Raw genomic sequence first — 56,470 nt, forward strand, 5'->3', positions numbered from 1 at the left:
GCTCCATCGACCCAGGTCATACGCTCCCTGCGCGGCCAGGAAACCCATGGCGCCCACTCTGCGCTCATCCACCACGTCAGAAAAGACGGCCCCGGTCGCAGATGCTCCCGTCGACAGGCGATGGCGGAACGCCAGCACGCCACCGCCTGCACGGCCGTCCAGTCTGAAGGACCTCTGGTGGAAAAGAGTGACGCGCGCGGACAGAAGCACGGGAAGCCCCCAGACGCGCGAGTGCACGTCGGTGGTGCCCTGTTGCCCATCGAGCTTCGCGTGACGCAGGCCCACCTCCGCCTCCACCGCCAGCCGTTCGTTCCACACCGGCAGCGGCACCGCGACCCCCAGCCCCAGGAGCGGTCCGCGGTTGGCGCCACTCGCGAACGCGGCCCCTCCCAGCAGGAACAACGACGTCCGTTCGCCCACACCGTGCGACCGCGCGGTCGCGGGGAGCGGGGCAGGGGACGCGGGTGCCTTGACCTCCACCGGCTCCGGGGCGCGGGGCTCACCCGGCAGCACGCCCGCGCGCAGTCGCACCGCGTCCACGTCAGCCGCGTCGCGCCAACGCACGGCGACGGACACCTCCGTCGCGTTGGCGTGAGGCTTCACCGTGAAGAGGGGGCGCTCCGGTGAAGGCATCCCCGTGAGCGTGGCGCCCTTCGCGGTGACGGCCAGGTCGGAGGACCGCACCGGACCCTCCGGGCCCGCGACGATCAGCCAGCCGCCCCTGTCGGACGGAAGCGGCTCCGGTGTGAGGGCGGCGACCAGCGGGTGCTCCGAGGGCACCTCCAGGGGGGCCCGGCGATCCGTGGTGAGCGTCCCCCGCGTCGCGAGCACGCGGGCCTCCCGTGCCTCCGGAGGCACCTCCACGGGCACCTGCGCCCGGCCGCGCGCGTCCGCCTTCACCGGGCCGAAGCGGGCCTCGCCCACCGCGACCACCACCTCCGCGCCTGGAGCGGTGGACACGTCCAGCGTGGTGCGGCCCAGCAGCGGCAACCGCACGGTGGTGAGCTCCGGCGCGCGGGGGCCCTCCACCCAGAACACCAACACCGCCCACAGCGGGTAGCGCACCTTCGGGGGCGTCCAGACGAAGACGCGCTCGGCGCCGCCTTCCAGCCGCGTCGCGGACCAGGTGCCAGAGGAGGCCGCCGCGCGCACGGGGCCTGCGCCATCCGGCACCCGGACCCGCACCTGGACCTGGGCATCCCTCCCGAGCACCACGCGCCCGGGGGTCGCCTCCACTTCCGGCGGTTCCGCCCGCGCCACGGCGGCACCCAGCAGCAGAAGCGAAACGGCGAAGAGGAGCGGCGGACGCATGAGGGAAACCCGCATCCCAGTTGACCGCCGCTCCGGCCTCCGGGTCAATCCCCGGAAGGCAGGGAAGTCTCAGCCGCGTCGTCGGCGTCCAGGTCCGGAGGCGGCTCGGCCATGGGCTTGTCCGCGGGGCCGGTGTGCTTGTTCGTCGGGGGGCTGAAGACGGGCTTGTCCGTCTGCGGTCCACCGCGGCCGTGCACCAGCGTCTTGGTGTCGGAGCGGAAGGTGAGGTCCACCTTGTCGCCGCGCACTGCGGTCACCAGGCCCACGCCGAACGTCGGGTGGTGGATGACCTGGTCCACCTTGTAGGTGTCCTTGGGGCTGTACTTGGGGGCGCTCGCGATGTCCTTGCCCGCCAGCTGCTCGTCGAAGGAGATGACCACCTTCTCCGCGCGGGTCGTGCCGGAGGAGGCGGCGCGCGGCGCCCGGGTCGTGGACGTCTTCGTGGGGCGATCCGTGGCGCCCGGCGCGCCCCGGAACGCGTGGTCCCCGCCGCACGTGTTGCAGCGGACGCGCACGATCTTGGGGCCCACCATCGCGAGAATCGTATGCGCCAGGTTCATCTTGCAGCGGGTGCACTGGGCATCCACCTCGCCGCCGACCTTCTGAGTAGCCATTCTGTCGTGTCGCTCTGGCCCGGCAACTCCCCGAAGGGCGCGCCGGGCGTGGAAGAAAGAGGGCCGCGGAACATAACGGCCGACCCCAGGCGGAGGAAGCACCATCGCATCGCACCCGCGCGCCGCGTGAGCGCCCCCCGGGCAGCCAACCGGATGGAGGGAGGGGTGGGATGGGCCGCCACGGAGTTCGCTTGTGCGCCCGTCCGGGGCACGTAGAGTAGCCCGCCTGAGCGCATGACCACCGAGACCCCCAGCAAACCCAACCGGTTCACCGGCGCCTTCATCCAGTCGGTGGAGGGCCTCGGCAAGGGCATCATCGACGTCGTCAGCAGCATTGGCGGCGTCGTCGCCCTGGGCCTGGACGTCTTCCGCTGGAGCGTGCGGCGCCCCTTCCGGCTGCACAACCTCTTCACCCAGCTGGACTTCGTGGGCGTGGGCTCCATCTTCATCGTGGCGCTCACCGGCAGCTTCACCGGCATGGTGTTCGCGCTCCAGACGTCCACCGCGTTCGCCCTGTTCGACGCGGAGAGCCTCGTGGGCCCCACCGTGGCCCTGACGCTCACGCGCGAGCTGGCGTCCGTGTTCGCCGCGCTGATGGTCACCATGCGCGCCGGGTCCGCCATGTGCACGGAGCTGGGCACCATGCGGGTCACCGAGCAGGTGGACGCGCTGGAGACCATGGCCGTCAACCCGGTGCAGTACCTGCTGGTGCCCCGGGTGCTCGCGGGGCTGTTCATGGTCCCCGCGCTCACCATGCTCTTCAACACCACGGGCATGGCGGGGGCGTACGTCGTCGCGGTGTTCGGCCTGGGCATCTCCCCCGGTACGTTCCTGTCGCGCACCCAGCAGTGGATGGCTCCCGCGGACATCTACGAGGGGTTGATCAAGGGCGCCATCTTCGGGCTCGCGGTGGCCCTCATCTGTTGTTTCAAGGGGTTCAACGCGTCCGGTGGCGCCAAGGGCGTGGGTCAGGCCACCACCGAGGCGATGGTCGCCAGCGCCCTGTCCATCTTCATCCTCGACTTCATCGTCGGCATGTTGATGCACTGATGGGCCCGCCGAACGCGCCCCTCCCCGAGTCCACCGGGGCAGAGCGGGCGATGATCGACATCGTGGACCTGCACAAGACGTTCGGCGGGAACAAGGTCCTCACCGGCATCAACCTCACCGTTCCCGCGGGCAGCACCTGCGTCATCCTGGGGGGCTCCGGCTCCGGCAAGACGGTGCTGATGAAGCACATGATCGGCCTGCTCAAGCCGGACACGGGCCAGGTCATCATCGACGGGCAGGACATCGTCCCCATGAGCGTGGAGGGACTGCAGCAGGTCCGCCGCAGCTTCGGCATGGTGTTCCAGGCCGCCGCGCTCTTCGACTCCATGACGGTGTTCGAGAACGTCGCCTTCCCCCTGCGTCAGCACACCCAGCTGCCAGAGGACGCCATCCGCGAAAAGGTGCGCAAGCGCCTGGACCTCATGGGGCTCAAGCGCGCGGTGGAGGACCGCTTCCCGGCGGACCTGTCCGGCGGCATGCGCAAGCGCGTGGGCCTGGCGCGCGCCGTGGTGCTGGATCCCAAGGTGGTCCTCTACGACGAGCCCACCACCGGCCTGGATCCCATCACCACGGACTCCGTGGACGACATGATCCTCACCGCGCAGAAGGAGCTGGGCGTCACCAGCGTCGTCATCAGCCACGACATCGCGTCCGCGTTCAACGTGGCCAACCAGATCGCCTTCCTGTCCAAGGGCGTCATCGTGGAGCACGGGCCGCCGGAGCAGCTGCGCGAATCCCAGCACCCCGCCGTCCAGATCTTCCTCCAGACCTGGTTCGGAAAGAACTAGGGCGCCTTGCAAGAACTGGGGCCCTCAAGGAATTCGGCTCCACATGAAAAGCTGGCACCCGGCATGCAAATCGTTAGAGTCGCGCGCGGCCGGTGGTAGCGCTCGGAGTCACATCAGGTGAAGAAGCTCGTCACGCCCTTCCGTGTTGGCCTGCTGGTGCTCGCCGCCGGGGGATTCCTCATCGCGTTCGTGCTGTTCGCCAAGAAGGGCGGGCTGAGCGACCGTGACTCCACCCAGGTGTGGGCATACTTCCGGGACGCGTCCGGCCTCGCGGTGCGCGGCCGGGTGCAGATCGCCGGCATCCCGGTGGGAGAGATCAGCGACATCAGCCTGGAGGGCACCCGCGCGAAGGTCTGGCTGAAGATCCGCAAGGGCGTGGACGTGCGCCAGGACGCGGCCGTCACCAAGCGCTCGGAGTCGCTGCTGGGTGACTACCTCCTGGACCTGAACCCGGGTACGGAGCAGGCGCCGGAGCTGGAGAACGGCGGGCAGATCCGCCGCGTCGTGGACACCCAGGGCGTGGAGGCCGTCTTCGAGTCGCTGTCGCAGATCACCTCCGACATCCAGCAGGTGACGGGCGCGCTGCGCGAGGTGCTGGGCGGGGAGAAGGGCGCGGGCAGCCTGGAGCGCATCGTGGAGAACCTGGTCCGCCTGTCGGACTCGGTGGATGCGACGGTGCGCCGCAACACGGACCGCCTGGACACCATCATGGCGAACGTGGAGGGCGTGTCCTCGGATGTGCGCGCCATCACCCAGGGCAACGGGGCGGAGGTGGGCCGCATCGTCGCCAACGTCGAGAAGATCACCAACGACGTCCGCGAGGTGCTGGGCACCGTCAAGAACATCGTGGGCAGCGGGGAAGGGGAGTTCAAGGAGAGCGTCTCCAGCCTCAAGCAGACGCTGGGCCGGCTGGACAACACGCTGTCCAACCTGGAGGACATCACCCGCAAGGTGAAGAACGGCGAGGGCGCCGCGGGCGCGCTGCTCACCGACGAGCAGCTGGGGCAGCGCGTCAGCGAGGCCGTCACCGACATCTCCGACTTCGCCACCCGGCTCACCACCCTCCAGACGGAGGTGGGTCTGTTCAGCACGTACCTGGTGTCGCAGGGCGCGTCGAAGAACGGCCTGTCGCTCAAGCTCATCCCCAAGCCGGACAAGTACTACCTGCTGGAGATCATCGACGACCCCCGCGGCTCCGTCACCACGCAGGTGGTGCAGACGAACCCGCCGTCGGACGGGGACCCGGTCATCCAGACGCAGAAGGTGACCAAGGAGTCCTTCAAGGTCAGCCTCCAGTTCGCCAAGCGCTACTACTTCACCACCCTGCGGGTAGGCCTCATTGAATCCACCGGCGGCGTGGGCGCGGACCTGCACTTCTTCGATGACGCGCTCACGCTGAAGATGGACGCCTTCAACTTCACCGCGGACGAGCTGCGCTACCCGCGCCTGCGCACCACGCTGCGCGCCCAGGCGTTCGACCACCTGTTCGTCGTGGCCGGCCTGGACGACATCCTCAACGCACAGCAGCGTGACACGGCCACCAAGCGGCTCATCGCCGGCCGCGACTTTTTCTTCGGTGCCGGCTTCTTCTTCACCGACGACGACCTGAAGTCCCTCATCACCGCCGTCGGCGTCCCCACGTTCTAGGCCCGCAAGGCCTCTTGACCTTGCCGGGCAGGTGTCGTACCCGGCATGGGCACGGGGTTTCCCCTGGAATGCGCCGTGCCCTGACGCCTGCTGCCTCGCGCCCGGTCACCCCCCAGGAAGACTCCATGTCTCTTCTCGTCGTCGGTTCAATCGCGCTGGACTCGCTGGAAACGCCCTTCGGCAAGAAGGAGGACGTGCTGGGCGGGTCCGCCACCTACTTCTCCACGTCCGCGTCCTTCTTCGGGCCCGTGCAACTGGTGGCGGTGATTGGCGAGGACTTTCCAGAGTCGCACCTCCAGTTCCTGCGCGGGCGCGGCATCGACCTGGAGGGCCTCACGCGCGAGTCCGGCCGCACCTTCCGCTGGAAGGGCAAGTACGGCTGGGAGCTCAACGAGGCGCAGACGCTGGACACCCAGCTGAACGTCTTCGAGTCCTTCTCGCCCAACCTGCCGCAGGCCTACCGGGAGACGCCGTACGTCTTCCTGGGCAACATCCACCCGGAGCTCCAGGCGCGCGTGCTGGACCAGGTGAAGTCGCCCAAGCTGGTCGCCGCGGACACGATGAACTTCTGGATCCAGGGCAGCCGGCCCGCGCTGCTCAAGACGCTCCAGCGCGTGAACCTGCTCTTCATCAACGACGCGGAGGCGCGCCAGCTGTCCGGCGAGCACAACGTGGTGAAGGCCGCGCGCGCCATCCTGGCCATGGGCCCCTCGCGCGTCGTCATCAAGCGCGGCGAGCACGGCGCGCTCCTCTTCGATCAGGACCACATCTTCGCCTGCCCGGCCTTCCCCCTGTCGGAGGTGTTCGATCCCACCGGCGCCGGTGACACCTTCGCCGGCGGCTTCATGGGCACCCTGGCCACCTCCGCCTCCGGCAAGGTGGATCAGCAGCTCTTGCGCAGGGCCATGGTCATGGGCAGCGTGATGGCCTCCTTCACCGTGGAGAAGTTCAGCCTGGAGCGCCTGCGCGAGGTGCAGCGCCCGGAGATCCACGCCCGCTTCGCCGAGTTCAAGAAGCTCACCCACTTCGACGACCTGGGCCCGCTGGGCGGGTAGGGGAGCGCGGGGAGCGGATCCGGATCCGGTGTGGAACTTGACGGGCCACACCCACCCTCCCTAGGCTCGGGTGAACGCAGTGGATGAATAAATCCGGTGCGGCCATCCTTTTTCAGCGCCGACGTGGACAAGACGGACCCACGTCGGGAGGTCCCCGGGTTGAGCGAGAATCGAAAGCACGCGCGGGTCGGCACCCACCTGCGCTGCTGGTGCGAGGGTGAGAACGTGACCCTGTATGCACGCATCGCCAATCTGAGTGAGGGAGGCTTCTTCCTCAGGACGAGCACGCCCTTGGCGGCGGGGACGCGGACGCAGGTGCGGCTGACACGGCAGGCGACGGACACGCAGTTGCAGGCGCAGGCCACGGTCGTCTGGTTGCGGCAGGAAGAGCAGCCTGACGGCCGGCCCCCGGGCATGGGCCTGAGATTCGAAGCGTTGGACGCGGACGCGCTGGTGAGTCTGCGGCGCATCATCTCCCAGCAGCAGACCCCCCTATAGGGCTCCCATGCGCATCGCCGTCATCTCCGACATCCATTCCAACATCGAGGCCCTCACGGAGGTGTTGAGGGTGGCGGAGCACCAGAAGGTGGACCGCTTCGTGTCGTTGGGGGACATCGTGGGGTACGGGGCGTCCCCCAACCCGTGCTGCGAGCTGGTGCGCTCGGTGGCGGAGATCACCCTGCTGGGCAACCACGACGCGGCGGTGGCGGGGCGGATGGACTACTCGTACTACTACGACGCCGCCCGGCACGCGCTCGACTGGAGCGCCAACGTGCTCTCCGACGAGAACCTGGCCTGGCTGCGCAGCCTCCCGTACACGTACCGGATTGGCGAGGTGGGCTTCTGCCACGGCTCGCCCGTGGATCCGAAGGCGTACGAGTACATCTTCGCGCTGGAGCAGGCCCGGGAGCTGACGCCGTACGTGGCGGAGCTGCCGGAGGTGACCTTCATTGGCCACAGCCACCTGTGCCGGGCGTTCGCCATTGGCAACGGCGAGGTGAATGACGTGGTGGCGCAGAAGTTCGTGCTGCGCAAGGGCTACAAGTACATCGTCTCCGTGGGGAGCGTGGGCCAGCCACGCGACTACGACAACCGGGCCTGCTTCGTCATCTGCGACACGGACGCGCGCACGGTCGAGTACCTGCGCGTGGAGTACGACATCGAGACCTCCGCGCAGCGGATCTTCGACGCGGACCTGGCGCTCAACTTCGGCAAGCGCTTGTTCCTGGGCGTCTGAGCCCCGGGCGCGGCCGGTGCGGAAAAGCGGCGCGGCCGGGCGGAAGGTGGCATAAACCGGGGTCGTGAGCCCCCAGGTCCCCCGTCCGAAGCGGCCCTTCATGGGCCTTGGCCTCGCCGCCGTCCTCCTGCTGTCCGGGTGCAGCCGGGCCCCCGCGCCGCCCTCGCCCGAGTTCGAGCGGGCCAGCCGCCGGTGGACCGTCCTGTACGCCCAGAAGCTGGACGCGGCGTACCTGGACCCCGCCATCGGGGAGATCGAGGCCCAGCTCCAGCGCGTGCCGGCGGACAGCGTGGACGCCGCCGCGTCGCAGGACCTGCTCCAGCGCATCCAGCAGGGCCGCGCGCGCATGCAGGCGGATCGCGACGAGCAGCGCCGCGCGGTGGCGAGCGCCCAGGCGCTGCCCACCCTGGATCCCTCCCAGTCGAACATCCCGCGCCGCGAGGAGCCCGTGGCGGAGGCGGCCCCGGTGGACGCGGGGCCGGAGGACGCGGGAGTGGTGGGCGGCCCGCAGATGGGCACGCCGGCCTCCGAGCTGGTGGCGGGCTTCCGCGGCTGCTTCACCCGTTCCGTGCCGGTGACGGTGGAGGGGCGGGGGATGCGGGAGACCTGGCAGCTGAGCGACCGGGCGTCCTGCCAGCTGGAGTTCCCCAGCCACAAGGACACCTCGCTGGTGATTGAAGACGGCCGCGTGCTGGCGTTGTTACCCAAGAGCGCCATGCGGACGGTGCGGCGCTACGAGGACGGCGGGGTGGTGTCCCCGAGCGCTGACGGCCGTTGAACCTCTTTCCCTTACGTATCGACGACCTTCGATGAACGAACAGACCTTCATGAAGTTGATGCGCGTGCTGCCCAAGTCGGCGGTGTCCTCCGCGGTGGGCCTGGCCACGCGCCTGCCCGCGCCCGCGCCGGTGCACCACTGGGCCATGCGCGCCTTCGCCAAGGCGTACAACGTGGACATGGACGAGGCGGAGCACGGCTTCGAGAAGTACCCGACCTTCGCCCAGTTCTTCACCCGCGGCCTCAAGCCGGGCCTGCGCCCGGTGGACGCGGGCGAGAAGGTCGTCGTGTCGCCGGTGGACGGCCGGGTGTCCCAGGTGGGCTACTCGGACAACGGCCGGTGCCTGCAGGCCAAGGGCATCGAGTACACGGTGGACGAGCTCCTGGGCGACGCGCAGGCGGCGAAGCCCTTCCACGGCGGCGCCTGGACGACGCTGTACCTGTCGCCGCGCGACTACCACCGCATCCACGCGCCGCTGGGCGGCACCATCACGGGGTACGCGTACATCCCGGGTGAGTTCTGGCCGGTGAACCCCGCGTCGGTGAAGAACAAGCAGTCGCTGTTCTGCGTGAACGAGCGGCTCGTCACCTACCTGGACACCGCGGCCGGCAAGGTGGCGGTGGTGAAGGTGGGCGCCACCTGCGTGTCGCGCATCAAGGCGTCGTACGAGGACATCACCACCCACCTGGGGCAGCCGGGCAAGGTGCACCGCTACGGCGCGGGCATCCCGGTGGAGAAGGCCGGGGAGCTGGGCCGCTTCGAGATGGGCTCCACGGTCATCCTCTGCTTCGAGCCGAAGCGGGTGCGCTGGGACGACAGCCTCCAGCCGGAGACGGTGGTGCGCATGGGCACGCGCATCGGAGAAATTCTGTGAGCCAGAAGATCAACGGCGTGAAGGGGATGAACGACCTTCTGCCGGGTGAAATCGAGGTCTGGCAGTTCGTGGAGACGACCGCGCGCACGCTGTTCGGCCGCTTCGGCTACGGCGAGGTGCGCACGCCGATGGTGGAGGACACCGCCCTCTTCGTGCGCAGCGTGGGCGAGGAGACGGACATCGTCGGCAAGGAGATGTACACCTTCGAGGACAAGGCGGGCCGCAGCCTGTCCCTGCGTCCGGAGGGCACCGCGCCCGCGGCGCGCGCGTACATCGAGCACTCGGTGAGCAACCAGGAGCCGGTGTCGCGCTGGTTCTACATGGGGCCCATGTTCCGCTACGAGCGGATGAAGACGGGCCGCTACCGCCAGTTCTCCCAGATTGGCGCGGAGGCCTACGGCGCGAAGGAGCCCGCGCAGGACGCGGAGCTGATGGACGTGGTGGTGCAGTTCCTGGAGGCGCTGGGCCTCACGGACGTCACCCTGAACATCAACTCGCTGGGCGACGACGCGTGCCGGCCCGCCTACCACGCGAAGCTGGTGGAGTACCTCCTCGCGCACCGCGAGGAGCTGTGCGCGGACTGCCAGCAGCGGCTGGAGCGCAACCCGCTGCGCGTGCTCGACTGCAAGAACGAGAAGTGCCAGGCGGTGGCCGCGGCGGGACCCAACGTGCTGGAGTTCCTGTGCGAGCCGTGCCGCGCGCACTTCACCGACCTGCAGCGCAAGCTGGCCGCGCTGGGCATCCGCTACGTGGTGAACCACCGGCTGGTGCGCGGCCTGGACTACTACACGCGCACCGTCTTCGAGTTCATCGCCGCGCACCCCGCGCTGGGCACCGCCAGCACCGTGGGCGGCGGCGGGCGCTACGACAAGATGATGAAGGGCCTGGGGGGGCCGGACGTGCCCGCGGTGGGCTTCGCCATGGGCCTGGACCGGCTGGTGCTCCTGCTCAAGGAGGGTGGCAAGACGTTCGCCCAGCGGCCGGACCTGTTCATCGCCGTGGCGGACGAGGGCTCCCAGGACGCGGGGCTCGCGCTGGCCAGCCGCCTGCGCCGCGAGGGCCTGCGCGTGGACTTCGACACGCGCGGCGGAAGCCTCAAGAGCCAGATGAAGCGCGCGGACAAGTCCGGCGCCCGCTTCACCCTGGTGCTGGGGGAGCAGGAGCGCACCAGCGGCCAGGCGAAGCTCAAGCCCATGGCGGGCGGCGAGCCCATCCCCGTGGCCCTGGACGCCGTGGCCGCCACCGTGCGGGCCCAGCCGGAGGCCGCGGCGGCCTGATCCGCGCCGCCTTCCGGTCCGCTCGTCCGGGCCGGAGGGGGGCAGGGCGGCCTGTCTTCCCTGAAAATCCAGGAGTAAAGGTGTTAAGCAGCGTAAGTCCCGGGAATCGCTGGGGGAACGAGGGCGCGGGGATTCGCGGCCGTTGAGAGGCTGGAGTAGATTCCGTCCTCGATGTCGAGCGCTTCCCACACCTCGCCCGTGATCGAAGGTCCTCGCTGGATCCCCGTGGATGGGGACAGCATGTGGCCGTCGTTGCGGGCAGGGGACGTGGCGGAGGTGGAGCCGCTGGTGGAGGCGCCGCGCCCGGGCGAGGTGGTGCTGGCGCGCTTCGAGTCCGCGCTGGTGCTGCACCGGGTGCGCTGGTGCGACGGCCGCGTCTGCGCGCTGCGCGGGGACAACGGCGGCGTGGAAGATCCGCCGCTGCCCCTCTTCCGTATCCTGGGACGTGCGCGGCGTGTGCGCCGGGGAGGCGCCCTGCTGGAGATGGAGCGCTGGGACGTGGGCCCGCGCGCGGTGGGCCGCTGGCGGGTGGCCCTGAAGCGGAGGATCGCCGCGTGGTTGGGCAGGGCAGGGCGCGCATGAGCTTCACGGCTGAGAGTGTTCCCCAGCGGCGCCCGGGGGCTTCGGGCGAGGGATTTGGCGCGGACTTCCTCGTGCTGGACGCGGAGGGGCGCACGCTGCGGGGGCTCAACCCGGTGGCGGCGCGCATCTGGGCGCTGTGTGACGGACAGCGCACGGCCCGGGCGGTGGCGGAGCAGGTGGCGCTCGAGTTTTCGACCGACGTTGGCCCGGTGCTGGCTGACACGCTGCGGTTCCTGGAGGAGCTGCGGCGCAAGGGTCTGATGGATGAAGTGCGCGCGCCGGCCGGTGTCGCGCCTCTGGGGGGTGCATGATGCGGGCGCTCGTGGTGGTGCTGGCGGGTGCGATGGTGCTGTCGGCGTGCTCGGAGGGCCTTTCGCCCCTGCCGCCTCCTGCCGTGACGCCAGGACCGGGGGGCGGCTCGGCCGGCCCCGTGGATCCGACGGACGTGCTGGCGGGGGGCGGGAGCGTGGCCCAGCCGCCGCCCCCGGCGCCGGTGGACGGGCCGCCTCCGGACGAGGTCGTGGAGGAGGAGCCGCCTCCCGTCGCGTCGCCGCCCCCGTCTGGCAGCGCGCAGGTGGTGGGCGCGGGCTCCGAGCCGGTGGGGTTGTCCGAGGTGCAGCAGGTGGACGTGGACTTCGTGGTGAGCGGCGTCCGGGGCAAGGGCCAGGTGGACGTGGAGTTCATCACGCCGGGTGGCCGCCCGTATGAGAAGCGGAGCACGGCCGTGGAGGCGCCGCCCGAGGAGTCCCGCACGCTGCGCTTCTCGCTGCCGGTGGCGGGCACCACGGTGTCCATGGCGCGCATGACGGGCACGTGGCAGGTGCGCTTCTTCCTGGACGGCGCGCAGCTGGCCACCACCTCCTTCACCCTGGAGCCGTGACGTGAGGCCCGCCATGAACGTCCGCACCCTCATGCTGTTCGCCCTGCTGCTGCCCGCGGCGGGCTTCTCCCAGACGTGGAGCGCGCGCCTGGTCCCCGCGCCCGGAGAGACGGTCGCCCAGGTGGTGATGGACGACGCGTCCGACCTGGTCGTGGAGGTGACCAACACGTCCACGGCCACGAGCGATTCGCGCCTGTCGGAGGTGTCCTTCGTCCTGCCGGACGGCTACCAGCTGCTGGACGGGCTGGCCGCGGAGGACTCACCGGCGTGGAAGGTCGAGTACTTCGACGCGAACCAGCGCCGCATCACCTTCCAGTCCACGCTGGGCTGCGTGGAGAATGGCCGGGGGCTGGCGAGGACGCAGACCGCGCGCTTCGTGCTGAGCGTGGTGGCCCCGTCGGATCGCGCCACCGACAAGACCAACGAGCGGCTGGTGGCGGGGACCTATGGCCGCGACCAGTGCGACGGCACCAACTACACCATCAACCTGAACAGCTCCTCGTGGACGCGCACTCCGCTGGCCACCACCGTGACGCTGCTGCCGCGCGTGATGGCGGTCAACGCGGCGGCCGTGGCCCGCGTCGTGGTGGAGAACCGGGGGACCGCGGCGGGCACCGTGACGGTGGACAACCCCACCTCCACCAGCGCCGTGCCGCTCCAGTTCGTGAGCAAGGACGCGAACAAGTCCATCGCCGTGCGGGCCGCGGGCATCTTCGTGGCCAACGTGAGGCCCACCGCGGCGGGCACCGTGGCGGCCCGCGTGCGCGCGCACACGACCAGCAACAACGCCAACGCCCCGCTCGCGGACTCGCCGCAGGTGGACGTGGGCAACCTGGCCGCGGCGGCGGACATGGACATCGTGGACGCGTTCAGTGGGGAGCAGGTGACCCTGCGGCTCACCGTGCTGAACGCGTCCAGCGCGAACACGTACTCGAACGTGCGCCCCCGCGCGCCGGTGCTGGTGGGCAACGCGACGGCGACGCTCGTGTCGGGGCCCTCGCCCGACAGCGTGGCGCAGCTCGCCCCCGGGGCCTCCGCCCAGTTCACCTGGCGCTTCCAGGTGTCGGGCACGCCGGGTGCGAGCTACCAGTTCCGCTCCCAGGTGGACGCGACGCTCAACGGCTCCGCGGTGGCGGGGGATGTGGTCACCGCGCGCAAGGGCAGCCTCGCGCAGCACCGCGTGCGGCTCAGCCACGAATCGATGTCCACCGCGTCCACCAACGTGACGGTGGCGTACACGGTGCAGAACCGCGGTGAGTTGCCCATCTACGAGGTGAAGCTGCTCAAGCCCGCGGTGAACTACTTCGCCGTGGCCGCCTCCGGGCAGCAGGCGTTCGGGGACTGGATCGTCTACTCGGACGCGGCGGGCTACACCTGGGAGTCGGAGACGGGCATCCCGGTGGGCGGCGAGGCCGTCTTCCGCATCACCTATTCGGGCTTCACGGCCGTCACGGCCGACACGGCGTTCCGCCACCGCCTGGAGCTGAACCAGGGCTACAACGACGCGCGCATCCGCGTGGAAGCGACGATGACGCTGCTCGCGGTGGCCGCGGCTCCGGACGTGGCGCGCCTCACGGGCGTGGCTCGCGACGGCGGCGTGACGTTGACGTGGGACAACCCCTTCAACCACGGCGGCACGCTGGTGCTGCGCGCGCAGGGGACGGCGCCTCCCAACACCGCGCCTGTCAGCGGCAGGCGCTACGCGGTGGGCGACGTGCTGGGCAACGCGACGGTGGTGTACGCGGATGAGTTCAGCTCCGCGTCCTCGTTCACGGACACGTCGGTCGCCAACGGCACGACGTACGTCTACCGCGTGTACAACGCGGACGACGAACGCAGGTACGGGCCGGGCAACCAGCCCACGTCCCAGGGCCTCCTGGCCACGCCCCGGGCGCGCACGGCGGGCAACCCGCTGTGGTGCTACTCGGTGGGGTTGTCGTCGCTGCTGCAGCCCGTCACCGAGCTGGGGGTGGGCATCTTCAGCTCCTTCAACGACTCCGTGGTGGGCACGCTCACGAACACGGTGAACCCGTCCCTGGACGGCGCGGAGCGCTTCCGGCCGGTGAAGCTGTCGGGGCTGATTGGCAGTCGCTTCCCGGTGGTGCCGCTGCTGGGCCGGGGCGGGCAGCAGTTCATCGTCGTGGGCGACCAGGCCGGAGTCCCCGCGGTGCTCAACGCGGCCACGGGGGAGTTCCTGTGGAAGAACACCACGCTGGGCCTGGGGAACATCAACTCGTTCCCGGTGACGCAGCTGCTGGACTACGCGAACCCGGCGTACCGGGCGGTGTACTCGAACGTGGACCTGGCGTTCTTCGCGACGCGCGTGTCCTCCGCCGCGCAGAACCAGGTGGTCGCGCTGAACGCGGCCACGGGCGCGCTCATCTGGCGCTACCGGCCCGGGGACCTGGGCATGGTGAGCGGCGGCATGTTGGTGGACTACACGACCAACCGGCTCTACGTCGGGACGAAGTCGGGCGTGGGCAGCACGTCCACGCTGCGGGTGTTGGACAGCCTCACCGGGCAGGAGCTGGCGCGCCGCGTGATGGGCGACCTGGAGTTCGGTGTGGTGCGCAACGCCACCAGCAACCAGATCCTGGTCACGTCCAGCGACGGCATGGTGTACGGGGTGGATCCCTCCACGCTGGCGACGGTGTGGTCCTTGTCCGTCGCGACGCGGCCCTCGCCGTCCACGTCCGCGTTCACGCACTTCGCGCGGCCGCTGGGGCGGGGCTTCGTGGTCAGCCTGGCGAACGGCCGCGTGGAGCGCTACGAGATGGACGCGAGCAACGTGCCCGTGAAGCTGTGGTCGACGCCCATCGCGGGCCCGTCCGGCTCCTTCACCCTCAACCAGAATGGCGTGGCGCGCATCTACGTCGGGAGCACGGACGGAAAGGTGCACCAGTTGGAGCTGGAGACCGGCGTGGACTCGGGGCAGGTGACGGTGGGCAGCGCACAGGACATCGGCACTCCGACCATCGACCACACCGTGGGCCGGTTGCATGTTGGCTCCGCGGATGGTCGTATCTGCGCGTTCCCGGTTCCCTTCCAGTGAGCACACGACTTCTTCAGCAGCCCCCCGCGGGCCCCCCTGGTTCGCCCGAGTCGACGGGTTCGGCGGTGGCGCCCGTGTACGTGCCGCCCGCCATCCTGTGGGAGCAGCCGTTCGTCGCGCTGGCGCAGATCTCCGTCTGCTCCATTCCGGGCGAATCGGAGTGCGTGCCGTGACGGGCGGGGACCCGGGATCGGGTCCCCGGAAGTCAGAGCTCCGGATCGCCCTCGCGGGGTGGACGGTGGCGCTGGACGTGGAGGGGGGCGCGCTCGGTGACGTCCTCCGCCGTGTGTTTGGCGCGTTCCTCGCGCCGGACGCGGGCACTCCTGATGCGCGCCTCGTGCTGCGGGCGCCTTCGGCTCCGCGGGCCCCACCGGTCATCCACGAGCTGCCCCGGCTGGAGGTTGGCGCGTCGGGGACGCTGCGGGTGGAGGGCGCGGACTACTCCGCGGTGCTCTCCGCGGATCGGCGCCACGCGGACGTCATCGGGTCGGGCCGGTTCCCGGTGGAGAGCGTGCTCAAGGTGATGCTGGCGCTGGCGCTGGCGGAGCGCGGTGGGTTGCTGATCCACGGCGTGGGGGTGGCGCACGAGGGGCGGGCCGCGCTGTTCGTGGGGAACTCCGGCGCGGGGAAGAGCACCTTGGGCGGGCTGTGGCGTGAGGCGGGCGGGACGGTGCTCGCGGATGAACTGGTGGCGGTGTGGCCGGTGGAGGGTGGGGGCTGGCGTGCCGCGGGGACCCCCTGGAACCTGGGGACCCGGGCCTTCGAGGCGGCGCTGGTAACGGTGGGGACGCTCGCCTGGGACGCGGCTTCCCGGTGGGAAGGGCAGCGCGCGGGGGAGGTGGCCCGAGTGTTGTTGCTCAACGCGATGCTGCCCGAGCCCACCGTGGAGGGGCGCGGTGCGCTGGTGGGCGCGGCGGGGCGTCTGCTGTCGTCGGTGGAGACCGGACGGCTGGTGTTCTCCCGCGATGCCTCCGCCGCCGCGGTCGTGCGGGCGCGGCTGGGCACGTAGGCGCGGAGCGGAGCGCGGTCTTGACGGCCGCAGCGGTGAGGGAGGCCCGGTGCGTCGAGGCCGTCTCGGCGGTGGGAGTCATCGGGCGTCGCGGCTTTGCTGGCGGTCGCGGTGTGGATGGCGCGGGCGCACGGGGCTGGACCTCAGCGCTGGCTGCTGGGACTCGCGCTTGCCGCGCGTCTGCGTTACAGCGGGCCGTGGAGGCGGATGACGGTGGCTGAGACACGGGTGCCGTTGACGGTGATCGCGGGGCCTACGGCGTCGGGAAAGACGGCGCTGGCCATCGCCTGGGCTCGCGCCGCGGGCGGGGAGATCGTCAGCGCGGATTCACAGCAGGTCTACCGTGCCTTCGATATCGGCACGGCCAAGCCTTCCGACGAAGAGCGTGCCGCCGTGCCGCACCACCTCGTCTCCTGCGTGGATCCGCTGGAGCCCTTCTCCGCCGCTGAGTTCCAACGCCGCGCGGATGCGGCCATCACGGCCATCGCCTCGCGTGGACGCCCGGTGTTCGTCGTCGGCGGCACCGGCCTGTACCTGCGCATCCTGCTACATGGCGTGGTCGACGCGCCCGGCGCGCTGCCTTCCCTGCGCGCGGAGCTGGACGTCCTGGCGACGGAGCAGGGGAGGGAGGCCGTGCACCGCCGACTCGCGGAGGTGGACCCCGAGACCGCCGCGAAGCTGCCGCCCCAGGATCTGGTGCGCGTCGTCCGCGCCCTGGAGATCCATGCGCAGACGGGCATCCCTGCCTCGGAGTTCCGCCGCGCCCATGCCTTCGCGCCGGATCGCTACCCCTTCCGGTTGTTCGTGCTCGACCCGCCCCGTGGCGCCCTCTACGCCGCCATCAACGCGCGCACGGAGGCGCTGTTCTCACGCGGCCTCGTGGAGGAGACCCAGGCCCTGCTGGAGCGCGGCTACGCGGACGCGGCCCCCATGCGCAGCGTCGGCTACGTGCAGGCCCGGGCCGTGGTCGAGGGCCGGATGACCCGCGACGAGGCCATCGCCGACACGGCGCAGGAGACCCGCCGCTACGCCAAGCGGCAGCTCACCTGGTTCCGCAAGGAGCCCGGCGCGGTCTTCCTCGCTCCCCCGTATCCCCCCGCCGAACCCTGAAGCGCGGCGGCCCTTCCGGGCCCCCGCTTGGAACTCCGCCCCGTCCCGCCGGGATGGGCGGATTGTTCGCATCCGGCGGCGATCCCATCTTCCAGAAGGAAACGCTTCCAGCGTGTCCGCTCCCGGACCGGCAGGCGGCCGAGGGTGCTCGATGCCGGGAGCCACCACCGCGGAGATCGCCATGCAAACGAACGTCGAACGCACGCCGGAGACCCGGCCCGACCGTCCTCCCCGGGGGGCGTCGGCCATGTGGGGCGCTCCCTTCCTCCTGGGCATCCTGACGGCACTCGCGGGCCTGGTGCTGCTGGGCGCCACGTTCTTCACCAGCGTCATCACCATCTACTTCGTGGGGATGATGCTCGTGATCGGCGGCGTGCTCGAAATCATCGCGGCCGTCCGGAGCCGCTCCGAGGGCACCGGCACCTTCTGGTCCTTCATGCTCGGCGGCGTCCTCACCACGGTCGTCGGCATCCTCACCGTCATGTACCCAGGCGCGGGACTCGCCTCGCTGACGTTGCTGATCGCCGGCTACTTCTTCGCCAGCGGCCTCTTCCACGTCATCACGTCCGTCATGGACCGCTATGCCCAATGGGGCTGGGACCTGGCCTACGGGCTCATCTCCCTGGTCCTCGGCCTCAGCGTCATGGCGCAGTGGCCCCGGTCCTCCGTGTGGCTCGTGGGCACGCTCGTCGGCGTCGCCGTGCTCTTCCGCGGCATCTCCATGATGTCGGGCTCGCTCATGCTGCGCCGGGGCCTGCGGCGCTTCGAGGCCTGAGCGGATGAGCGCGCCAGGGCAGCCCTGGTGGCTCGTCACTGGCTGTGAATTCAAGGATATCCACGGGTGAAGTCGGCCCCGGCCTGGAGGTGGCGGGCCGGGGCGTCGAGCAGGGCTACTTCTTCGTGTGCGCGGCGTCGAACAGGTCGCCGAACTGCTCGCGCGGCACGGGCTTCAGCTCGCCCTGGTCATTGGGGCGCTCCAGCGTGAAGTCGTGGATGGTGCCTCGCACGAGGTACTCCTGGTCGCGCGCGGAGTTCATCATGGCGCGCTCGCGGAAGGTGAAGCTGGACTTCGTCGGATCCACGCCGACGTCCGCCAGGATCTTCCGCTCGTGGGGCTCCGGCTGCCAGAGGGGCTTGCCGGGCTGGCTGCGGTTCACGGCCGTCTCATCCAGGCCCGGATGGGTGGACGTGCGGAGGTCGCGCTGGATGTCGAACTGATCGAACACGTCCCCGCCCTTCGCGTCCTGGGTCGGGTTGTGGAGGATGCGGTTCTGGCCGTAGTCCGGGTTGTCGACGAGCTTCTTCTGCGTCGCCTTGCCGTCCACGCCCACGGGCACGCCACTGAAGGACGTGTAGGGGGAGTGGGCCTTGATCTCCTTCGCGCCGTCCACGTGCTCCGTCAGCGTCACCGCGCGGTCCTTCGGGTCCACCGGTTGGAGCTTGCCCCCCTTGTCGATGGCCGACTTGGGCGTGTCGTACTTCGGCTGCACCTCGTTGAACGGGTGGTTGTCGCGCCGCGACAGGTCCACGTCCGGCCGGATGCGCGGCGCCAGCTGGTTGTTGCCGCCATGGCGCCGGTCCTCCGCGCCCATGATGTCGTTCATCAGGTCCAGGCCGTTGTTGCGGGCCTTGTTCTTGTGCGCCAGCTCCTGGAGCGCCTGGTCCGGATGCACCTGCGTGCTGAAGGGGCGGCTCAACTGCGAGGTGTGCTTGAACAGCCGGGTCGACGTCTGGGCCAGCTTCGGCAGCTTCGAGGCGAACATGGACAATCCCTTTCAATGGAGCATGAAGTGCGAAGCTTCATGCGTTTGTAGGGATTATCCCGTGGATGTGATCTGAGTTGTGTGCAGGTAGGCATCAGGAGGCGAAGCGGTCCTCGCCGAACGGCTCCAGGGCCGTGGACCGCGAGACTTCACGCGGCGCGCCAAGCGGGTCTGGCACGCGGCCGGTGAGCTGGCTCAGGAGCCGGTCTGGATTCACCGGCTTGGGCAGGAAGGTCTCCGCGCCCGCGTCGAGCGCGCGCTGCCGCACGTGTGGACGGTTGAGGCCGCTCATCACCAGCACCCGGGTGTCGCGGGTGAGCGGGTGCTGCTTGAGCCCTTCGCACAGGCGCAGGCCGTCCACCCAATGCAGGACCACGTCCAGGAGGATGGCGGTGGGCGGCCGGCGGGCGACGGCGCAGAACAACGCCAGCTCGTCCGCGAAGGACACCACGCGCGCCCCGGTGCTCTCCAGGAGCAGCGTCAGCGCCTCGCGCGTGTCCGCGTCGTCGTCCACCACGTAGTACAGGTCCGGCTCCACCTCCGGCACCATCGTCGGCACGGGTTCGATGGGCGTGCGCAGCCAGGAGCCCACCACCTCGCGCACGCCCGACCAGCGCGCCGCGGCCAGCAGCGCCAGCGGGGTGGGGGCGCTCAGGCCCAGCACGCCCCCGCCGTACACGCTGCCCAGCGCGTGCTTCGCCCTCGCCGCGACGAACGCCGCCGGGGCCCGCTTGCCCGCGCGGCGCAGCCACGTGATGGCGCGCGCTCCAGCCGCCGCGTCCTCCAGCAGCTCGCCCAACCCGTCGCGCACATACCGCCGCTCCAGCGACGGCGCGTCCAGCCCTCCGTCGAGCAGCGCCACCGCGGCGCGGCTGCACGACGCCAGCGTCTCGGAGAGGCCCACCTGCAGCGGGTGGCCCGAGGCGGCGGGCCCCACCACCAGCTGACCGGGCGCCACCAACGTACGGCCGGGGCCGAAGGGCAGGCGCGTCGTCTCCAGCGCGGCGACCTCGAAGCCTTCCTCCAGCAGGCCGTCGCGCGCGGCCATCATCAGCACCTGGCATAGGTCCGCCGGCGTCACCGCCGCGCCGAAGGCCAGCGCGTACACGGACGAGGCCCCGGGGACGAGGAACAGCGCGTCCACCGAGGGCAGCGGGGCCACCCACAGGCGCGCCACCGGCGCCAGGTCCCGCCCCACCATCGCGCCCTGGATCCGCGCCTGCACCGCGGGCATGGACGGCGCCGGACGGAAGCCCTTGAAGAAGGCGTCCCCCAACAGCGGCCCCGCGCCCGAGGCCAGCGCCACCGCGTGGAAGCGCTCACCGCTGCCCTGCGCGCGGACCACCAGGGGGCCCGCGTTGCGCACCGACGTGGGCGCGTCCGGGGCGGGGGCCTGCCGCTCCACCCGCTCCACGTGGCGGTTCACGAACCGGGCGCCCTGGGCGCTGGCCGCCGTGGCCAGCACCTGCCGCACCATGTCCATTCCCCCCTCGCTCCGGGGCCAGCCATCCACCACCCACAGCCCGCCAGCCGCGCACGGCAGCAGCTCCCGCTCACCCTGGGCGATGACCTCCACGCCGCGCAGCTCGTGCGCGCGCCACTCCGGCGGGATGCGGCAGCCCAGCGCCGCGAGCCGCGAGCGGCACTCCGGCGTGAGCAGGGCAGGGGGGGCGGTGCGCTCCTCGGTGCCCCCCGCGTAGACGCGCACGTCCAGGGCCACGCCCCGGGCGCGGCCGTTGAAGAGAAGCGAGGCCGCGAGCCCCGCCCCGGCGATGCCGCCGCCGACGATCGCCACCCTCGAACCACTCGCAAGCTTGCTGGTTCCGCTCATCGCGCGCCCTCGATCCTTACCCGCCGTCCGTGCCGCTAGTGCCGCTGCGCCGCCGAGCCATGGAGCGACTGGCCGTACACCACCACCCGGTCCCGCCCCTCCCGCTTGGCCTCGTACAGCGCGGCGTCCGCCGCCTTCAGCAAGGCCTCCGTGCTCTCGCGCGGCATGTCGGCCGTGTGGTCCGCCACCCCCACGCTGATGCTCAACCCGAAGGGCGCCGGCCGCCCGTCACCCCGCTGCACGTTCACGCCGCGCAGCTCCGTGCGCAGGCGCTCCGCGAACACCGCCGCCTCCAGCGACGTCTGGTGCGGCAGCAGCACCACGAACTCGTCCCCGCCGAAGCGCGCCGCGAAGTCGGACTCGCGCAGGTTGCCCTGCATCAGCGTGGCCAGGGCCAGGATGGCGCGGTTGCCCGTGTCGTGGCCCATGCCGTCGTTGATGGCCTTCAGGTGGTCCAGGTCGATGACCACCACGCTGAGCGAGTAGCCGTAGCGCTGCGCCCGCTTGAACTCGTCCTCCAGCCGCACCGACAGCGCGCGGAAGTTCGCCAGCCCCGTCAGCGCGTCCGTCTGCGCCAGCACCTGGAGCTTGCGCTGCTGCTCGCTCTGGCGCACCGCGCGGTCGATGCGGGCGAGCAGCTCGCGCGAGCTCGCCGGCTTGTGGATGAAGTCCACGGCGCCCATCTCCAGGCATCTCTCCAGGGTCGCCTCGTCCGCGTCCCCCGTGAGGAAGATGACCGGCACCGTCTCCGTGCGCACGTCCCGTTGGAGCGTCTCCAGGACCGCCAGCCCATCCCCGGAGGGCAGGAAGCGATCCAGCAGGACCAGGTCCGGGCGGTGCTCGCGCGCCAGCTCCACGCCCGCGTCCGCGTCCGCGGCGGCCAGCACGTCGAAGCGCGTGGCGAGCAGATCCATCAGCCCTTCGCGCACGCCGGCGTCGTCTTCGATGATGAGCAGGAGCGAGCGCTCACTGCTGCGGCCGTGCCGTTCCATGAACTGATTTGCTCCGCTTGCCTGACCGGAAATGGCAGGCCGAAAGTCTCGGGCGCCACGCCCCACCCGGTGCTCCCCCCGCCCTTGCGCCCCACGCGCACCCGCCGCCGCCTCGTCCTGCAAGCACCCACCCACCCATCCAGACTTCACCCGAGACCTCCGGCTGCCAAGCCCGTCCGCCTCCGCGAGGAACCCTGGAGGTCTTCCGCCCCTGTCGCCCGCGTGTCCCTGCACGACAGCAAGCCCTGTGCCCCGGGATTCGCGTGGGGGACAGCCTCTTTTCAGGGGGTTGCGGACGCGTTCGCGCGCTCGCCAACAAGGCGACCGGAAGACGTTGCAGCGTGCGGACAGCGCGGCCGGTAGGAATTGCTGGAAGGCGCGGCGCGGCGGAGCCTTCCGCCGGAGGTCCTCCGGAGCGGATCCTCCGGAGGCGGGGCCCTGGACTCGCGCGGTCCTCGCGCGGCGTCAACAGGGCCCCTGGCGCCATGGCGCTGGCGCCGGGAAGGCCCTCCCCAGGGGCCGCGGTGCGACGTGCCCTTCACGTCGCGTCAACGCGGCCAGCCGAAGCTTCGTCGAACGCTCGACGAAGCCCGGTGGACCTCAACGTCGGTGGGTGAACTGCACGCGGCGTCCGCCACCCATGGGCGGCATCATCGGCGGCGCCTCCAGGCCGAACTGCCACCACAGCGGCTCGTAGGGCTTCATCTTGAGGCGCTTGTCGTTCTGCAGCTGGGCGAGGCTGGACTTGAGCTTCTCGTCGGAGGGGTTCTGCTCCACACCCCGGGCGAGCACGCGCTGGGCGGCGTCCTTGTCCTTCAACTGGAGGAGGCACCACGCGTACACGGCCCAGACGATGGACTCCTTCTTGCCGCTCTTCACCGCGGCCTCGAAGGAGGTCTTCATGGCGCCCGGGTCGTTGCGGCGGAAGTGCAGGGCGCCCTCCATGGCCTTGGCCATGTAGTTGCGGCCGCTGGCCTTCTCCAGGTGCGGCTTCGCCCCGTCCAGGTCCTTCACCATGTACTTGAGCATGCCGATCTGCGCGTGGATCTCCGGGCCGATGAGGAACTGCCACTTGTCCCAGACGAGCCCCTGCTCCAGCGTCTTGACGGCCCGGTCCACGCGGCCCTGGGCTTCCTTCTGGTTGGCCGGCTGGCCCTGCAGATCGTTCTGGACCGTGGTCATCAATGCCTGGACCCGGGTGGAGACCCTGCGGGCGAGCACGATGTAGGTGCCGAACAAGACGATGACGCCGGGGACGATGCCGGCCCACCAGGAGAAGCCGCCGGCGAGCTTGACCAGCACTCCGACCGCCAGCCCCACGGCCAGGGAGATAAGGAGGTTGTACATGCGCAGCCCCTTTAGCGGTGTGCGTGGATCACCGCAATCTTCGGATGCACACGAACCGAAGGCGCGATATACGTTCGGCCGCCTCGTTCACACCCAAGGGGCCCTCTGTCGAAATTGGTAGACGAGGCGGACTCAAAATCCGCTGCGGCTGACCCCGCGTCCCGGTTCGAGTCCGGGGAGGGCCATCCTCTCAAACGCAGACCCGGCGCCCGAGATGCCGTCTTCCGGACCGTCCGAACGTGAAAGCGCCCCCCTGTCCTCCTCGCCGGAAGACGCGATGAAGGTCCTGCTGGTCGAGGACGACACGAGCCTTCGTGAGGGCATGGGCGAGCTGGTTTCCGAACTGGCGTCCGTGCATGCCGTGGGGACGCTCGATGAGGCGCTGCGCGCCCTGGAGACCGAGCGCTTCGAGCTGGTGATGACGGACATGCGCATCGCCGGCAACCACGACGACGGCCGGGGCGTCCTGGAAGCGGCCCGCCGCCGCCTGCACGCGGTGGCCATCGTCAGCGCCGCCGGGCCGGATGAGGTCGCCCGGGTCCTGCACCCCCTGGAACCGGATGCGTTGCTGATCAAACCCTTCCAGGTGGACGACATCCTGGGGCTGGTGGAGCGCTTCCTGGAGCTCAAGCGTCAGGCGCTCGCCGTCTCCGGGGCCCCGCCGGCCCGTGACGCCTCCGACTGGACGGAGCTCGCGCCCGGGGCCCGTTCGGCGGGCGCGGCACCGGAAACGGACCTCACCTGGGTGAGGTTGGAGCCGGACGCGGACTTCCGCTGGAGCCGCCCGCCGTGTGCCCAGGGGGTCCTCCTGGTGGAGGGCGACCTGGAGCTGGACGGTGAGCGCTTCGCCGCGCCGTGCTACCTGTTCCTGGCCCTGGGCGCTTCGCCGCGGGTCACGACGCGGACCGGCGCGCTGGCGGTGTGCGTGCCGCTGCGCGCCTAGGCGACGAGGTCACCCGTGGAGATTCCCCTCTGGCCCACGCCGCATGAGCCGTCACGCCTGGGGCGTCCGTCCCGGCGCGCGGCCACCGCGGCGCTGGAGACCCACATCGCGGTGCTCAAGGGAGACCCCCTGAAGGCCGCGCTCGCCACCGCGCTGCGGGAGGCGGAAGGACTGGGCGGCCAGGAGCGCCGCTTCGTGGCCATGGCGGCGCGCGAGCTGTCCCGGCACCAGCGGTTGCTGGACCTGGCGGCGCGGCAGCTGGGCCATGCTCCGGGGAAGATCGTCCTCACGGAGGACCAGGCGCTGGTGCGCTACACGCTCTGGCGGCGCCTCTTCTGCGGAGAGGATTGGACGCGCATTGGCCCGGAGGTGCGGCTGCCGGGGCCGGTGCGGCCGCGCACGCTGCATGACGCGGTGCTGGAGGGGCTCGTCACCAAGCCCCTGCCGGAGCCGCCCGCGGCGGAGTCCCCGGACTCCCTGGTGGAGCGGCTGGCCACCCGGTACTCGTTCCCGGGGTGGCTCACGCAGCGGCTGGCGCAGGTGTACCCGGAAGCGACGCTGGCGGGGCTGATGGCGTCGCTGGACGAGGAGCCCGCGCTGCACTTCCGCGTGCGGCCGCCGGGGACGCGGGACGCGGTGCTCGCGGCGCTGGCGGCGGAGGGCGTGGCGGCGGAGGCGGTGCCGTGCGCTCCCGACGCGCTGCGCGTCGCGGACGCCAGCCACCGCATCTTTGAATCGCGGGTGATGAAGGCCCGCCGCCTCCAGGTGCAGGACGTGGGCAGCCAGCTCATCGTCCTGGCGTGCCTCCCTCCCGGGGGCGGCCTGGAGGGGCTCGCCGTCGCGGACGTGTGCGCGGGGGCCGGGGGAAAGACGCTGGGCCTCGCGGACGCGGTGGGCGCGAAGGGGCGGGTGCTCGCGGGAGACCGCTCCAAGCGGCGCCTCGCGGACGCGCGCGAACGGGTGCGCGAGTTCGGCTTGAAGCAGGTGGCGTTCCCCCACCCGGTCCCGCTGGAGGCGGTGGACGTGGTGCTGGTGGACGCGCCGTGCAGCGGCACCGGGTCGCTCGCGCGTGAGCCGGATCAAAAGTGGAAGCTGTCCGCGAAGGCCATCGCGGAGTTCCAGGCCACCCAGTCCACGCTGCTCGCGGAGGTGGCCGGGCAGGTGAAGCCCGGGGCGCGCATCGTCTACGCCACGTGCTCCGTGCTGCCGGAGGAGAACGACGGGGTGGTGGAGCGCTTCCTCGCGAAGCACCCGGATTTCTCCCTGGAGCCGGTGGGGGAGGGGTGGGCGCCGGAGCTCCAGGTGGGAGTGGACGGCCCGTACCTGCGCGCCCTGCCGCCCCGAGTGCCCGGCGGGGGCTTCTTCGCCGCGCGGCTCGTCCGCAAGCCGGGTTGACAGTCGGCGAGCGGCCACGTTACGCACGAACGACCTTCTCCTCTCCCGAGGGTGACAGCCGTGGCGGCAGATCCGAAGCAGACCGAAGTGATGCGGCAGATCAATGAAGCCTTCCAGGCAGCCGAGGCCAAGCTGGCCAGGCTGCGCGAGGCTGTCGAGCGCAACACGGAGCTGGCTCGGGCCAACGGCAAGGCGGCCTTCCTCAAGGACAAGAAGGAGCAGACCCACCGCGAGCTGGGCGAGGCCGTCTGGCAGGCCGTGCAGGCCGGCCGCCTGGAGCTGCCCCCGGGGTTCGCCAAGCTGCTCCAGTCCATCGCGGCGGCCGAGAAGGCCGCGGCGGACCACGCCGCGTCCCTCACCGACCTGCTCCGGGAAGGGGAAGAGGTGGCGGATCGGTTGAAGGTAAAAAGCGTCGCGAAGCCGCAAACAATTGTGGCGTCTGGAGTGAAGAAGCGATAGAAGTGCGCCGCCTTCGACGGACGGCTCCGCCCCCCACGGCGGGACCGGCAGTACGCAGCAAAGACGGGGCTATAGCTCAGCTGGGAGAGCGCTTGAATGGCATTCAAGAGGTCACCGGTTCGATCCCGGTTAGCTCCACACTGAATTGAGAGAGGCCCGCGGGAGAAATCCCGCGGGCCTTTTGCTTTCGCGGGTCATCGCCAGCTGGGGCCGGCGCTACGCGTTCGCCGGGGCCTGCGCGGGGAGGTGCCGGGGCAGCCGCACGGTGAAGGTGGTGCCGGCTTCGGCCGTGGACTCCACCGCCACGGTGCCGCCGTGGGCCTCCGCCAGCTGCTTCACGATGTAGAGCCCCAGGCCGATGCTGCGGTTTCCGTTGTCTCCCTCGCCGCTGGGGCGCTGGAGGGGCTGGAAGAGCCGGCTCCTCCGCTCCGGGGAGATGGGGGCCCCCGCGTTGTGGATGGAGAGCGTCACCGCGTCGTCCCCGCCGTGCGTTTCGATGAGGATGGGGGTGTCGCGCGGGCTGTACTTGAGCGCGTTGGTCACCAGGTTCTGCGCCATCTGGCCCAGCCGGTCCGGATCCCACTCGCCCTCGCCGCTGCCGGTGACGTGCCTGCGGATCTCCCGGTCCGGGTGCGTCGCTTCAATCTCCTCCAGGACGCCCTCGATGATGTCGTGCAGGTCCGCGGGCCGGCGCTGGACTCTCAGACCCCCGCCCAGGCGTGCCTGGGTGAAGTCGAGCAGGTCGCGGATCAACCGGTGGGCCCGCTCCGCCGCGGTCTGGATGCGGCTGACGGCCTTGGTGCTGCGCTCGTCCAGCTCCTCGCGGCGCATCAGGCTGGCGGCACCCAGGAGGATGGCGCTCACGGGGTTGCGCAGGTCGTGGCTCACGATGCCGATGAGCTGCTGTTCGAAGTTCGCGCGCTGCTGCAGCTGGGCCTGGGCCTGGCGCAGCTCGTGGACGTCCATGGACGTGCCCACCCACTTGAGCACCCGGGCCTCCGCGTCCTTCACCGGCAGGGCGCGCACCAGGTGCCAGCGGTAGGCGCCGTCTGGCCCGCGCACGCGGTGTTCCGTCTGGAAGCGCGCTCCCTCCGCCAGGGCCTTCTCCCAGGCCCGCTGGCTGAGCGCGGCGTCCTCCGGGTGGAGCGTCTTGCGGTAGCCCCGTCCCAGGAGCTCCGCCACGGGGACGCCGGTCTGCTCCGGCAGGACGCCGTTGACGTAGGTGACGGCGCCCTCCGGGTCGGTGGTGAAGACGGCCTCCGGGAGCGCCTCCGCGAGCGTGCGGAACTCCTCCTCGCTGCGGCGCAGGGCCTCTTCCGCCTGCTTGCGCAGCGTGACGTCCTGCATGGCGCCCACCATGCGCAGCACCGCGCCCGCGGCATCGCGCACCACCCAGCCCCGGTCCTCCACCCGCGCGTAGGTGCCGTCCTGGCGGAGGAAGCGGTATTCGCCCCGCCAGTCGGTCCCGGTGGGCGCGTCGAGGAGGGCGTGGAGGCTCCCGACGATCTCCTCCCGGTCTTCCGGGTGGATCCTCCCGCTCCACCACTCCAACCCGGGCGACACCGCGTCGGGCGCGTAACCGAAGAGCGTGTGCACGCCCTCGTTCCAGGACACCTCCTGGGTGAAGGGGTTCCAGTCCCAGATGGCGTCCTTCGTGGCCCGGGTGGCCAGCCGGTAGCGCGTCTCCGACATCTGGAGGGCTTCGATCAGCTCCTTCTGGCGGGCGCGGGCCCTGGCGGCGTGCACCGTCCCTTCCAGGCGGGCCACCAGCTCGCGCACGCCGAAGGGCTTCACCAGGTAGTCATCCGCGCCCGCGTTCAGGCCCTCCACCTTCGCCTCCTCACCGGCGCGCGCGGACAGGAGGATGACGGGGACGTGGGCCGTGCGCGCATCCGCCTTCAGCTCGCGCAGGAGCCCGAAGCCGTCCAGTCCCGGCATCATCAGGTCCGACAGCACCACGTCCGGAGGGTGCGCCCGCGCGGCGGCCAGGGCGGACATGCCGTCCGTGACGGCCTCCACCGTGAAGCGGCCCTCGAGCGCCCGCCGCACGTAGTCGCGCATGTCCGCGTTGTCGTCCGCCAGGAGCACGTGGCCGCGCACGCCTCGAGGCGTCGACTCCGGGACGGGCACCGGCGTGGGGGCGCTCGCCGGCCCGTCGCTCAGCCACTGCTCCGCTTCGTGGACGAAGACCTCCGGGTTCGGCGCCCGGGCGGCCCCCGTCCGAGGGCCGCCCCCCTGTCCTGGGGGCAGGTGGGCCGTGCCGGTGGGCAGCGACACCGTGAAGGTGCTGCCCTGTCCCTCGGTGCTCTCCACGGAGACGGAGCCGCCATGCAGCGCCACCAGCTCGTGCACGAGCGCCAGCCCGATGCCACTGCCTTCGTGGCTGCGGCCGCGCGCGCCCTCGACCCGGTGGAAGCGCTCGAAGACCCGGGGCAGCTCCTCGGCGGGAATGCCGGTGCCCGTGTCGCTGACGGACAGCTCCACCCGGTCGCCGCGCTCCTGGAGCCGGACGGTGACGGCGCCCTGGAAGGTGAACTTGAACGCGTTGGAGACCAGGTTCAGGACCACCTTCTCCCAGAGATCGCGGTCCACCCAGACGGGCACCCGCGGGGACCGGCAGTCCACCTCGAACCGCAGCCCCGCCTTCGCCATCAGCGAGTCGAACGCGCTCACGAGGCCCGCGGTGAGCCGGCCCAGGTCCGTGGGCTCGAAGCTCGCGTGCATCCGGCCCGCCTCCAGGCGGCTGAAGTCGAGCAGGCTGTTGACCAGCTTCAGCAGCCGCTGGCTGTTGCGCTGGACGACCGACAGCCGCTCCCGGTGCTGGGGCGCGAGCGCGTGCTCGGCATCCCCGAGCACCTCGTCCATGGGGCCCAGCATCAGGGTCAACGGCGTGCGGAACTCGTGGCTCACGTTGGAGAAGAAGGCCGTCTTCGCCCGGTCCAGCTCCGTCAGGGCTTCGGCCTGCCGCCGGGCGTCCTCGTACGCGTGGGCCCTGGAGAGCGTCGCGCCCAGGCCGTTGGCGACGAGCTCCAGGAACGACACATAGGACGCATCCACCCGAAGCCGGGGCGACAGGCCCAGCACGAGCACGGCCGCCGGGGACGTCTCGCTGGAGCGGGCCAGGGGCAGGACGATGGCGGAGGTGGGAGGGGGCACGCCCTCGCGCAGGGGCAGGGGGCCGAAGCGCGCCGCCAGGCCCTCCACGTGCTCGGCCCGGTTGGACGCGGCCACCTGGGCCAGGGGCCAGGGGGCGGCGGTGGTGGGCTCCAGCGGCACCTGGAAGGGGCTGAAGGGGCCGGTCGCCTCCAACCCCATGTGGGCGTCCAGCCAGGCCAGGCCTCGCTCCGCGTCGATGCGGTAGAGGAGCGCGAAGGGCAGGTCCGACGGGTTCGTGGCCAGGGCCTCCATGGCCTGGGTGCAGGCGTCACGGACCCGGAGGCTCCCGGAGGTGCGCGCGGCGACCTCCTGCAGCGTCCGGAGGCGGCGCGCGTCCAGCACCTGGCTGGTGGTCTCCACCGCGGTGTCGAGCACCCCGCCGACGCCGCCTGACTCGTCGCGGACGGGGCTGTAGGAGAAGGTGAAGTAGGTCTCCTCCAGGAAGCCATCCCGCTCCAAGAGGAGGCGCTGGTTCTCCGACAGGGTGGCGCGCGCCTCGCCTCGGACGTCTTCAATCAGGGGGCCGATGATGTCCCAGATCTCCGCCCACACCTCGCGCCCGGGGTGGCCCATGGCCCAGGGGTGCTTGCCGCCCAGCATGGGCCGGTAGGCGTCGTTGTAGAGCTTCACCAGCTCCGGCCCCCAGAACACCATCATGGGGAAGCGCGAATGGAGGCAGGTGCTGACGGTGGTGCGCAGGGACTGGGGCCAGGACGCCACCGGGCCCAGCGGCGTCTTCGACCAGTCCATCGAGCGCATCAGGGCGCCCATCTCGCCGCCTCCGGCGAGGACCTCCCGGGCCGCGTCGTCGGCGCCGTCCGGCTCCAGCGTGGGCGTGTCCGCACCGCCGGCCCCGGGCGTCCTGGTTGGGTGCGTCATCCTTGTTTCGTAATCGCGACCCTCGCGAGTGGCCAGGGACGGGGGCCGGAAGGGCGAACGCTCCCGGGCCGGACCGGCGCCGGGGGGCGACGAAGCGTCGCGCGGTGCGTCCCCTCCCGGAACCAGGGGGAGGGGCGCGGCCCGCGGGAGGTGACGGGACGGCGGACGGCTACTTGCCCGCGAAGATGTTCATCACGTCCTTGAGCAGCTTGATCGACTCCGCGTGCGGACGCTGGAACGCGTTGCGGCCCATGATGGAGCCGAAGCCGCCACCCTGGTGGATCTGCTTGATGTCCTCGAGGAGGGCGGACGTCTCCTTCGCCTCGCCGCCGGAGAAGATGACGATGCGCTTGCCGTTGAACGCGGAGCGCACCACCTCGCGCACGCGGTCCGCGAGCGTCTTGGTGGGGATGTTCGCCTTCTCGAAGGCCTTCTTCGCCTCTGCCTGCTCCAGGTGGTCCGTGGGCGGCTTCACCTTGATGACGTGCGCGCCCATCTGCGCGCTGATCTGCGCCGCGTACGCCACCACGTCGATGGCCGTCTCGCCCTCCTTGGACAGGGCGCCGCGCGGGTAGGCCCACAGCACCGTGGGCAGGCCGTAGGACTTGGCCTCCGCGATGATGTCGCGCAGGTCTTCGTACTGCTCGTTGCGGGCCGCGGAGCCCGGGTAGATGGTGTAGCCCACCGCCGTGCAGCCCAGGCGCACCGCGTCCTTCACGGACGACGTCACCGCGGACATGGGCGCGGCCGTCTTGGCCAGCGAGTCCGAGTTGTTCACCTTGAGGATGAGGGGAATCTCGCCGGCGAGCTTGCCCGCGACCGCCTCCAGGAAGCCCAGCGGCGCCGCGTACGCGTTGCAGCCCGACTCGATGGCCAGCTGCGCGTGGTAGTCCGGATCATACCCCGCGGGGTTCGGACCGAAGGAGCGTGCGGGGCCGTGCTCGAAGCCCTGATCCACCGGGAGGATGACGAGCTTGCCCGTGCCCGCGAGCGTGCCGTGGTTCAGCAGGCGCGCCAGGTTCGTCAGCGTGCCGGGATTGTCGGAGGGGTACCAGGAGAGGATCTGCTTGACGCGGTCGGTGTAGGCCATGGGGTTTTCCTTGAAGGAAGGCGTCGAAACCGGCGCCGGATTCTGCGGTCCCGGGCCGCGCCCACCAAGCTTTGTCTGTAGGGAATGTCGGCGACTGTCACGCCCCCTACGTGCCTGTCGCGCGAGGGGACTGGGCGGAAGCCGACATCCGAAGGGGGACGGATGGTGAACAGAATTGCTGCGCCGTCGCGGGCTTCCAGGTATGCCCGCCAGACACGAGGCGGACCACAGCATGGGCAGAGAAGTCAGTAGGGTCGTCGCAGTGGTGATGATGATCACTGGTGGAGTGTCGGGCGCGCAGTTGTCGCCCACGACGGCTCCCTCGAATGCTCCCGGGACGGGAGCGCCGGGGACCGGCACCGCCTCGCCTGGCACCCTGTCTCCGAGCAGCGTGCCCATGCCCGGCAACTCCGCGACCCCAGCCACGCCCCAGTCCGGGGCGGGGACGTCCTCCGGCACGCCCACGACGGGGACACGCTCGCCGTTGCCACCCGGGCCGGCTCCCGTGAACGCGGCCCCGGCCTCGGAGCCCGGCAACGCCGCCCAGCGGGCCACCACGGGCACGCCCAAGCCTGCTTCCGCCTCCCCCGGCGCCCAGGACATCGCGACCCCTCCGGGCTCCACCGGAAAAGCCGGGGCCACCACGCCACCGGGAGCCACCGGAAGAGCCGGGGCCGCCTCGCCGGGCGCCACCGGAGAGGGGGAGGCCGCCACCGCCCCGCAGGGCACACCCGGCGCCGCGGCACCCGGTAGGGCACAGGCCCCGGGCTCCACGGCGGGCCAGCAGCCCCTCCGGGAGCCCCTGACGCTGGCCCAGCTGGTGGAGCGCGCGCGCACCCAGGACGCGCGCGTCGCGGAGGCGACCGCGGAGCTGCGCAAGTTCCAGGCGCTCTACATGCAGGCGAAGTGGGCGTGGTTCCCCAAGTTCGAGGTCACCCTGGGCGTGGGCGGCCCGATTCCCGAGGCGCGCAACAACGGCCTGGGCGGTCCGCCGACGACGAAGGCGTCGCTGGAGGGGGACTGGGACTTCGGCCACGTGGGCGTGACGGTGTTCTCCACCGGCAACGCGGTGTTGCCGCTGTTCACCTTCGGCAAGTTCGCCGCGCTGGAGAAGGCGGGCGCGCAGGGGCCCATCGTCGGAGGCGCGCTGCGGGAGCGCGTGCGCGCGGAGGCCGGCTTCCAGGCCGCGCAGGCGTACTACGGCTACCAGCTGGCCCGCGCCGGCCTGAGGCAGCTGGAGGACGTGTCCAAGCGACTGAAGGACGCGAGCGAGCGCATCGACACGCTCCTCAAGGAGGACTCGGATCAGGTGTCGAAGGTGGACACGTACAAGCTGGGTTACTTCCGCGAGCTGGTGGAGTCCCAGCGCGCCAGCGCCGTGCAGGGGGAGCAGTTCGCGCTCGCCGCCATCCGCCTCCTCGCCAACGCGGGGCCGGATGAGAAGGTGGAGGTCGTGGCGGAGGAGCTGCCCCTCCAGGACGAGGTGAGGATCCCCGACCTGGAGACGGTGCTGAAGCGCGCCAGCGAGCGCCGCCCGGAGCTCAAGGCCGTCGCAGCCGGCATCATCGCGCGCGAGCAGGAGGTCTTCATCCGCGAGCGCAGCTACTACCCGGACCTGGGCCTCGCGGGCTTCTACGACATTCGCTGGACGAGCAGCGCCACGCGCCAGCGCAGCCCCTTCGCGTACGACCCCTACAACGAGCGCACCCTGGGGCTGGGGCTGGTGATGCGCGGCACCTTCGACATCCCCATCAAGGACGCCCAGCTGGAGCAGGCCCGCGCGGAGCTGGACAAGCTGCACGCGCAGGAGCAGACGCTCAAGGCCGGCATCCAGTTGGAGGTGACGCAGGTGCACGGCCAGCTCGTCACGGCCTACGCGCGGGCCAGGTCCCTGACGGAGGCCGAGCGCAACGCGAGGCGCTGGTCCACCGCCGCCTACGCCGCCTTCGACCTGGGCACGGGGGACACCCGTGAGCTGGTGGACGCCTTCAGCGCGTTGGCCCAGGCCTCCGCGGAGCGGGGCAAGAGCTGGCATGACGTCCGTGTGGGCCTGGCGTCATTGGCGCGCGTCACCGGTGCCGTCCCGGGCGCGGATGAATAACCCTTCCAGGCTTCCTGTCGTCACCCGCGTCGTCTCACGCGTCTTTCCACCCGGAGCTTCATCCCTATGATTGCTTCCCTGCTTGCCGCCACGCTGCTTGCCGCCGCCCCCGCGGGCCCGCTCAACGTCGTGAAGTCGGGCAACGCCGCCGTCCAGAAGGCCGCCAATGCCCCGGGCGCCACCGTCCAGTCCCTGGCGTCCGTCGTGGAGTCCTTCGTCGACTTCCAGGAGCTCGCCAAGCGCGCCCTGGGAGAGAAGGCCTGGAGCGGCCTGAGCCCGGCCCAGCGCAAGGAGTTCACCGAGACGATGACGGGGCTCCTGCGCGCCTCGTACGCCCAGAAGGCCATTGGCCAGGCGAAGGCGGAGGTCGTCTACGGCAAGGAGAGCGTGCAGGGGAACGAGGCCACGGTCGACACGAAGCTCACCGTGAAGACGGACCACGTGCCCGTGGACTACAAGCTGTTCCGCGCCTCGCCCAAGGTGGAGTGGCGCATCTACGACGTCATCACGGATGAGGTGTCCCTGGTGGACACCTACAGCGGCCAGTTCAAGAAGATCCTCCAGACGAAGGGCTTCGACGGCCTGATGACGACCCTCAAGTCCAAGCGCGCCCAGCTGGAGAAGCAGAACGCCAACACCAGCGCGGCCTCCGTGAGCGAGTCCGCCGCCGACACGACGGGCGCCGCCCCGCAGGCGAAGTAGGGCAGGGCGCCGTCCGGCGTCCTTCCGCCCGGGGCCAGGAGCGCCCGGGCGGAAGAAGAGGACGTCACCGCGGGAGGGACCCGCTCAGACGGGCCGCTGGAAGACGCGGTACGTCTTGGAGCGCTGGCCGCCCATCGATTCGATGGCGCGGTTGACCAAGTGGTTGTCCTCCAGCGTCCACGAAATCTCGCCGCCCGTGTACCCCAGCTCCCGCGCGGTGCGCAGGGTGTCCAGGTAGAGGATGGCGTCCAGCCCTCGGCGCCGGTAGCCCTCCTTGATGCCCAGCGTCAGCAGGCGCAGCCGCTTGATGCGCCGCGACGCCAGCACCAGCTTCACCAGGCCAATGGGCAGGCCGAACGTCGTCAGCCGCCCGCCCGCGGCCTTGAACGCCTCGTTGGCGTCCGGCAGCGTCATGGAGAAGGCGACGGGCTCACCCTTCACCTCCGCGATGAGCAGCAGCTCCGGGCGCACGATGGCCTTCATCTCCTTGGCCATGTGCTCGAACTCGCGGTCCGTGAAGGGGATGAAGCCCCAGTTCTTCTCCCAGGCCGCGTTGTAGATCTCCTTGATGCGGGCGACCTCCTGGGTGAACTCCTTCAGGCGCACCGCGCGCACGGTGACGCCCTCGCGGTGGCGGATCTTCTCCGCGATGCGCGCCACCTTCTCCGGGGGCGGAGTGGACGCCGCCAGCTCCCACGCCCACAGGTCCTTCGCCTTGGTGAAGCCGCACGTCTCCAGCAGGCCCGCGTAGTACGCCGGGTTGTACGGCATCATCAGCGCGGGAGGGCTCTCATGGCCCTCCACGAGCAGGCCCCAGTCCTGGTTGGAGGAGAAGTTGGCCGGCCCCAGCATCTGGTCGATGCCGCGCGCCTTCAGCCACGCGCTGGCCGCGTCCAGCAGGCCCCGGGCGACGCCCGCGTCGTTCACGCACTCGAAGAGGCCGAAGAAGCCCTCCTTCGTGCCGTGAAACTCCATGTGGCGCGGGTTCTTGATGGCCGCCACCCGGCCCACCACCTCCGTGCCACGGCGCGCGAGGAACAGCTCCACCTCCGCGTAGTCGAAGAAGGGGTTCTTCTTCGGGTCCAGGAAGTCCTTGCGCTCCATCTCCAGTGGGGGGACCCAGTTCGGGTCGTCACGGTACAGCGCGTACGGCAGCCGGATGAACGCGGTCCGGTCCACCGCGCCGCGCACGGGCGTCACCTGCACGTCGGAGGGCATGGGAGGAGTAGGGGAGGAGGAGGTGTCGGGCTTGGCGGGGTGGGCCATGAGGGAGGCTCAGTTCCTTTCGGCCTGGTTGCCGTCGGAACCGTCGCTGCCGTTGCGCAGGAACAGGTGGGCGCCCTTCTCCAGCAGCAGGCCCCCCAGCTCGCTGCGCTTCTCCCAGAGCTTCTTGGGCGCGCCGCCCAGCCGGCGCAGGTCCTCCGGCTGGAGGTTCGCCGCGCGCCAGGTGAGCTGCTCCACCGCGTCGAAGAACTTCCCGGCCATCTCCCGCGACGACATCCGCGACAGCTGCTCCAGCGAGAAGCCCTTGTCCGCCAGCAGGCCCGCGCTGCCCGCGGCCCACGTCTCGCTCGCCCTGTTGCTGCGCACCACGGAGCCCGGCCGGGCGATCTGCACCGGCTCGTACACGGTGGGGCGCGTCTCCGGGATGACGTTCAGCTTGCGGCCGATCTTCTCGAAGGTGTCCAGCACCTGGTCCAGCTGCGCGTCGGTGTGCGTGGCCATGTAGCTGGTGCGGATGAGCGCGTGGCCCGGCTCCACCGCCGGGGGAATCACGGGGTTGGCGAACACGCCCGCCTCGTGCAGCGCGCGCCAGAAGCGGAAGCACTTCACCTGGTCGCCAATGTGCACCGGCACCACCGGCGTCACTGACACGCCCGTGTCGAAGCCCATGGCCCGGAAGCCGTTGTGCATCTTCTCCGCGATGTCCAGCAGGCGCGCGCGGCGCTCCGGCTCCGCCTCGATGATCTCCGTCGCCTTGAGCGCCGCCGCGATGGACGCGGGCGTCATGGACGCGGAGAAGATGACCGAACGGGCCTTGTGGCGGATGTAGTTGATGACCTCGAAGGGGCCCGCGAGCACGCCGCCCAGCGACGCGAAGCTCTTGGAGAACGTGCCCATCACCAGGTCCACGTCCTTCTCCAGGCCGAAGTACTCGGAGGTGCCCCGGCCCAGCTCGCCCAGCACGCCCATGGCGTGCGCGTCATCCGTCATCACCCGGGCGTTGTACTGCTTCGACAGCTCCACGATGCGGGGCAGGTTGCAGACGTCGCCCTCCATGGAGAACACGCCGTCCGTGACGATGATCTTCCCGGCGCCCGGCTCCGCCGCGGCCAGCAGCTGCTCCAGGTGCTCCATGTCGTTGTGGCGGAACTTGCGCTCGGTCGCGAACGACAGGCGCACGCCGTCCACCAGCGACGCGTGGTTCTGCCGGTCGCTGAACACGATGTCGTGGCGGCCCAGGATGGACGCCAGCGCCAGGTTCGTCTGGAACCCGGTGGAGATGACGATGGCCGCCTCGCGGTTGAGGAACTTCGCCAGCCGGGCCTCCAACTCCTCATGCAGCGCCAGCGTGCCGTTGAGCAGCCGCGAGCCGGAGCACGTGGTGCCGAACCGCTCCGTCGCCTTGATGGCCGCTTCCTTCACGCGCGGATCCGCGGACAGGCCCAGGTAGTTGTTCGAGCCCACCATGATGACCCGCCGCCCCTCGATCTCCACCTCCGTGGCGCCGTGCGACGCCTCGATGGCTCGGAAGTACGGGTACAGGCCGGTGGCCTTGGCGATGCGGTAGTCCTTCCAGGTACGGCACTTGTCGAACACGTCGCTCATGGTGGTCTTTCTTACGCGTCGGGGGGTGTGCTCCGAGCCGCTCTCCATGTGCCGGGCGGTTTCCGGTTCCGGACCGCCCGACGCGCGCGAACACCCAGGGGGACGACGCGTGGGGGTCAATAAAGAGGGAAATCCACACTGTCAAGGCAGCGACGGTTCCATCGCACGCCGTGTGGGGCATCCGTGTCAGGGCGCGCCTTGACATCCATGCCCCATCGGTGGCACGCCGCGCCCCCGGACCTTCGTTCTCCAGTGGATGTTCCAACACCCCGGGCACACACGGGTTCACATGGGGAATGGGTTCCGAGGGGCCGGCTGTTCCGGGGGCCTGGATCGTGGCCGGCTTATTGCTAAGCCGGCCGGTGTCAGAGGAGCGGACGGTGTCCCAATCACGACTGCAGCGGTGGTTCGATGGCTTCATCCGGGCGGCGCTGACGCGGCCCTGGCAAGTGCTGTTCGCCGTCGCGCTGCTGACCGCCGCCGCGGGGCTGTTCGCGGCCCGGCTGGAGTTCCGTGGCTCCTTCGTGGAGCTGCTGCCGGAGGGGGCTCCGGAGGTTCGGGATCTGACACGCGTGTCAGAGAAGGCAGGCGGTGACGGGTACCTCGTCCTCATGGCGAAGGGTGGAACACCGCAGGCCCTTAAAACGTACGCCACTGAATTCCAGAAGCGTTTGGAGGCCCTCCCGGAGGTCCGCTACGTCGAGCACCACTACGACGTCGCCTTCTTCCGCCGCCACGGCCTGCTGCTGCTGCCCACGCGGGAGGTCGCCTCGCTCCGCGAGGACCTGGAGGCCCGCGTCCAGTACGAGAAGGAGCGCGCCAGCCCCCTGTTCGTGGACCTGGGCGTGGAGGACGCGCCGCCCACCTTCGAGGAGATCGCCCGCAAGCACACGCCGGACACGGCGGCGCTGCCGGAGACCCTGGCCAACAAGGACGGCACGGAGGTCTACCTGATGATCAAGCCGTCGGGGACGGCGGGGGACCTGGACTTCGCGCGGCGGTTCGTGGCCACGGCGATGGACACCGGCAGGAAGCTGGCCGCGGAGCAGTACCCGGGCGTGACGCTGGAGGCGACGGGCAACTTCCAGAACCGCATCGAAGAGGACGCGGTGATGCGCGGCGACCTGTCCAACGCGGGCCTCTTGTCCGCGCTCATCGCCGTGGGCCTCATCCTGCTGGCCACCCGGCGGGTGTCGGCGCTGGCGGTGGTGGGCGTGCCGGTGATGGTGGGGCTGGTGCTGACGTTCGCGTTCGCGCAGGGCGCCATCGGCCACCTCAACATCGTGACGGGCTTCCTCGTCGCCATCCTCATCGGCCTGGGCATCGAGTACGGCGTGCACCTGTCGATGCGCTACTGGGAGGAGCGCGAGGAGCACGGCGTGAAGGAGTCGCTGGAGGCTGCGGTGCGCGGCACCTTCAGCGGGGCGCTCACGTCCGCGTTCACCAACGCGGCGGCGTTCTTCGTGCTGGTGCTGGCGCAGTTCCACGCGTTCCAGCAGTTCGGCCTGCTCGCGGGCATTGGCGTGCTGCTGGCGGTGCTGTCCGCGTACGCGATGGGCCCGTCGCTGCTGGCCATCGCGGAGCGCATCCGGCCCTTCCGGCGCGAACACCGGGTGGCGACCGAAGCCCCCCCGGCCGAGGCCCCGGCGGCCCCGGTGAAGGAGTGGCGGCGCTGGCCCACGGGCCTCATCGTCGCGGTGGCGATGTCGGTGGTGGTGTTCGCGGCGTACTCGGTGGGCATCGCGCCCCGGCTGGGCTTCGAGACGAACCTGCGCAACCTGAAGGGCGACTCCCCGGCGTCGCGGCTGGACGACCACATCACGGAGCAGATCGGCTCGCCGCTCAACCCGGCCATCCTCGCGGTGGACTCGCTGGAGCAGGTCCGCGAAGTGGAGGACGTCATCGCCCAGGTGAAGGCGAGGAACGGCGCGAACTCCGTGTTCTTGCGCACCGCGTCCCTGAGCGACCTGGTGCCCTCCGACGTGCCGGGGCACCAGGCGGAGATGGGCCGCATCCGGGCGCTCCTGGACGGGCTGCCGAAGTCCGCGCAGGACGACGCGCGGGTGAAGGACCTGCGGACCCTGGTGGACGCGAAGCCGTACGGGCTGGACGACCTGCCGGTGGAGGCGCGCCGCCGCTTCGAGGCGCTGGACGGCAAGGGCATGTTCCTCCTGCTGTTCCCGTCGGTGTCCAACTACGACACGGAGGACCTGCACCGCTGGGCCGCGCAGCTGGATGAGGTGGTGGCCGGCGCGAAGGCGAAGGGCATCGACCTGGCGGTGCTGGACAGCAACCGCATCGCGGCGCGAATCTTCTCCCTGGTCCGGGGGGATGGGCCGTTCATCCTCTGGGCGGCGGCGGCGGTGGTGTTCCTGGTCATCCTGGCGAGCCTGCGCAGCCTCAAGCGCGCGCTGCTGGTGGCGGGCCCGCTGTTCCTGGGGATGACGTGCCTGGCGGGCGGGATGTACCTGTTCGACGTGCAGCTGAACTTCATCAACGCGGTGGTGCTGCCCAACCTGCTGGCCATCGCGGTGGACAACTCCGTCCACCTGTACCACCGGTACGAGGAAGAGGGCCCCGGGTCGCTGGGCCGGGTGGTGCGCAGCACGGGCTTCGCGGCGGTGGTGGCCACGCTGTCCAACGCGGCGGGCTATGGAGCGCTGATGGTCGCGAACCACCAGGGCTTGCGCAGCATCGGACAGATTGCGCTACTGGGGGTCGTGAGCACCTTTCTGGGGACGACGGTGTTCTTCCCGGCCATGCTGGCGCTGTTGGAGCGGTGGAAGGGGCGGCGGTCCGCGGTGGCACCTCAGCCGGGCGCGGTGGTGCGGCCTCTCAATCTCGGAGGGGCCGGCGAGCAGCCGGCCGAATCGCCGGGGGAGCGCAAATCGGCGTGAGCATCTGGTCATTCAGCGAAGGCCGTGTGCGGCCCCTCATGGCGTCATCGGACCAGGCGCTCGTGCGCTTCCGGCAGGTGGACATCGTCCTGATGGCCGCCTGCGCGGCGGCGGTCCTGGCTTGCGTGGGGCCGGCCCGCTGGGCACCCCATGCGACCCGGAGCGCCTGCCTGTTCGGGCTGATGGGGCTGGCCCTGCCGGTGCTGCGGATGCTGGAGGCGCGCTTCCCCCGTCGGCCGCTCATCGCCATCGCGGCGGACTTCTGGCTGCTTCCCTTGTCGGCGATGTCGCACGGGTGGCTGGGGCCCATCGTCGACTGGATGAACCCGCTGGTGAAGGACGCCCAGCTGGTCGCGGTGGACCAACGGCTGTTCGGCTTCCAGTCCGCGGTGGCCCTGGCGCACGTGGTTCCGCCCTGGGCCAACGACGTGCTGATGCTCTGCTACTACGGCCACTTCATCTGGCCGCTGCTCCTGGGCATCTTCCTGTACGCGCGCGGCCGGGGGCCCACGCCGGGCTTCGACGAATACCTGTTGGGCCTGGGGCTGCTGCTGAGCTTCAACTACGCGGCGTACTCGCTGGTGCCGGCGGTGGGCCCGCGCTACTTCCTCATCGGCGCGTTCGACGGTCCCGCGTCGCGGGGGTTGCTGCTCACGCCGCTCCTGGAATCGATGATGCGCACGCCCATCTACACCCGGGACTGTTTCCCGTCCGGACACACCGGGGTGGCGCTGGTGGTGCTCTTCTATGCGTTCCGGTTCGCCCGGCGCTTCTTCTGGGTGATGCTGTTCCCCGGCCTGGGGCTCATCTTCGCGACGCTCGCGGGGCGCTTCCACTACGCCATCGACCTGGTGTGCGCGGTGCCCCTGGTGCTGGTGGTGACGGGGCTGGCGCTGGCCCTGTCCCGGGCCGCCCGGCAACGCGCGGTGGAACAGGGCGCGCGTTCCGTGCCCGTGGACGCTATCGTCAGGCCCTGAATCGCCAGCCGGTCGCCCCGGGGGTCGGGGTGGACGTGCGCTGGCGCCGCCAGAGGCCCGCCCCATGTCCCCCCGGCCCGTGCTCGCGCAGCGTGTCTCCCGCTTCGGCACCACCGTCTTCTCCGAGTTCAGCGCGCTGGCGCTGAAGCACCAGGCCGTGAACCTGGGGCAGGGCTTCCCCGACTTCGACGGCCCGGACGCCATCAAGGAGGCCGCGTGGAAGGCCATCCAGGGCGGCGTCAACCAGTACGCCCCCGGCGTGGGCGCCAGGGACTTGCGCGTCGCCATCGCGGAGCACGCGCAGCGCTTCCACGGCCACGCCGTGGATCCGGACACCATGGTGTCCGTCACCAGCGGCGCGACCGAGGCCATCCTCGACGTCATCCTGGGCCTGGTGGATCCAGGGGACGAGGTGATCGCCTTCGAGCCGTTCTACGACTCGTATGACGCGAACATCGCCTTCGTGGGGGCGACGCCGCGCTACGTGCCCCTGCGCCCGCCGGACGCGTCCCATGCCACGTGGTGGTTCGACCGCGACGAGGTGCGGGCGGCCTTCGGACCGCGCACGCGGCTGCTCATCCTCAACTCGCCCCACAACCCCACGGGCAAGGTGTTCACCCGCGAGGAGCTGGAGTTCCTGGGCAACCTCTGCGCCGAGCACGACGTGAAGGTGCTGGCGGATGAGGTGTATGAGCACATCGTCTTCGCCCCCGCGCGCCACATCCGGGCCGCCACGGTGCCGGTGCTCGCGGACCGCACGGTGACGGTGAGCAGCGCGGGCAAGTCCTTCAGCCTCACGGGATGGAAGATCGGGTGGATCATCGCGCCGCCGCCGCTGCGGGACGCGGTGCAGCGCGCGCACCAGTTCGTCACCTTCGCCACGGCGTCGCCGTTCCAGGCGGCCATGGCCGTGGCCCTGCGGCTGCCGGACAGCTACTTCCAGGAGCTGACGGCGCTCTACACCGCGAAGCGCGAGCGGCTGCTCGCGGGCCTGCGCGAGGCGGGGCTGAAGGCGTACTCCCCGGAGGGCAGCTACTTCATCCTCGCGGACATCACGGGCTACGGCTTCCAGGACGACGTGGCCTTCTGCCGGCACCTGGTGACGGAGGTGGGCGTGGCGGGGATTCCGCCCAGCGTCTTCTACGGTCCGGAGCACCGGCACCTGGGGCAGGGCTTCGCGCGCTTCGCCTTCTGCAAGACGGAGGGCGTGCTGGATGAGGCCGCGCGCCGCCTGCGCGAGAAGCTGCCCGCCCTCAAGCGCTGACGCCCGCCCACGCCCGTGGACGCCTTCTTCGGGGAGCTGTACCTGCGCAGCACGCTGCCGTTCCTCTCCGAGGAGGTGACGGCCCGGGAAGCGGAGTACCTGTCCCGGGCGTTCGCGGACGTGGAGGGGCCGGTGGTGGACCTGGGCTGCGGCCACGGCCGGCACGCGGCCCGGCTCAACGCGGAAGGGGGGCTCGCTGGCAGGGTGGTGGGCCTGGAACTGGATCCGCTCTCCCTGCGCCTGCGGCGCCCCGGCTTTCCCGTGGCCCAGGGTGACCTGCGGGCGCTGCCCTTCCAGGACGCGTCGGTGGGGGGCGCCTACGCCTGGTATTCGACACTCTTCGCCTTCAGCGACGCGGAGCACGTCCAGGTGCTGCGCGAGGCCGCCCGGGTGCTGCGGCCCGGCGGACGGCTGGTGTTCCAGACGGTGCCGTACGAGCGCCTGGCGCGAAGTCCGGGCGCGGCCTTCCACCAGCGGTTACCGGATGGGAGTCTCCTGGAGGAGGAGAGCCGCTTCGACGCGACGCGTGGGAGGGATGTGGGGCAGCGCCGGCTGACGCTGCCGGACGGGCGCGTCCTGCGAGCGGCGTACGCCATCCGTTACTATCCTCTTGCGGAACTGAAACGTCTGTTGGAAAGCACGGGCTTTTCGGTGGCATGGGTGCACGGAGGCCTGGATTCCAGGCCGATGACACCCGACTCAACCGACCTCATCGTGGGAGCTGGGCGCGGTTGACCCAGGACTCGTCCAGTGGATCCGAAAGAGACATCGCGAACGCGGGTCGGCCTGCTGGGGCAACTGCCCCGCCGGGTCGACGTGTATGAGGTCGGCCCCCGCGACGGCCTGCAGAACGAGCTGCGCACGCTGCCCACCCGCGACAAGGCCCGGCTCATCAACGCCCTGGTCGCCGCGGGGGAGAAGCGCATCGAGGTGACGTCGTTCGTGTCACCCAAGTGGATCCCCCAGCTCGCGGACGCGGAGGAGCTGCTCAAGCTGGTGGGCCGCCGCGAGGGCGTCGTCTTCTCCGCGCTGGTGCCCAACCTCAAGGGCCTGGAGCGCGCGCGGGCCGCCGGCCTGGAGGAGGCCGCGGTGTTCATCTCCGCGTCGGAGGCCCACTCCAAGAAGAACATCAACAAGACCATCGCGGAGGCGCTGGCCGGGGCGCGGGAAGTGACGGCCGCCGCCCGCAAGGCCGGGATGCGCGTGCGCGGCTACCTGTCCACCGTGTGGGGCTGCCCCTACGAGGGCCACGTCCCGGTGGAGCGCGTGGTGGACATCTGCCGGCAGCTGGTGGACGCGGGCATCTACCAGCTCAGCCTGGGCGACACGATTGGCGTGGGCACGCCCCGGCAGACAGAGGAGATCCTGGGCGCGCTGCTCCAGCACATGCCGGTGGACACGCTGGCGCTGCACCTGCACGACACGCGCGGCACCGCGCTGGCCAACGCGCTGGTGGGGCTGGCCGCGGGCGTCACCACCTTCGACGCGAGCATCGGCGGACTGGGCGGCTGTCCCTACGCCCCGGGCGCCGCGGGCAACCTGGCCACCGAGGACGCGGTGTTCATGCTGCACGGCATGGGCGTGGACACCGGCATCGACCTGGACAAGCTGGTGGAGGCCGGTGAGATCGCCCAGGAGCTCATCGGACGGAAGCTCGCGGGCAAGTACCTCCAGGCCGCGCTGGGCGAGCGGGACAAGAAGGCCACCCGCCGCGCGCAGACCTGAGCGTCCCCCGCGGGGACCGCGTGACTAGCGGTCCCCGATCATCGCGGCCAGCCGCGACTCCAGGCCCAGGTGCTGGGCGGCGATCTCCAGCATCCGCCGCTCCTTGCGGTCGATGCGGCCGTCCACCAGGGCCATCTCCACGATGTGCCGCAGGAACACCTCCGCCTCCGGGCTGCCGCGCGGCATGAGGCGCTCGAAGAGCTGGGGCCCGGCATTGAGCGCCATCTCCACGTTCGCCCACGGCACGCTCCAGCGCTCCGCGCACAGCTTGAGCAGGCGGCGCTCGGCGGCGGAGACCTCGCCGTCGGCGGCGGCGATGGACGCCATCATGTAGAGCAGCCGCTCGCGCTCCTTCACGTCCGTCATCACGTGGTCGCCGTCGCCCGCCGTGGGCGGGGGAGCGAAGCCGCCCCGGTCCTCGTCCCGGGCCTGCTGGTAGCGGGCCACGTTGGCGGAGTGCCGCTGCGCGTGGTGGACGTTCCAGGACTCGAAGGGGAGGGCGGACGCGAGCACCCAGTCCCGCTCGCCGGTGCCCAGCACCGTGCCGCAGAACTCGCAGGTGTTGGCGGCGCTGTTCGTGAGGGGCGCGTTGCACTGCGGGCAGCGGTCCGTGGACATGCCCGTGTCGGTGTTCGTCTTGGCGCCGTGGCGGCGCCGCAGCGTGAAGACCCAGCGCTGGGGCACGGTGGGCAGGCTGGGCGGGCGCTCATTGACGGGGCCCACGCCCATGCGGGCGCTCCAGCGGATCTCCACCTGCGCCTCGTCGAAGGACTCCGGGTGGACCTCCAGCGCGCGCACGTCCACCGCGCCCACGGCGCACTCCAGGAAGACGCGGCGCCGGCCGCGCTTGCGCAGCTCCGTCAGCTCCGCGCCCAGCGCCGTGAGGGCCTCCGCGTTCGCGACCTTGGACAGGCGCGCCGTCTCATCGCGGCTCTGCGCGTCGATCCACTTCCAGAACAGCAGCGACGCGCGGTCCTCCATCATCTCCAGGTTGAGCGCGGGGTCCTCCGCGCGGGCCTGCAGCAGGCCGTCCACCTGCTTGTGGTGCCGCACGTACTCCACGCCCTGCGTGATCTCCGACAGGGTCCAGTCGTAGTTGCCGGAGTTCACCACCGCGTTGCAGAACTCGCAGGTGTTGGACGCGCCTCCGTTGTAGGGGGCGCCGCAGTTGGGGCACTTGCCCTGGAACAGGTCCTCGCCAATGCGCGTCTGGGCCCCGGGCTTGCGCACGAAGGTCCACACCTCCGTGAAGGCCTCCGGCGCCACGCGGCTCGCGGCGGCCATGGCCTGCGCGTCCGTCTGGTCCGCGGCCACGTCCGTGTCCCGGATGCTGGCGCGCACGCGCACGTGGATGCTGTCGTACCAGTTGCTCTGGTGCAGGCCGATGAGCTGCACGTCCAGCACCCGGATGTCCGCGAGCGCGTCCCGCACGCCCTGCGCCTGCATCAGGGCGAGCTGCACGTTGAAGCGCTGCCACGTCGCGTCCGACAGGAAGGGGCGCACCGGCGTCATGTCCCGGCGGAACCACGCCTGCTGCAGCTCCAGGAAGAGCCAGCGCACCTTGTCCAGCGTGGGCTGCAGTTCAAACGACGGGTCCTTGAGCTTCAGCGCGTTGACCCAGCCCTGCACGTCGCGGCCGGACACCTCCGTGCGCACCTCCGCTTCGCGTTGATCCAACGCGCGCCGGGTGGTGGCGTCCGGGTGCAGGTTCCGCCTGTAGAGCCAGTAGATCCCGCCGCCGATGACGAGCAGCGGGATGGAGACCTTGGGGTAGAGGAAGATGAACCGCACAAGGTCGAAGAGCAACCAGAGGGGCAGGCCGTCCCCACCGCCCCCCCCTCCGCCGCCGCCCCGGTCGCGCCCGGACGTGTAGTGCTCGCCGCCACCGCCTCGCGCCAGGGCCACCAGGGGCAGGGCGAGCAGCAGCAGCGTGGACACGGTGGGCAATCCCGGCAGCCACCGCCACGGGCGTTTCGTCGGAGGGCACGAAGGCATGGGCGAAATCCTATCCGTTTACGGCTTGCCAGACTGGGGAACAGGTTTCAGGCTGCGCGCCATTCACGCGGGCCGCTCCGGGCGGCCCGACACGGGGAGCGAAGATGCCGGAGTTCAAGGTCGACGCCCGCGGGGCCATCGAGATCTGGACCATCGACGGAGAGAGCCGCCGCAACGCCATCAGCCGCGCGATGCTCCAGGAGCTGGGCCAGCTGGTGGACCGCGTCTCCGCCAGCCGCGCGGTGCGCGCCGTCATCCTCACCGGCGCGGGAGACAAGGCCTTCTGCGCGGGCGCGGACCTGAAGGAGCGCGCGGGCATGGCGGAGCCGGAGGTGCGCGCCTTCCTGGACGGCCTGCGCAAGACGTTCCGCGCCATCGAGAAGAGCGACTGTGTCTTCATCGCCGCCATCAACGGCGCGGCCTTTGGAGGCGGCACGGAGCTGGCGCTGTCCTGCGACCTGCGCGTCGCCTCGCCCGCCACGGAGCTGGGCCTCACGGAGGTGAAGCTGGGCATCATCCCCGGCGGCGGCGGCACCCAGCGGCTCGCCCGGCTCATCGGCCCGGGCCGCGCCAAGGACCTCATCCTCACCGCCCGGCGCGTCAACGCGGCGGAGGCCTTCAGCATCGGGCTGGTCAACCGCCTGGCCCCGGAAGGGCACCTGCTGGAGGTCGCCTTCCAGCTCGCCGAGGCGGTGGTGGAGAACGCCCCCGTGGCCGTCGCCACCGCGAAGCACGCCATCGACGAGGGCACCGGCCTGGAGCTGGATGACGCGCTCGCGCTGGAGCTCAAGAAGTACGAGGAGGTGCTCAAGACAGAGGACCGGTTGGAAGGGCTCCGCGCCTTCGCGGAGAAGCGTCCCCCTGTCTATAAGGGCCGCTGAGGCCCCCGAAAGCGACAGGGGCGGCAGGCCCGCGGTCGCCCGCGGACCATGCGGCCCCTGGCTCATGCGTTCTGTGTGAGGCGGCGGACGTGGTGCCCGCCGCCCGCGCCGCCCGTCCTCAGGCGCTGGCGGTCTTCTCGCCGCCGATGTTCACGCCCTGCTTGTTGATGTAGCCCATCGCCTTGTCCTTGACGGTGGTGCGCAGCTCCGTGCCCGGCCGCGGCGCCAGCAGCAGCGCCACCACGCTGCCCGCGGCGGCGCCCAGCAGGAACGCACCCAGCCCCCCCAGGCCCGTGCGCACCGGCTTATACGTCCTCAAGCCCACATAGCGCAGCGCGTCGTCCGGGTCGAACCGGTCCCAGGACTTGCGGGCCCGCTTGCCAGCGAGCTCCGCGTATTCGGGGATCTGGTCCAGGAGCTGGTGCGCCACGTACTGGCGGTACAGCTTGCTCTTGGCCAACGCCTTCGCCTGCCACGTCTTCTTCCTGAACATGGGTCCCTCCAGGGCCGGATGATTCACGGGGCGAGCGTGGCCCGCCTGGGTGCACACCCCCCGTGCAGCACTGAAGGTAGGCAGGGAAGCCCCCGGTGCCAGCCCCCGATGCGCCGCGCCGTGGCCTCATGCGTCGTCCTTTGGACTGCACGGTTGGCGGTTCGCACGGCAAGAAGGCAGCCATGGCAGGGGTTTCTTGGTATGGGACGGCGGCCATGTCCTACGACCAGAAGCTGCTCGAGACGATCGCCCAGGTGGAGAAGGGCGGTGCGCCCAAGTACCACGCGAAGAACGCGGAGAGCGGCAAGCTCTTCGCCCGGGAGCGCATCCGGCTGCTGGTGGACGCGGACTCGTTCGTGGAGGACGGCAAGCTCGCCAACAACCTGGATCCGGAGCTGCCGTCCGACGGCGTCATCACGGGCGTGGCGCGCATCGCCGGCCGCGCCGTGGCCATCATGGCCAACGACTCCACGGTGAAGGCGGGCAGCTGGGGCGCGCGCACGGTGGAGAAGATCCTGCGCATCCAGGAGACGGCGAAGGCGCTCCGGTGCCCGCTGATGTACCTGGTGGACAGCGCGGGCGCGCGCATCACGGACCAGGTGGAGATGTTCCCGGGCCGCCGGGGCGCGGGCCGCATCTTCTACAACGAGGTCCACCTGTCGGGCTTCGTCCCGCAGATCTGCCTGCTCTTCGGCCCGTCCGCCGCCGGCGGCGCGTACATCCCCGCGTTCTGCGACCTGGTCATCATGGTGGAGGGCAACGCCTCCATGTACCTGGGCAGTCCGCGCATGGCGGAGATGGTCATCGGCGAGAAGGTCACGCTGGAGGAGATGGGCGGCGCGAAGATGCACTGCTCGGTGTCCGGCGTGGGCGACGTGCTGGTGAAGACGGAGCAGGAGGCCATCGCCGCGGCGAAGCAGTACCTGGCCTTCTTCCCGGAGAACTTCACCCAGGCCCCCCCGCGCGTGGACGTGAAGGCGCCCAAGCACAGCGGCAAGCGCGTGGATGAGATCGTCCCGCCGGATCAGAACAAGCCCTTCGACATGCACGCCCTCATCGCGGAGCTCATCGACGAGGGCAGCTGGTTCGAGGTGAAGAAGCTCTTCGCGCAGGAGCTGATCACCGGCCTGGCGCGCATGGGCGGCCGGACGGTGGGCATCGTGGCCAACCAGCCCAAGTACAAGGGCGGCGTGCTGTTCGTGGACAGCGCGGACAAGGCGGCCCGGTTCATCTGGCTGTGCGATGCGTTCAACATCCCGCTCCTGTACCTGTCGGACGTGCCGGGCTTCATGATCGGCACCAAGGTGGAGCGGGCGGGCATCATCCGCGCGGGCGCGAAGATGATCTCCGCCGTGTCGGAGGCCAGCGTGCCGCGTATCTGCGTGGTGGTGCGCAAGGCGTACGGCGCCGGCCTCTACGCCATGAGCGGCCCGGGCTTCGCCCCGGAGGCCACGCTCGCGCTGCCCCAGGCGATGATCGCCGTGATGGGCCCGGAGGCGGCGGTGAACGCCGTCTACTTCAACAAGATCCAGGAGCTGCCGGAGGCCGAGCGGCCGGCCTTCGTCCAGAAGCTCCGCGACGAGTACAAGCAGGACGTGGACATCTACAAGCTGGCCAGCGAGCTCATCATCGACGCGGTGGTGCCCGGCGATTCGCTCCGCGGGGAATTGATGCAGCGTTATTCGCTGTATGCCGACTGCTTCCAGCCCCGCGCCGAAAAGAAGCACGGCGTCCACCCCGTCTAGAGTCCCCCACCTGATTCCACGCTAGATTCCGCTCCCGACCATGGACTTCGAACTCCCCGACAGCCACCGCGCCCTCCAGGCCTCCCTCCGTGAATTCTGCGAACGCCGCGTGAAGCCCTACGCCCGCGAGTGGGACAAGGACGAGAAGTTCCCCCTGGAGGTGGTGCGGGAGCTGGGCCAGCTGGGCGTGCTGGGCATGCTCGTCTCGGAGGAGTACGGGGGGGCGGGCATGGACTCGCTCGCCGTGGCGGTGGCGGTGGAGGAGATCGCCCGCTACGACGGCTCGCTCGCGCTGACCGTGGCCAGCCACAACGGCCTGGGCACCAGCCACGTGCGCGTGTTCGGCAACAAGGCGCAGCACCAGCGCTACCTGCCGAAGCTGGCCACCGGCGAGTGGCTGGGCGCGTGGGGCCTCACCGAGCCGGGATCCGGTTCGGACGCGTCCGGCATGCGCACCACCGCCGTGAGGAAGGGCGACAAGTGGGTGCTCAACGGCGCCAAGATGTTCATCACCCAGGGCACGGTGGGTGACGTGTTCGTGGTGCTCGCGCTCACGTCGCCGGAGAAGCGCCAGAAGGGCATCACCGCCTTCGTGCTGGAGAAGGGCCACCCTGGCTTCAGCCAGCGCTCCATCCACGGGAAGCTGGGCATGCGCTCGTCGGACACCGCGGAGCTCATCCTGGAGAACGTGGAGGTCGGTGACGACGCCATCGTGGGCGAGGTGGACCGCGGCTTCATCGACACGCTGAAGATCCTGGACAAGGGCCGCATCACCATTGGCGCGCTGTCGGTGGGGCTGCTGCGCGGGGCGCTGGAGGAGTCGGTGGCGTACTCGCGCGACCGCACCGCGTTCGGCCAGCCCATTGGCGAGTTCCAGGGCCTGCGCTGGATGATGGCGGACATGAAGACGGACCTGGAGGCGGCGCGCCTGCTGGTGCACCGCGCGGCGCGGCTCGCGGACGCGGGGAGGCCGTACTCGCAGGAGGCCTCCATGGCGAAGCTCTTCGCCTCCGAGGCGGCCATGCGTGCCTGCAACAAGGCCGTGCAGATCCACGGCGGCTACGGCTACACGCGCGAGTTCCCCGTGGAGCGCTACCTGCGCGACGCCAAGCTCTGTGAGATTGGAGAGGGCACGAGCGAGATCCAGCGCACCATCATCGCCCGCGAGACCTTCAAAGGGGCCTGATGGATACCGCTCGGCTGCGAGAGCTGGGGCTCCAGGTCCGCGAGGAAGCCGCCGGCATCGAGGTGATGCTGGACCTGGAGGCCGCGTCCCTGGTGAACCCCATCACCAAGGACTTCATCACGGAAGTGTCCTTCCAGGTCCTGGGCGACCGGCTCATCCCCATCGCGCCCGCCGCGGTGGTGGGCATGACGCCCATCCTGCTCTCCGCCATCGACGCGGCGGAGGAGATGCAGGCGCTGCTGCTGGACACCTTCAGCGACCACGTCTTCCACCTGCAGCGCCGCTCGGAGGAGCTGCAGCTGCTGGGCCTGCCCGCGGACGTGGATCCGCAGTCGCTGGTGCTGGCCACGACGGTGAAGGAGGGCCCGCTCGTCGTGAAGCTGGTGGCGGACCGGCAGGGCAACTTCCGCGTCGCGGAGGCCCGGCGCAACGGGGAGGAGCTGATCACCGCGGCGGGCCACGTCATCGAGCTGTCGGAGTTCCGCGAGCGGGCGGCGCTCACGGGCTACCTGTCCGCGCTCCTGGGCGAGCCGGTGGCGCGCACCCCGCAGAGCGCGCCCGGTTCGGAGCCGGTGCGCTTCGTGGAGGTGGTGGAGAAGTTCGGCCCGCAGGCCCTGGTGCCGCCGCGCAGCAGCCTGGAGCTGCTGGCGCAGTTGCAGGTGGAGGGGCGGGTGTACCGCTTCGCCGCCGCGCGCATCGCGGGGCGGACCTTCCGGGGCCTGCTCGCCGGCACCCAGGGCAAGGTGTGGGCGGGCCGCTTCGAACTGGATGAGTTCCCCGGGGTGGTGCGGATGGTGGCGGATCTGTTGAAGGTTGCTCCCGAGGCCGTGCGCCTCGTGGGCCCGGACGCGCCCCAGGAGTGAGCCGCGTGGAGAAGATGACCCTGGCCGAGCGGGTGCAAGCCCTGGAGGCCCGCCTGGGAGTGGAGTTCTCCAAGCGAGACCTCGCCCTGGAAGCCCTGACGCACAAGACGTACGTCAACGAGAACCGGGACCAGAACCTCAAGGACAACCAGCGCCTGGAGTTCCTGGGCGACGCGGTGGTGGACCTGGCGGTGTCCCACCGGCTGATGGACCGCTGCCCCGGTGTCCCCGAGGGCGAGCTCACCAAGATGCGCGCCCGCATCGTCCACGAGGAGGGCCTGGCCCGCGTGGCCCGGGGCCTGCGCCTGGGCGAGCTGCTGCTGCTGGGCCGGGGCGAGTCCCAGTCCGGGGGCCGCGACAAGAACTCGCTCCTCGCGGACGCGCTGGAGGCGGTGCTGGGCGCGGTGTACCTGAGCGGCGGCCTGGAGCCGGCCCTGGCGCTGGTGGACCGGTGCTTCGGGGAGGTGGTGGAGGAGGTGGCCTCGGGCGCGGGGCGCCTGGACTACAAGACGCTCCTCCAGGAGCTCTCCCACGAGAAGCTCAAGCTGTCCCCGCGCTACCGGGTGGTGGCGGAGTCGGGCCCGGAGCACTCCAAGGTCTTCGAGGTGGAGGTGTGTATCGGGGAGACCGTGTACGCCCGGGCCAACGGCCGGAACAAGAAGGAGGCCGAGCAGTCCGCCGCGCGCACCACCCTGGAGCGCCTTCGGGCGGCCCCAGCCCCGGAATCCGGGGCGGAGGTGGCTCCGGCGGAGGCCGTGGGAGGGACTTCGCCAGACGACCCTCCGGCGTGAAAGCCCTTGGAGGGGGAGGGGGGTGGGGGGTAGGGTCCGCGCCTTCCTGCCCTGGAGGCCGTCCCGTATGCACCGTCTTCTCGGTATCACCGTGGCGCTGGCCGCAGTCGCGGCGTTGGCCGCCGAGCCCGCAGTGGGCCCCTGGACGAAGAAGGTCCAGGCCGGCAAGGACGTCTACGCGACCCTGAAGACGAGCCAGGGCGTCATCACCGTGAAGCTCTTCTCCAAGGACGCCCCGAAGACGGTGGAGAACTTCGTCGGGCTCGCCACGGGCGAGAAGACCTGGACCGACCCGAAGACCGGCGAGCCGGTGAAGGGCAAGCCCCTCTACGCGGGCACCGTCTTCCACCGCGTCATCCCGGGCTTCATGATCCAGGGCGGCGACCCCACCGGCACCGGCATGGGCGACCCGGGCTACCGCTTCGAGGACGAGTTCCAGAGCGGCCGCAGCTTCGACAAGCCGGGCCTGCTGGCCATGGCCAACGCGGGGCCGAACACCAACGGCAGCCAGTTCTTCATCACCACCTCCACGCCCGCGCACCTCACCGGCCGCCACACCCTCTTCGGCGAGGTCGTCACCGGCTACGACGTGGTGGAGAAGATCGCCAGCGTGCCCCGCAGCGCCCAGGATCGGCCCCAGACGCCGGTGGTGCTCACCTCCGTCACGCTGAGCGACAAGGCCCCCAAGCAGGCGGCCGCCGCCAGGCCCAAGGCCACCGCCACCCCGAGTCCCGCCCAATGAGCTTCATGGAGCAGGCCCGCGCGGGCGTGGAGCTGTACGGCACCTTCGACACCACCGAGGGGCGCATCGTGGTGCGCCTGTTCTCCCAGGAGTCTCCGAGGACGGTGGAGAACTTCGTGGGGCTGGCCAGCGGGGAGAAGGACTGGAAGCACCCCATCACCAGCGAGACCATGCACGGCCGCCCGCTCTACGACGGCACGCTCTTCTTCCGCTGCATCAAGGACTTCATGATCCAGGGCGGGGATCCGACCAGCCGGGGCAACGGTGGGCCGGGCTTCCGTTTCGAGGATGAGTTCCAGGGCGGCCGGCGTTTCGACAAGAAGGGCGTGTTGGCCATGGGCAACACGGGCCCCAACACCAATGGCAGTCAGTTCTTCATCACCGCGGCACCACAGCCCCACCTGGACAACCGGTACACCATCTTCGGCGAGGTGGTGGCGGGGCAGGACGTGGTGGACCGCATCGCCAATGAGCTTCCCAAGGACTCGAACGACCGTCCGCGCCGGGACGTGCGCATCCAGACGTTGACCCTCTCCACGGCGCGGCCGTCCTAAGCCGTCCGCCGCCGTCCGCCGCCGTCCGCCGCCGTTCCCAGCGGTTCCAGTGGTTTCCCCGGGGCCTTCCTTCCGCGGTCGGAAGGCCCACTGATCATCTCCGGAAGTATGGCCTCCCAGTCCCAGAAGAAGACCCCTCGCGCTGGCTTCGCCGCGCTCATCGGCCGGCCCAACGTGGGCAAGAGCACGCTGCTCAACGCGCTCACGGGCGAGAAGATCGCCATCGTCTCGCCCAAGCCGCAGACCACCCGCAACCGCATCCTGGGCGTCGTCACGCGCCCGGAGGGGCAGGTGGCGTTCATCGACACCCCCGGCATCCACCAGGCCAAGGGGGAGCTCAACCGCTACATGGTGGAGGCCGCCATCTCCGCGGCCGAGGAGGTGGACCTGGTCCTCTTCCTCATCGAGCCACCCCAGGGCGAGACGCTGGAGGTGACGCCGGGCAACCGCGACATCCTCGAGCGGCTGCAGAAGGTGGGCAAGCCCACCTTCCTGGTCATCAACAAGATCGACTCCATCCCCAAGTCGAAGCTGCTGCCGCTCATCGCGCTCTATGGCCAGGAGTTCCCCTTCGCGGAGGTGGTGCCCATCTCCGCGCGGGAGAAGGACGGCGTGGAGCACCTGTTCCAGGTGGTGCTGGGCCACATGCAGGAGGGCGAGCCCCTCTTCGCGGAGGACATGCTCACGGACCAGCAGGAGCGCGTGCTGGTGGCGGAGTACATCCGCGAGCAGGTGCTCCGGCACTGCCGGCAGGAGATTCCGTACTCCACCGCGGTGCTGGTGGACGTGTTCGACGAATCCGAGCGCGAGCCGCGCCCCGGCACGCCCCCGGGCCAGCTGGGCGGCCTCATCCGCATCGCGGCCTCCATCTACGTGGAGCGCGACAGCCAGAAGGCCATCCTGATTGGCAAGCAGGGGCAGATGCTGAAGCTGATTGGCACGGACGCGCGCAAGTCGGTGCAGCGCCTGCTGGGCGCGCACGTGTACCTGGACCTGCGCGTGCGCGTGGAGGCCCGCTGGAGCGAGCGCGCCGCGGGCCTGCGCAAGCTGGGGTACGAGTGATGTCGCCGTCGTCGCTGAAGCCGAAGTCGTCGCCGCAGAAGTCGTCGTCGCTGTCGAAAGAGACTCCATGAAGCCGCTGGTCGCCATTGTCGGTCGCCCCAACGTGGGCAAGAGCACGCTGTTCAACCGCCTGGTGGGCCGCCGCATCGCGCTCGTGGAGGACGAGCCGGGCGTCACCCGCGACCGGCACTACGCGGACGCGGAGTGGGAGGGGCGCGCCTTCACGCTCATCGACACCGGCGGCTTCGTCCCCGGTGAGAAGGACTCGCTGCTCAAGCAGGTGCGCGAGCAGGCGCAGTTCGCGGTGGAGGAGTGCGACGTCATCATCTTCGTCGTGGACGCCCGCGCGGGGATGACGACCGCGGACGAGGCCGTCGCCAACTACCTGCGCAAGGCGGGCAAGCCCGTCGTGGTCGCCGCCAACAAGCTGGACAACGAGTCCGGGCAGATGCAGTCGCTGGCGGGCGAGTTCTTCCGCCTGGGCCTGGGCGACGTGAACGCCATGTCCGCGGAGCACAACCTGGGCATGGGCAGCCTGATGGACTCCGTCGTGGGCAAGCTGCCCGCGAAGGTGGAGGGCGAGGACGCGGAGGCGCCGCCGGACGACGGGAAGATCCGCGTGGCCATCATCGGCCGGCCCAACGTGGGCAAGAGCACGCTGGTCAACGCCATCCTGAAGGAGAAGCGCGTCGTCACGAGCGACATCGCGGGCACCACGCGCGACCCCATCGACTCCGAGGTGACGTACAAGGGCCAGCAGCTCATCCTCACGGACACCGCGGGCATCCGGCGCAAGAAGACCATCGCGCACCAGGTGGAGCAGTACTCCGTCATCGCCGCGCTCAAGGTGCTGGAGCGCAGCGACGTGGCGGTGCTGCTGATGGACGCCACGGAGCCCGCGGTGGATCAGGACGCGAAGCTCGCGGGCCTGTCCATGGACCGGGGCCGCGCGCTGGTCATCGTGGTGAACAAGTGGGACCTCATCGCGGAGGACAAGCGCCGCCAGGAGGCCTTCCGCGACGACCTCAAGCTCGCGCTCAAGTTCGTGGGCTACGCGCCGGTCATCTTCACGTCCGCCCTGCACGGCTCCAAGGTGGAGAAGGTGGTGGACGTGGCGGTGGAGCTGGCCAAGCAGTTCCGGTTCCGGGCGCCCACGCCGCAGCTCAACCGGCTGCTGGATTACATGGTGGACAACAACCCGGCACCCATCGTGAAGGGCAAGCCGCTCCGCCTGTACTACATCGCCCAGGTGACGGCGGCGCCGCCGACGTTCGCGCTCACCTGCAATGCCCCGGAAGGCGTTCCGGACATGTACAAGCGCTACATCACCAACCAGATCCGCAAGACGTTCGATTTGCGGGTCCCCATCCGCCTGCTCTTCCGCGAGCGTCCAGGCAAGGCCAAGCGCGAGGCCCGCAAGAACCCGCACCTGGCGGCCAAGGGCGGCAAGGGTGGGAAGCGGGCAGGGCGAGAGCGCGACTGACCCGCGCTCGCGCGTTGACACTCCCAGCGGGCGCTCTTTACAGTGCGCCGCTTTCCCAGAGCGAAGAGCACCGTCGAAGCCGGAGAGAGGTCCCTTCATCGTGGCCCAGCAGAAGACCGAGAAGATTCGCCAGCAGGAGCTTCGTCAGCCGGACGCCTTCCAGAAGGTGGGGGCGGACGCGCGCGACTGGCTGATGCAGCGCCAGAAGTTCCTCGCCATTGGCGCCGGCGTCCTGGTGCTGGGCGCGGTGGGCTTCGCCATTGGCAGCGAAGTCTCCAAGCGCGGCGAGGAGACGGCCTCCATGCAACTGGGGCAGGCCCTCACCGTCCTGGACCGCCCCGTGACGGGCGTGGACCCGGCGGACCCCACCTCCACGGAGACGCCGTTCCCGACGGTGGCTGCCCGTGATGAGGAGGTCGTCAAGCAGCTGTCCGGCTTCCGCAAGGAGCACCCGGGCACCCGCGCGGCGACCACGGCGGCCCTGCCGCAGGCCAAGGCGGAGTTCCGCCTGGGCAAGTACGACGACGCGCTGGCGTCCCTGGGGGCGTTCCTCCAGGGTTCACCGGAGAACGATGCCCTGCGCGCGAGCGCCCTGGAGGGCCAGGGCTACGCCTACGAGGCCAAGGGCGACTACGCCAACGCCATCACCTCCTTCGAGCAGATGGAGAAGGCGGACTCGGGCGAGTACCTGGTCGGCATGGGGCAGTACCACAAGGCCCGCATGCTCATCCTTCAGGGCAAGAAGGACGAGGCGGCGCAGGTGCTGTCGAAGATTCCCACCGACCACCCGAACAGCGCCGCGGCCCGCCAGGCCACCGAGCGCATGGCGGTCCTGGCCGCGGAAGGCGTGAAGATTCCCACGCCGGCACCGCCGCCGGCCGCGACGACGGAAACGGACGCGGGGTAGCGATACGGCGCTCATGACCATGCGGCTCTCTCGGTGGAAGCGGTGGGTGGGAATGGTGGCCGGGGTGGGACTCCTGGCCGGGTGCGCGCGGGTGCCGCTGTACGGCAACCCGGAGCTGCCCGCGGCGCCCCGGCAGCCGCCGGTGGACTACTTC

At 70.6% G+C, this 56,470-nt stretch carries 50 protein-coding genes and 2 tRNA genes (2 of these 52 cut by a window edge); 40 read left to right on the forward strand and 12 right to left on the reverse strand.

All coding sequences use genetic code 11. The features are described 5' to 3' along the window. Both FOF48_RS21055 and FOF48_RS21060 read right to left on the reverse strand, forming a co-directional pair. A protein-coding gene (locus FOF48_RS21055; protein WP_143904475.1) for a hypothetical protein crosses the window boundary here: on the reverse strand, positions 1-1,311 show its 5' portion. The gene continues 105 nt to the left of window position 1, outside the view; only the first 1,311 of its 1,416 coding nucleotides appear in the window; it begins with the start codon at positions 1,309-1,311; the stop codon falls past the left edge of the window. 44 nt (positions 1,312-1,355) lie between these two features. Then, positions 1,356-1,925, reverse strand: a complete 570-nt coding sequence (locus FOF48_RS21060; protein WP_143904477.1) for a hypothetical protein — start codon at positions 1,923-1,925, stop codon at positions 1,356-1,358. Positions 1,926-2,159: 234 nt separating this feature from the next. Here FOF48_RS21060 and FOF48_RS21065 point away from each other — a divergent pair, with 234 nt between their 5' ends. The 17 genes from FOF48_RS21065 to FOF48_RS21140 all read left to right on the forward strand — a co-directional run bounded on the left by FOF48_RS21065 (position 2,160) and on the right by FOF48_RS21140 (position 18,039). Next, positions 2,160-2,975, forward strand: coding sequence for an ABC transporter permease (locus FOF48_RS21065; RefSeq protein WP_143904479.1), 816 nt, complete (start codon positions 2,160-2,162; stop codon positions 2,973-2,975). Between the two features lie 50 nt (positions 2,976-3,025). Beyond that, on the forward strand, positions 3,026-3,763 hold the full coding sequence (locus tag FOF48_RS21070) for an ABC transporter ATP-binding protein (RefSeq protein ID WP_143904786.1): 738 nt from the start codon (positions 3,026-3,028) through the stop codon (positions 3,761-3,763). 117 nt (positions 3,764-3,880) lie between these two features. Further along, positions 3,881-5,410, forward strand: a complete 1,530-nt coding sequence (locus FOF48_RS21075) for an MlaD family protein (protein ID WP_143904481.1) — start codon at positions 3,881-3,883, stop codon at positions 5,408-5,410. 125 nt (positions 5,411-5,535) lie between these two features. Continuing rightward, a complete protein-coding gene (locus FOF48_RS21080) occupies positions 5,536-6,465 on the forward strand; it encodes a PfkB family carbohydrate kinase (RefSeq protein WP_143904483.1) in 930 nt (309 codons plus the stop codon). A 159-nt stretch (positions 6,466-6,624) separates the two neighbouring features. Beyond that, on the forward strand, positions 6,625-6,963 hold the full coding sequence (locus FOF48_RS21085; RefSeq protein WP_143904485.1) for a TIGR02266 family protein: 339 nt from the start codon (positions 6,625-6,627) through the stop codon (positions 6,961-6,963). Between the two features lie 7 nt (positions 6,964-6,970). Next, positions 6,971-7,702 carry a metallophosphoesterase gene (locus FOF48_RS21090; protein ID WP_143904487.1) on the forward strand — a complete coding sequence of 244 codons (732 nt, stop codon included), beginning with the start codon at positions 6,971-6,973 and terminating at the stop codon, positions 7,700-7,702. A 64-nt stretch (positions 7,703-7,766) separates the two neighbouring features. Next, on the forward strand, positions 7,767-8,480 hold the full coding sequence (locus FOF48_RS21095) for a hypothetical protein (protein ID WP_328700948.1): 714 nt from the start codon (positions 7,767-7,769) through the stop codon (positions 8,478-8,480). 31 nt (positions 8,481-8,511) lie between these two features. After that, complete coding sequence (gene asd, locus FOF48_RS21100) at positions 8,512-9,354, forward strand: archaetidylserine decarboxylase (RefSeq protein WP_143904498.1); 843 nt, start codon at positions 8,512-8,514, stop codon at positions 9,352-9,354. 26 nt (positions 9,355-9,380) lie between these two features. Then, positions 9,381-10,631, forward strand: a complete 1,251-nt coding sequence (gene hisS, locus FOF48_RS21105; RefSeq protein WP_221938247.1) for a histidine--tRNA ligase — start codon at positions 9,381-9,383, stop codon at positions 10,629-10,631. Between the two features lie 171 nt (positions 10,632-10,802). Beyond that, the gene (locus tag FOF48_RS21110; protein WP_221938245.1) at positions 10,803-11,213 is read left to right on the forward strand and encodes a S24/S26 family peptidase; all 411 of its coding nucleotides are present in this window, start codon (positions 10,803-10,805) and stop codon (positions 11,211-11,213) included. Beyond that, complete coding sequence (locus FOF48_RS21115) at positions 11,210-11,524, forward strand: PqqD family protein (RefSeq protein WP_143904504.1); 315 nt, start codon at positions 11,210-11,212, stop codon at positions 11,522-11,524. Before FOF48_RS21110 ends, FOF48_RS21115 begins: the two co-directional genes overlap by 4 nt. After that, entirely contained in the window at positions 11,521-12,093 is a 573-nt protein-coding gene (locus FOF48_RS21120; RefSeq protein WP_143904506.1) for a hypothetical protein, read from the forward strand. Before FOF48_RS21115 ends, FOF48_RS21120 begins: the two co-directional genes overlap by 4 nt. Positions 12,094-12,106: 13 nt before the next feature. Next, positions 12,107-15,145, forward strand: a complete 3,039-nt coding sequence (locus tag FOF48_RS21125; protein ID WP_143904508.1) for a PQQ-binding-like beta-propeller repeat protein — start codon at positions 12,107-12,109, stop codon at positions 15,143-15,145. After that, positions 15,142-15,318 (forward strand): hypothetical protein, encoded by a 177-nt coding sequence (locus FOF48_RS36510; RefSeq protein ID WP_186002024.1) that lies wholly within the window; start codon positions 15,142-15,144, stop codon positions 15,316-15,318. The genes FOF48_RS21125 and FOF48_RS36510 overlap by 4 nt, the downstream gene beginning before the upstream one ends. After that, positions 15,315-16,154 carry a hypothetical protein gene (locus tag FOF48_RS21130; protein WP_255442485.1) on the forward strand — a complete coding sequence of 280 codons (840 nt, stop codon included), beginning with the start codon at positions 15,315-15,317 and terminating at the stop codon, positions 16,152-16,154. The genes FOF48_RS36510 and FOF48_RS21130 overlap by 4 nt, the downstream gene beginning before the upstream one ends. Before the next feature lie 228 nt (positions 16,155-16,382). Continuing rightward, on the forward strand, positions 16,383-17,264 hold the full coding sequence (miaA, locus tag FOF48_RS21135) for a tRNA (adenosine(37)-N6)-dimethylallyltransferase MiaA (protein WP_255442543.1): 882 nt from the start codon (positions 16,383-16,385) through the stop codon (positions 17,262-17,264). 181 nt (positions 17,265-17,445) lie between these two features. After that, positions 17,446-18,039 (forward strand): HdeD family acid-resistance protein, encoded by a 594-nt coding sequence (locus FOF48_RS21140; RefSeq protein ID WP_235685723.1) that lies wholly within the window; start codon positions 17,446-17,448, stop codon positions 18,037-18,039. A gap of 115 nt (positions 18,040-18,154) precedes the next feature. Here the strand turns inward: FOF48_RS21140 and FOF48_RS21145 are convergent, their stop codons facing one another. The 4 genes from FOF48_RS21145 to FOF48_RS21160 all read right to left on the reverse strand — a co-directional run bounded on the left by FOF48_RS21145 (position 18,155) and on the right by FOF48_RS21160 (position 23,197). Further along, positions 18,155-19,027: a hypothetical protein gene (locus tag FOF48_RS21145; protein ID WP_143904514.1), complete on the reverse strand. Its 873-nt coding sequence runs from the start codon at positions 19,025-19,027 to the stop codon at positions 18,155-18,157. Positions 19,028-19,121: 94 nt separating this feature from the next. Then, on the reverse strand, positions 19,122-20,858 hold the full coding sequence (locus FOF48_RS21150; RefSeq protein WP_143904516.1) for a two-component system response regulator: 1,737 nt from the start codon (positions 20,856-20,858) through the stop codon (positions 19,122-19,124). 35 nt (positions 20,859-20,893) lie between these two features. Further along, on the reverse strand, positions 20,894-21,850 hold the full coding sequence (locus FOF48_RS21155; protein WP_143904518.1) for a diguanylate cyclase: 957 nt from the start codon (positions 21,848-21,850) through the stop codon (positions 20,894-20,896). A 600-nt stretch (positions 21,851-22,450) separates the two neighbouring features. Beyond that, positions 22,451-23,197 (reverse strand): M48 family metallopeptidase, encoded by a 747-nt coding sequence (locus tag FOF48_RS21160; RefSeq protein ID WP_143904520.1) that lies wholly within the window; start codon positions 23,195-23,197, stop codon positions 22,451-22,453. Between the two features lie 99 nt (positions 23,198-23,296). Between FOF48_RS21160 and FOF48_RS21165 the strand changes: the two genes are divergently transcribed. From FOF48_RS21165 to FOF48_RS21185, 5 genes are all read left to right on the forward strand, one after another. Then, a tRNA-Leu gene (locus FOF48_RS21165) sits at positions 23,297-23,382 on the forward strand. Positions 23,383-23,474: 92 nt separating this feature from the next. Then, entirely contained in the window at positions 23,475-24,140 is a 666-nt protein-coding gene (locus tag FOF48_RS21170) for a response regulator (protein ID WP_143904522.1), read from the forward strand. A gap of 15 nt (positions 24,141-24,155) precedes the next feature. Then, the gene (locus FOF48_RS21175) at positions 24,156-25,535 is read left to right on the forward strand and encodes an RsmB/NOP family class I SAM-dependent RNA methyltransferase (protein ID WP_186002006.1); all 1,380 of its coding nucleotides are present in this window, start codon (positions 24,156-24,158) and stop codon (positions 25,533-25,535) included. A 60-nt stretch (positions 25,536-25,595) separates the two neighbouring features. Beyond that, on the forward strand, positions 25,596-25,994 hold the full coding sequence (locus FOF48_RS21180) for a hypothetical protein (RefSeq protein ID WP_143904524.1): 399 nt from the start codon (positions 25,596-25,598) through the stop codon (positions 25,992-25,994). A 65-nt stretch (positions 25,995-26,059) separates the two neighbouring features. Further along, positions 26,060-26,132 (forward strand) — tRNA-Ala (locus FOF48_RS21185). A 78-nt stretch (positions 26,133-26,210) separates the two neighbouring features. On the opposite strand, the gene FOF48_RS21190 is transcribed toward FOF48_RS21185, so the two are convergent. Both FOF48_RS21190 and FOF48_RS21195 read right to left on the reverse strand, forming a co-directional pair. Next, positions 26,211-30,029 (reverse strand): ATP-binding protein, encoded by a 3,819-nt coding sequence (locus tag FOF48_RS21190; RefSeq protein ID WP_143904526.1) that lies wholly within the window; start codon positions 30,027-30,029, stop codon positions 26,211-26,213. A gap of 169 nt (positions 30,030-30,198) precedes the next feature. After that, positions 30,199-31,119 carry a class I fructose-bisphosphate aldolase gene (locus FOF48_RS21195; RefSeq protein WP_143904528.1) on the reverse strand — a complete coding sequence of 307 codons (921 nt, stop codon included), beginning with the start codon at positions 31,117-31,119 and terminating at the stop codon, positions 30,199-30,201. A 232-nt stretch (positions 31,120-31,351) separates the two neighbouring features. Between FOF48_RS21195 and FOF48_RS21200 the strand changes: the two genes are divergently transcribed. Next, positions 31,352-33,220, forward strand: coding sequence for a TolC family protein (locus FOF48_RS21200; protein ID WP_143904530.1), 1,869 nt, complete (start codon positions 31,352-31,354; stop codon positions 33,218-33,220). A 66-nt stretch (positions 33,221-33,286) separates the two neighbouring features. Next, entirely contained in the window at positions 33,287-33,922 is a 636-nt protein-coding gene (locus tag FOF48_RS21205) for a phospholipid-binding protein MlaC (protein ID WP_143904532.1), read from the forward strand. A gap of 84 nt (positions 33,923-34,006) precedes the next feature. Here the strand turns inward: FOF48_RS21205 and FOF48_RS21210 are convergent, their stop codons facing one another. Both FOF48_RS21210 and FOF48_RS21215 read right to left on the reverse strand, forming a co-directional pair. Continuing rightward, positions 34,007-35,188, reverse strand: a complete 1,182-nt coding sequence (locus tag FOF48_RS21210; RefSeq protein ID WP_143904534.1) for an N-acetyltransferase — start codon at positions 35,186-35,188, stop codon at positions 34,007-34,009. Between the two features lie 9 nt (positions 35,189-35,197). Beyond that, entirely contained in the window at positions 35,198-36,751 is a 1,554-nt protein-coding gene (locus tag FOF48_RS21215; protein WP_143904536.1) for a pyridoxal phosphate-dependent aminotransferase family protein, read from the reverse strand. 380 nt (positions 36,752-37,131) lie between these two features. Between FOF48_RS21215 and FOF48_RS21220 the strand changes: the two genes are divergently transcribed. The 5 genes from FOF48_RS21220 (at position 37,132) to FOF48_RS21240 (ending at position 43,614) form a co-directional block, all read left to right on the forward strand. Next, positions 37,132-39,648 (forward strand): RND family transporter, encoded by a 2,517-nt coding sequence (locus tag FOF48_RS21220; RefSeq protein WP_186002007.1) that lies wholly within the window; start codon positions 37,132-37,134, stop codon positions 39,646-39,648. Continuing rightward, positions 39,645-40,625: a phosphatase PAP2 family protein gene (locus tag FOF48_RS21225; RefSeq protein WP_255442492.1), complete on the forward strand. Its 981-nt coding sequence runs from the start codon at positions 39,645-39,647 to the stop codon at positions 40,623-40,625. Before FOF48_RS21220 ends, FOF48_RS21225 begins: the two co-directional genes overlap by 4 nt. A 64-nt stretch (positions 40,626-40,689) precedes the next feature. Next, on the forward strand, positions 40,690-41,889 hold the full coding sequence (locus FOF48_RS21230; protein WP_143904538.1) for an aminotransferase class I/II-fold pyridoxal phosphate-dependent enzyme: 1,200 nt from the start codon (positions 40,690-40,692) through the stop codon (positions 41,887-41,889). 15 nt (positions 41,890-41,904) lie between these two features. After that, positions 41,905-42,624 (forward strand): methyltransferase domain-containing protein, encoded by a 720-nt coding sequence (locus tag FOF48_RS21235; RefSeq protein WP_143904540.1) that lies wholly within the window; start codon positions 41,905-41,907, stop codon positions 42,622-42,624. Between the two features lie 15 nt (positions 42,625-42,639). Continuing rightward, positions 42,640-43,614: a hydroxymethylglutaryl-CoA lyase gene (locus FOF48_RS21240; RefSeq protein ID WP_143904542.1), complete on the forward strand. Its 975-nt coding sequence runs from the start codon at positions 42,640-42,642 to the stop codon at positions 43,612-43,614. Positions 43,615-43,638: 24 nt separating this feature from the next. On the opposite strand, the gene FOF48_RS21245 is transcribed toward FOF48_RS21240, so the two are convergent. Beyond that, positions 43,639-45,609, reverse strand: coding sequence for a TIM44-like domain-containing protein (locus FOF48_RS21245; protein ID WP_143904544.1), 1,971 nt, complete (start codon positions 45,607-45,609; stop codon positions 43,639-43,641). Between the two features lie 104 nt (positions 45,610-45,713). On the opposite strand from FOF48_RS21245, the gene FOF48_RS21250 reads away from it, so the two are divergent. Next, the gene (locus FOF48_RS21250) at positions 45,714-46,490 is read left to right on the forward strand and encodes an enoyl-CoA hydratase-related protein (RefSeq protein ID WP_143904546.1); all 777 of its coding nucleotides are present in this window, start codon (positions 45,714-45,716) and stop codon (positions 46,488-46,490) included. A gap of 118 nt (positions 46,491-46,608) precedes the next feature. Here the strand turns inward: FOF48_RS21250 and FOF48_RS21255 are convergent, their stop codons facing one another. Then, on the reverse strand, positions 46,609-46,983 hold the full coding sequence (locus FOF48_RS21255; RefSeq protein WP_143904548.1) for a YtxH domain-containing protein: 375 nt from the start codon (positions 46,981-46,983) through the stop codon (positions 46,609-46,611). 215 nt (positions 46,984-47,198) lie between these two features. Here FOF48_RS21255 and FOF48_RS21260 point away from each other — a divergent pair, with 215 nt between their 5' ends. From FOF48_RS21260 to FOF48_RS21305, 10 genes are all read left to right on the forward strand, one after another. After that, entirely contained in the window at positions 47,199-48,728 is a 1,530-nt protein-coding gene (locus tag FOF48_RS21260; RefSeq protein ID WP_143904792.1) for an acyl-CoA carboxylase subunit beta, read from the forward strand. A gap of 40 nt (positions 48,729-48,768) precedes the next feature. Continuing rightward, positions 48,769-49,914 carry an acyl-CoA dehydrogenase family protein gene (locus FOF48_RS21265; RefSeq protein WP_143904550.1) on the forward strand — a complete coding sequence of 382 codons (1,146 nt, stop codon included), beginning with the start codon at positions 48,769-48,771 and terminating at the stop codon, positions 49,912-49,914. Next, a complete protein-coding gene (locus tag FOF48_RS21270; protein ID WP_186002008.1) occupies positions 49,914-50,777 on the forward strand; it encodes a hypothetical protein in 864 nt (287 codons plus the stop codon). Before FOF48_RS21265 ends, FOF48_RS21270 begins: the two co-directional genes overlap by 1 nt. 14 nt (positions 50,778-50,791) lie before the next feature. Continuing rightward, positions 50,792-51,568 carry a ribonuclease III gene (gene rnc / locus FOF48_RS21275; protein ID WP_186002021.1) on the forward strand — a complete coding sequence of 259 codons (777 nt, stop codon included), beginning with the start codon at positions 50,792-50,794 and terminating at the stop codon, positions 51,566-51,568. Positions 51,569-51,635: 67 nt separating this feature from the next. Further along, on the forward strand, positions 51,636-52,310 hold the full coding sequence (locus FOF48_RS21280; RefSeq protein WP_143904555.1) for a peptidylprolyl isomerase: 675 nt from the start codon (positions 51,636-51,638) through the stop codon (positions 52,308-52,310). After that, positions 52,307-52,864, forward strand: a complete 558-nt coding sequence (locus FOF48_RS21285; protein ID WP_143904557.1) for a peptidylprolyl isomerase — start codon at positions 52,307-52,309, stop codon at positions 52,862-52,864. The genes FOF48_RS21280 and FOF48_RS21285 overlap by 4 nt, the downstream gene beginning before the upstream one ends. A 108-nt stretch (positions 52,865-52,972) precedes the next feature. Further along, entirely contained in the window at positions 52,973-53,926 is a 954-nt protein-coding gene (gene era, locus FOF48_RS21290) for a GTPase Era (protein ID WP_143904559.1), read from the forward strand. 67 nt (positions 53,927-53,993) lie between these two features. Next, positions 53,994-55,409, forward strand: coding sequence for a ribosome biogenesis GTPase Der (gene der, locus FOF48_RS21295; RefSeq protein WP_143904561.1), 1,416 nt, complete (start codon positions 53,994-53,996; stop codon positions 55,407-55,409). Between the two features lie 97 nt (positions 55,410-55,506). Then, positions 55,507-56,316 (forward strand): tol-pal system YbgF family protein, encoded by an 810-nt coding sequence (locus FOF48_RS21300; protein ID WP_370456601.1) that lies wholly within the window; start codon positions 55,507-55,509, stop codon positions 56,314-56,316. 13 nt (positions 56,317-56,329) lie between these two features. After that, positions 56,330-56,470, forward strand: partial view of a PQQ-binding-like beta-propeller repeat protein gene (locus tag FOF48_RS21305; protein ID WP_143904565.1) — the beginning only. It continues 1,038 nt past the right edge of the window; 141 of the gene's 1,179 nt are visible here — the first part of the coding sequence; the start codon lies at positions 56,330-56,332; its stop codon lies beyond the right edge, outside the window.

Origin of the sequence: Corallococcus sp. Z5C101001 (assembly GCF_007352635.1) — a bacterium.
Lineage (GTDB): Bacteria > Myxococcota > Myxococcia > Myxococcales > Myxococcaceae > Corallococcus > Corallococcus silvisoli.

What these genes read in the sequence shown, in the direction of transcription:
- FOF48_RS21090 (WP_143904487.1), top strand. Translation starts at nt 6,971, where the DNA reads ATGCGCATCGCCGTCATCTCCGACATCCATTCCAACATCGAGGCCCTC.
- era (WP_143904559.1), top strand. Translation starts at nt 52,973, where the DNA reads ATGGCCTCCCAGTCCCAGAAGAAGACCCCTCGCGCTGGCTTCGCCGCG.
- FOF48_RS21205 (WP_143904532.1), top strand. Translation starts at nt 33,287, where the DNA reads ATGATTGCTTCCCTGCTTGCCGCCACGCTGCTTGCCGCCGCCCCCGCG.
- FOF48_RS21145 (WP_143904514.1), bottom strand. Translation starts at nt 19,027, where the DNA reads ATGTTCGCCTCGAAGCTGCCGAAGCTGGCCCAGACGTCGACCCGGCTG.
- asd (WP_143904498.1), top strand. Translation starts at nt 8,512, where the DNA reads ATGAACGAACAGACCTTCATGAAGTTGATGCGCGTGCTGCCCAAGTCG.
- FOF48_RS21250 (WP_143904546.1), top strand. Translation starts at nt 45,714, where the DNA reads ATGCCGGAGTTCAAGGTCGACGCCCGCGGGGCCATCGAGATCTGGACC.
- FOF48_RS21265 (WP_143904550.1), top strand. Translation starts at nt 48,769, where the DNA reads ATGGACTTCGAACTCCCCGACAGCCACCGCGCCCTCCAGGCCTCCCTC.
- FOF48_RS21060 (WP_143904477.1), bottom strand. Translation starts at nt 1,925, where the DNA reads ATGGCTACTCAGAAGGTCGGCGGCGAGGTGGATGCCCAGTGCACCCGC.
- FOF48_RS21140 (WP_235685723.1), top strand. Translation starts at nt 17,446, where the DNA reads ATGCAAACGAACGTCGAACGCACGCCGGAGACCCGGCCCGACCGTCCT.
- FOF48_RS21210 (WP_143904534.1), bottom strand. Translation starts at nt 35,188, where the DNA reads ATGGCCCACCCCGCCAAGCCCGACACCTCCTCCTCCCCTACTCCTCCC.
- FOF48_RS21160 (WP_143904520.1), bottom strand. Translation starts at nt 23,197, where the DNA reads ATGTACAACCTCCTTATCTCCCTGGCCGTGGGGCTGGCGGTCGGAGTG.
- FOF48_RS21285 (WP_143904557.1), top strand. Translation starts at nt 52,307, where the DNA reads ATGAGCTTCATGGAGCAGGCCCGCGCGGGCGTGGAGCTGTACGGCACC.
- rnc (WP_186002021.1), top strand. Translation starts at nt 50,792, where the DNA reads ATGACCCTGGCCGAGCGGGTGCAAGCCCTGGAGGCCCGCCTGGGAGTG.
- FOF48_RS21080 (WP_143904483.1), top strand. Translation starts at nt 5,536, where the DNA reads ATGTCTCTTCTCGTCGTCGGTTCAATCGCGCTGGACTCGCTGGAAACG.
- FOF48_RS21155 (WP_143904518.1), bottom strand. Translation starts at nt 21,850, where the DNA reads ATGGAACGGCACGGCCGCAGCAGTGAGCGCTCGCTCCTGCTCATCATC.
- FOF48_RS21150 (WP_143904516.1), bottom strand. Translation starts at nt 20,858, where the DNA reads ATGAGCGGAACCAGCAAGCTTGCGAGTGGTTCGAGGGTGGCGATCGTC.
- FOF48_RS21230 (WP_143904538.1), top strand. Translation starts at nt 40,690, where the DNA reads ATGTCCCCCCGGCCCGTGCTCGCGCAGCGTGTCTCCCGCTTCGGCACC.
- FOF48_RS21110 (WP_221938245.1), top strand. Translation starts at nt 10,803, where the DNA reads ATGTCGAGCGCTTCCCACACCTCGCCCGTGATCGAAGGTCCTCGCTGG.
- FOF48_RS21125 (WP_143904508.1), top strand. Translation starts at nt 12,107, where the DNA reads ATGAACGTCCGCACCCTCATGCTGTTCGCCCTGCTGCTGCCCGCGGCG.
- FOF48_RS21245 (WP_143904544.1), bottom strand. Translation starts at nt 45,609, where the DNA reads ATGCCTTCGTGCCCTCCGACGAAACGCCCGTGGCGGTGGCTGCCGGGA.
- FOF48_RS21195 (WP_143904528.1), bottom strand. Translation starts at nt 31,119, where the DNA reads ATGGCCTACACCGACCGCGTCAAGCAGATCCTCTCCTGGTACCCCTCC.
- FOF48_RS21115 (WP_143904504.1), top strand. Translation starts at nt 11,210, where the DNA reads ATGAGCTTCACGGCTGAGAGTGTTCCCCAGCGGCGCCCGGGGGCTTCG.
- FOF48_RS21120 (WP_143904506.1), top strand. Translation starts at nt 11,521, where the DNA reads ATGATGCGGGCGCTCGTGGTGGTGCTGGCGGGTGCGATGGTGCTGTCG.
- FOF48_RS21070 (WP_143904786.1), top strand. Translation starts at nt 3,026, where the DNA reads ATGATCGACATCGTGGACCTGCACAAGACGTTCGGCGGGAACAAGGTC.
- FOF48_RS21200 (WP_143904530.1), top strand. Translation starts at nt 31,352, where the DNA reads ATGGGCAGAGAAGTCAGTAGGGTCGTCGCAGTGGTGATGATGATCACT.
- FOF48_RS21280 (WP_143904555.1), top strand. Translation starts at nt 51,636, where the DNA reads ATGCACCGTCTTCTCGGTATCACCGTGGCGCTGGCCGCAGTCGCGGCG.
- FOF48_RS21170 (WP_143904522.1), top strand. Translation starts at nt 23,475, where the DNA reads ATGAAGGTCCTGCTGGTCGAGGACGACACGAGCCTTCGTGAGGGCATG.
- FOF48_RS21215 (WP_143904536.1), bottom strand. Translation starts at nt 36,751, where the DNA reads ATGAGCGACGTGTTCGACAAGTGCCGTACCTGGAAGGACTACCGCATC.
- FOF48_RS21065 (WP_143904479.1), top strand. Translation starts at nt 2,160, where the DNA reads ATGACCACCGAGACCCCCAGCAAACCCAACCGGTTCACCGGCGCCTTC.
- hisS (WP_221938247.1), top strand. Translation starts at nt 9,381, where the DNA reads ATGAACGACCTTCTGCCGGGTGAAATCGAGGTCTGGCAGTTCGTGGAG.
- der (WP_143904561.1), top strand. Translation starts at nt 53,994, where the DNA reads ATGAAGCCGCTGGTCGCCATTGTCGGTCGCCCCAACGTGGGCAAGAGC.
- FOF48_RS21260 (WP_143904792.1), top strand. Translation starts at nt 47,199, where the DNA reads ATGTCCTACGACCAGAAGCTGCTCGAGACGATCGCCCAGGTGGAGAAG.
- FOF48_RS21190 (WP_143904526.1), bottom strand. Translation starts at nt 30,029, where the DNA reads ATGACGCACCCAACCAGGACGCCCGGGGCCGGCGGTGCGGACACGCCC.
- FOF48_RS21270 (WP_186002008.1), top strand. Translation starts at nt 49,914, where the DNA reads ATGGATACCGCTCGGCTGCGAGAGCTGGGGCTCCAGGTCCGCGAGGAA.
- FOF48_RS21255 (WP_143904548.1), bottom strand. Translation starts at nt 46,983, where the DNA reads ATGTTCAGGAAGAAGACGTGGCAGGCGAAGGCGTTGGCCAAGAGCAAG.